44 protein-coding genes and 2 pseudogenes (1 of these 46 running past the window's edge) are annotated in these 57671 nt (G+C 31.2%); 19 read left to right on the top strand and 27 right to left on the bottom strand.

The window, feature by feature from the left end; genetic code table 11:
- The 8 genes from RH82_RS05340 to RH82_RS05305 form a co-directional block, all read left to right on the top strand.
- On the top strand, positions 1–264 hold the 3' end of the coding sequence (locus RH82_RS05340) for a S41 family peptidase (RefSeq protein ID WP_034058795.1). 999 nt of this gene lie to the left of the window's left edge; 264 of the gene's 1263 nt are visible here — the last part of the coding sequence; the start codon falls outside the window, past its left edge; the stop codon is at positions 262–264.
- A gap of 1 nt (position 265) precedes the next feature.
- Positions 266–1309, top strand: a complete 1044-nt coding sequence (locus RH82_RS05335) for a WD40 repeat domain-containing protein (protein WP_081979194.1) — start codon at positions 266–268, stop codon at positions 1307–1309.
- 90 nt (positions 1310–1399) lie between these two features.
- Positions 1400–2626 carry an alpha/beta hydrolase-fold protein gene (locus RH82_RS05330; protein ID WP_162182447.1) on the top strand — a complete coding sequence of 409 codons (1227 nt, stop codon included), beginning with the start codon at positions 1400–1402 and terminating at the stop codon, positions 2624–2626.
- 40 nt (positions 2627–2666) lie between these two features.
- Positions 2667–3785, top strand: coding sequence for an alpha/beta hydrolase-fold protein (locus tag RH82_RS05325; protein WP_034058789.1), 1119 nt, complete (start codon positions 2667–2669; stop codon positions 3783–3785).
- 738 nt (positions 3786–4523) lie between these two features.
- The gene (locus tag RH82_RS05320; RefSeq protein WP_034058787.1) at positions 4524–6866 is read left to right on the top strand and encodes a TolC family protein; all 2343 of its coding nucleotides are present in this window, start codon (positions 4524–4526) and stop codon (positions 6864–6866) included.
- A gap of 18 nt (positions 6867–6884) precedes the next feature.
- Positions 6885–7970: an efflux RND transporter periplasmic adaptor subunit gene (locus tag RH82_RS05315; RefSeq protein ID WP_034058785.1), complete on the top strand. Its 1086-nt coding sequence runs from the start codon at positions 6885–6887 to the stop codon at positions 7968–7970.
- 61 nt (positions 7971–8031) lie between these two features.
- On the top strand, positions 8032–11139 hold the full coding sequence (locus tag RH82_RS05310; RefSeq protein WP_034058783.1) for an efflux RND transporter permease subunit: 3108 nt from the start codon (positions 8032–8034) through the stop codon (positions 11137–11139).
- Positions 11140–11142: 3 nt separating this feature from the next.
- Positions 11143–11817, top strand: a complete 675-nt coding sequence (locus tag RH82_RS05305; RefSeq protein ID WP_034058781.1) for a potassium channel family protein — start codon at positions 11143–11145, stop codon at positions 11815–11817.
- Positions 11818–11830: 13 nt separating this feature from the next.
- On the opposite strand, the gene RH82_RS18340 is transcribed toward RH82_RS05305, so the two are convergent.
- Both RH82_RS18340 and RH82_RS05300 read right to left on the bottom strand, forming a co-directional pair.
- Positions 11831–11983, bottom strand: a complete 153-nt coding sequence (locus RH82_RS18340; protein WP_156112421.1) for a hypothetical protein — start codon at positions 11981–11983, stop codon at positions 11831–11833.
- Between the two features lie 427 nt (positions 11984–12410).
- Complete coding sequence (locus RH82_RS05300) at positions 12411–13244, bottom strand: universal stress protein (RefSeq protein ID WP_034058779.1); 834 nt, start codon at positions 13242–13244, stop codon at positions 12411–12413.
- A 1135-nt stretch (positions 13245–14379) separates the two neighbouring features.
- Between RH82_RS05300 and RH82_RS05295 the strand changes: the two genes are divergently transcribed.
- The 3 genes and pseudogenes from RH82_RS05295 to RH82_RS19215 form a co-directional block, all read left to right on the top strand.
- Entirely contained in the window at positions 14380–14559 is a 180-nt protein-coding gene (locus tag RH82_RS05295) for a hypothetical protein (protein ID WP_034058778.1), read from the top strand.
- Between the two features lie 120 nt (positions 14560–14679).
- Positions 14680–15096 carry a hypothetical protein gene (locus RH82_RS05290; RefSeq protein ID WP_034058777.1) on the top strand — a complete coding sequence of 139 codons (417 nt, stop codon included), beginning with the start codon at positions 14680–14682 and terminating at the stop codon, positions 15094–15096.
- Between the two features lie 1016 nt (positions 15097–16112).
- A pseudogene (locus RH82_RS19215) lies at positions 16113–16232 on the top strand (histidine kinase); the annotation flags it as partial.
- 241 nt (positions 16233–16473) lie between these two features.
- Here RH82_RS19215 and RH82_RS05285 read toward each other — a convergent pair.
- From RH82_RS05285 to gcvT, 14 genes and pseudogenes are all read right to left on the bottom strand, one after another.
- Complete coding sequence (locus tag RH82_RS05285) at positions 16474–17550, bottom strand: DUF418 domain-containing protein (protein WP_034058775.1); 1077 nt, start codon at positions 17548–17550, stop codon at positions 16474–16476.
- A 30-nt stretch (positions 17551–17580) separates the two neighbouring features.
- Positions 17581–18468, bottom strand: coding sequence for a sterol desaturase family protein (locus RH82_RS05280; RefSeq protein WP_034058773.1), 888 nt, complete (start codon positions 18466–18468; stop codon positions 17581–17583).
- A gap of 63 nt (positions 18469–18531) precedes the next feature.
- Positions 18532–19605 carry a hypothetical protein gene (locus tag RH82_RS17705; RefSeq protein ID WP_052158224.1) on the bottom strand — a complete coding sequence of 358 codons (1074 nt, stop codon included), beginning with the start codon at positions 19603–19605 and terminating at the stop codon, positions 18532–18534.
- Positions 19602–19961, bottom strand: coding sequence for a lipocalin-like domain-containing protein (locus tag RH82_RS05270; protein ID WP_052158223.1), 360 nt, complete (start codon positions 19959–19961; stop codon positions 19602–19604). Before RH82_RS05270 ends, RH82_RS17705 begins: the two co-directional genes overlap by 4 nt.
- A 449-nt stretch (positions 19962–20410) precedes the next feature.
- Positions 20411–20698, bottom strand: a pseudogene (locus RH82_RS18125) (porin family protein); the annotation flags it as partial.
- A gap of 1011 nt (positions 20699–21709) precedes the next feature.
- A complete protein-coding gene (locus tag RH82_RS05255; RefSeq protein ID WP_034058770.1) occupies positions 21710–22093 on the bottom strand; it encodes a hypothetical protein in 384 nt (127 codons plus the stop codon).
- Positions 22094–22399: 306 nt separating this feature from the next.
- The gene (locus RH82_RS05250; protein WP_052158222.1) at positions 22400–22729 is read right to left on the bottom strand and encodes a GNAT family N-acetyltransferase; all 330 of its coding nucleotides are present in this window, start codon (positions 22727–22729) and stop codon (positions 22400–22402) included.
- Positions 22730–22966: 237 nt separating this feature from the next.
- A complete protein-coding gene (locus RH82_RS05245; RefSeq protein WP_034058768.1) occupies positions 22967–23686 on the bottom strand; it encodes a YebC/PmpR family DNA-binding transcriptional regulator in 720 nt (239 codons plus the stop codon).
- Positions 23687–23890: 204 nt separating this feature from the next.
- Complete coding sequence (locus RH82_RS05240; protein WP_034058765.1) at positions 23891–24925, bottom strand: hypothetical protein; 1035 nt, start codon at positions 24923–24925, stop codon at positions 23891–23893.
- 6 nt (positions 24926–24931) lie between these two features.
- Positions 24932–26980, bottom strand: a complete 2049-nt coding sequence (locus RH82_RS05235; RefSeq protein WP_034058764.1) for a carboxy terminal-processing peptidase — start codon at positions 26978–26980, stop codon at positions 24932–24934.
- A 66-nt stretch (positions 26981–27046) separates the two neighbouring features.
- On the bottom strand, positions 27047–27343 hold the full coding sequence (locus tag RH82_RS05230; protein ID WP_034058810.1) for a 4a-hydroxytetrahydrobiopterin dehydratase: 297 nt from the start codon (positions 27341–27343) through the stop codon (positions 27047–27049).
- 149 nt (positions 27344–27492) lie between these two features.
- Complete coding sequence (locus tag RH82_RS05225) at positions 27493–28326, bottom strand: sugar nucleotide-binding protein (RefSeq protein WP_034058763.1); 834 nt, start codon at positions 28324–28326, stop codon at positions 27493–27495.
- A gap of 15 nt (positions 28327–28341) precedes the next feature.
- Positions 28342–29256 (bottom strand): glutaminase, encoded by a 915-nt coding sequence (locus tag RH82_RS05220; RefSeq protein WP_034058762.1) that lies wholly within the window; start codon positions 29254–29256, stop codon positions 28342–28344.
- Between the two features lie 8 nt (positions 29257–29264).
- Complete coding sequence (gene gcvT, locus RH82_RS05215; protein ID WP_034058760.1) at positions 29265–30335, bottom strand: glycine cleavage system aminomethyltransferase GcvT; 1071 nt, start codon at positions 30333–30335, stop codon at positions 29265–29267.
- Positions 30336–30504: 169 nt separating this feature from the next.
- On the opposite strand from gcvT, the gene RH82_RS05210 reads away from it, so the two are divergent.
- The 3 genes from RH82_RS05210 to RH82_RS05200 all read left to right on the top strand — a co-directional run bounded on the left by RH82_RS05210 (position 30505) and on the right by RH82_RS05200 (position 36031).
- Positions 30505–31053 (top strand): hypothetical protein, encoded by a 549-nt coding sequence (locus RH82_RS05210; RefSeq protein ID WP_034058758.1) that lies wholly within the window; start codon positions 30505–30507, stop codon positions 31051–31053.
- A gap of 5 nt (positions 31054–31058) precedes the next feature.
- Complete coding sequence (locus RH82_RS05205; RefSeq protein ID WP_156112420.1) at positions 31059–32492, top strand: SH3 domain-containing protein; 1434 nt, start codon at positions 31059–31061, stop codon at positions 32490–32492.
- A 134-nt stretch (positions 32493–32626) separates the two neighbouring features.
- Positions 32627–36031, top strand: a complete 3405-nt coding sequence (locus RH82_RS05200; RefSeq protein WP_156112419.1) for an MORN repeat-containing protein — start codon at positions 32627–32629, stop codon at positions 36029–36031.
- An 817-nt stretch (positions 36032–36848) separates the two neighbouring features.
- On the opposite strand, the gene RH82_RS05195 is transcribed toward RH82_RS05200, so the two are convergent.
- The 5 genes from RH82_RS05195 to RH82_RS05175 form a co-directional block, all read right to left on the bottom strand.
- Positions 36849–37787: an NAD-dependent epimerase/dehydratase family protein gene (locus RH82_RS05195; protein ID WP_034058752.1), complete on the bottom strand. Its 939-nt coding sequence runs from the start codon at positions 37785–37787 to the stop codon at positions 36849–36851.
- Positions 37788–37932: 145 nt separating this feature from the next.
- Positions 37933–38295 carry a hypothetical protein gene (locus tag RH82_RS05190; protein WP_052158221.1) on the bottom strand — a complete coding sequence of 121 codons (363 nt, stop codon included), beginning with the start codon at positions 38293–38295 and terminating at the stop codon, positions 37933–37935.
- Between the two features lie 149 nt (positions 38296–38444).
- Positions 38445–38786, bottom strand: a complete 342-nt coding sequence (locus RH82_RS05185; RefSeq protein ID WP_162182446.1) for a DinB family protein — start codon at positions 38784–38786, stop codon at positions 38445–38447.
- Positions 38787–39283: 497 nt separating this feature from the next.
- Positions 39284–40576, bottom strand: a complete 1293-nt coding sequence (gene thrC, locus RH82_RS05180) for a threonine synthase (RefSeq protein WP_034058750.1) — start codon at positions 40574–40576, stop codon at positions 39284–39286.
- 3 nt (positions 40577–40579) lie between these two features.
- Positions 40580–41500: a homoserine kinase gene (locus tag RH82_RS05175; protein WP_034058748.1), complete on the bottom strand. Its 921-nt coding sequence runs from the start codon at positions 41498–41500 to the stop codon at positions 40580–40582.
- A gap of 126 nt (positions 41501–41626) precedes the next feature.
- On the opposite strand from RH82_RS05175, the gene RH82_RS05170 reads away from it, so the two are divergent.
- On the top strand, positions 41627–42085 hold the full coding sequence (locus RH82_RS05170; RefSeq protein ID WP_034058746.1) for an Lrp/AsnC family transcriptional regulator: 459 nt from the start codon (positions 41627–41629) through the stop codon (positions 42083–42085).
- 163 nt (positions 42086–42248) lie between these two features.
- On the opposite strand, the gene thrA is transcribed toward RH82_RS05170, so the two are convergent.
- Positions 42249–44693: a bifunctional aspartate kinase/homoserine dehydrogenase I gene (thrA, locus tag RH82_RS05165; RefSeq protein ID WP_034058745.1), complete on the bottom strand. Its 2445-nt coding sequence runs from the start codon at positions 44691–44693 to the stop codon at positions 42249–42251.
- Between the two features lie 191 nt (positions 44694–44884).
- Here thrA and RH82_RS05160 point away from each other — a divergent pair, with 191 nt between their 5' ends.
- A complete protein-coding gene (locus RH82_RS05160; protein ID WP_034058742.1) occupies positions 44885–46453 on the top strand; it encodes a bifunctional ADP-dependent NAD(P)H-hydrate dehydratase/NAD(P)H-hydrate epimerase in 1569 nt (522 codons plus the stop codon).
- Between the two features lie 55 nt (positions 46454–46508).
- On the opposite strand, the gene RH82_RS05155 is transcribed toward RH82_RS05160, so the two are convergent.
- A complete protein-coding gene (locus tag RH82_RS05155) occupies positions 46509–47870 on the bottom strand; it encodes a TlpA family protein disulfide reductase (RefSeq protein WP_034058740.1) in 1362 nt (453 codons plus the stop codon).
- A 128-nt stretch (positions 47871–47998) separates the two neighbouring features.
- On the opposite strand from RH82_RS05155, the gene hutH reads away from it, so the two are divergent.
- Positions 47999–49525 carry a histidine ammonia-lyase gene (hutH, locus tag RH82_RS05150; protein WP_034058739.1) on the top strand — a complete coding sequence of 509 codons (1527 nt, stop codon included), beginning with the start codon at positions 47999–48001 and terminating at the stop codon, positions 49523–49525.
- Here hutH and RH82_RS05145 read toward each other — a convergent pair.
- The 4 genes from RH82_RS05145 to RH82_RS05130 form a co-directional block, all read right to left on the bottom strand.
- Positions 49522–49854 (bottom strand): TraR/DksA family transcriptional regulator, encoded by a 333-nt coding sequence (locus tag RH82_RS05145; protein ID WP_034058736.1) that lies wholly within the window; start codon positions 49852–49854, stop codon positions 49522–49524. The genes hutH and RH82_RS05145 overlap by 4 nt on opposite strands.
- Complete coding sequence (locus RH82_RS05140; protein WP_034058734.1) at positions 49851–50246, bottom strand: PLDc N-terminal domain-containing protein; 396 nt, start codon at positions 50244–50246, stop codon at positions 49851–49853. Before RH82_RS05140 ends, RH82_RS05145 begins: the two co-directional genes overlap by 4 nt.
- A gap of 104 nt (positions 50247–50350) precedes the next feature.
- A complete protein-coding gene (locus tag RH82_RS05135) occupies positions 50351–50731 on the bottom strand; it encodes a hypothetical protein (RefSeq protein ID WP_052158219.1) in 381 nt (126 codons plus the stop codon).
- A gap of 99 nt (positions 50732–50830) precedes the next feature.
- Positions 50831–53383 carry an ATP-dependent Clp protease ATP-binding subunit gene (locus RH82_RS05130; RefSeq protein ID WP_034058733.1) on the bottom strand — a complete coding sequence of 851 codons (2553 nt, stop codon included), beginning with the start codon at positions 53381–53383 and terminating at the stop codon, positions 50831–50833.
- Between the two features lie 423 nt (positions 53384–53806).
- Here RH82_RS05130 and gyrA point away from each other — a divergent pair, with 423 nt between their 5' ends.
- Entirely contained in the window at positions 53807–56356 is a 2550-nt protein-coding gene (gene gyrA / locus RH82_RS05125) for a DNA gyrase subunit A (RefSeq protein ID WP_034058730.1), read from the top strand.
- 49 nt (positions 56357–56405) lie between these two features.
- Entirely contained in the window at positions 56406–57644 is a 1239-nt protein-coding gene (locus tag RH82_RS05120; RefSeq protein ID WP_034058728.1) for a tetratricopeptide repeat protein, read from the top strand.
- Positions 57645–57671 lie beyond the last annotated feature (27 nt).

Here is a 57671-nt window from a genome sequence, read left to right as displayed (position 1 = left end):
GTAAAGAGAAATAAACAAGGTGTATTAAACAAAATAGGCTATACGTTCCTCCAAGAAAAATTAGTTGATAATGCTATATTAGTATTTCAAGAAAACGTGAAATTATTTCCAAACGAAGCTAATTCTTGGGACAGTTTAGGTGAAGCATATTTTATAAAGCGTGATAAAAAAAAGGCATTAGGAGCCTATAAAAAAGCAATAGAATTAGATCCAAGTTCAACGTCTGCTAAAAAAATGATTCAGAAATTAGAAAACATCCAATAGCATGAAGAAAAAAGTAGTATTGATCATAATAATACTGATCATCGGTTTGTTGTTTTTAATGGGGACGCAAGTGTTTGTTCAAACCAATTTGGTAAAAGGAAATCAAATACAGCTTAAAAGCACATTTACAAAACATTCAAGCGATGTATGGGAAGTAAAATTCAGCCCTAATGATTCATTGATGGTAAGCGGAGGTATTGAAAAAAATACAATGATTTGGTCAAGAATAACTGGAGAGGTTTTACATAATTTACCGCATGAAATTGGAACGCCAGCGGTTGATTTTAGTCCAAATGGAAAGCAAGTTGCAACTGGATCTTATGATGGTAACGTAAGAGTTTGGGATGTAACATCTGGAAAATTGCTAAACGTTTTTGAGGAGAATGAAGGTACTATTTGGTCTGTAGATTTTAGCCCAAATGGCAAATTAATTGCTGCAGGTGGAGATGATGATAATGTGTCGGTTTGGAATATTGAAACGGGTAAAATAATGTATAACTTTAAAGATGCTGAACATAATATTTGGGAAGTGGTTTTCAATCCTACTGGTGAGTTATTACTATCTTCTGGCAGTGATAATGCTATTAGAGTTTACGATGTGGAAACAGGAAAGTTATTGAAGACCATTTTAGGACATTCTATGGTTCCTTTAGCAATGGATTTTAGCCCAGACGGAAAATTATTAGCGAGTGCTGGTGATGATAAAACAGTAAAAATTTGGGATACTTCAAACTGGAATTTATTACACAGTTTAAAAGGAGAGAATCAAGCCATTCATTCCGTTATATTTATAGACAATAATAGAGTGTTGGCGGGAGGAACTGATAAAACAATGGTAGGAGAATTATTCGAGTATCATTTTAAGTTTAAAGGCGCAGTAGAACCTATTGTAGCCACGTTATGGGATGTGCAAAATGAAACAATTCTACAAACACTTTCGGGTCACACAGATGATATTGGTTTAGGAATGGATGTTAGTTCAGATGGGAAATTACTAGCAACACCAAGCAAGGATAAAACAGTTAAAATTTGGAAAATCAATTAATAAATAGCGCTGCCTTCGGTCAGCGTTATTTATTTTATCCAAAGACTGTATACGTTAAATAAATGATAAATTAAATAAGATAAGATTAAAGTGAGTAACAAATTTCTATTTTCGAATGCAATCAAAACATCAAAAATAAAAAAAGCACTTTTAATAGTTTGTTCTTTAGTGATATCCTTTGTATCTGCACAAACTAAAGGAGCTCTAGTTCCTATTGGAATCAACTATACAATCAACTCTAAAATTTTAAAACAAGATAGAGAGATACAAATTTATGTACCAGAAGATTATCATCAATCAAACGAAAAATGTCCAGTTATTTATGTTTTCGACAGTCAGAAGTTTTTCCTAAATGCCATTGCGTATCAACAAAATTTGCGATTCAATGATGAATCTCCAGGTTTTATTGTAGTAGGAATAAAAACGATAAATACTGAAAGATCAAAATTATACAATACCAAATCTTTAAAGTTTAGTAACTTCTTAGAAAACGAACTTATTCCTTTTATAGATGGCAACTACAGAACATTAAAATCAGAACGCGTGTTTTTTGGTTGGGAAAGAGCTGCTGCTTTTGGTGTTGAAGTATTGGCGTCGAAACCGAATTTGTTTAAAGCCTATTTTATAGCAAGCCCTACTTTTTTAACTGCAAAACGCATGGCCGATATAGGAATCCTTTTAGACAAATCGACTGTTCTAAATAATTATCTATACTTCACTTTAGCCGAAGTAGAAGCTTGGTCGCTTTCTAGTACGAATAATTTGGCTGAATTATTAAATAAGAAGGCCAGGAATAAGCTTAAATGGAAGTATGATTTATTCAAGGATGAAAATCATTATACTACAACTATTGCAACCATGAATAATGGTTTAAAATCTATTTTTAGAGATTATGCGCCCATTCGCTATTATAGCATAAAAGAATTTAGAAATGTGGGCGGAGTAAAAGGGTTAAATAAATTATTCCAAAATAGAGGAGAACGCTACCAAATGTCTAAAGCCGTTCATAGTGATACCAAAAGGGACTTGTTTTTATTGGCAGTTAGAGAAAATGATTTTTTAGTGTTTACAGAATTAGAAAAAGAATTCCCATCCTTCTTAACTTCTTTTTCTAGAGATGTAATGTTCGAAAGGTTTGGACAATTTTATGTTGAAAATAAAGCGTACGAGAGTGCTATTAGTTATTATAAATTTGGATTACAAACGAATCCAAATTCTACTAGACTGCATAATAGACTAGGAGAAGCCTATAAACCTGCTGGAAAAATAAAAGAGTCTAATAAGGCTTTTAAGAAAGCATTACAAGAGACGCATTAAAACGTATACATAATTTTTAACTTTGTTTAAAACCGGTAAAATGAAAAAAATATTTTTTACATGTTGTTTACTAATAACATTTGCAATTTCTTCTCAAACTCAAGGAGATCCAATTACTATTGGAACCAATTATACAATCAATTCTACAATTTTAGATCAAGATAGAGAGGTACAAATATATCTTCCAGATAGTTATGGAACATCTAAAGAAAAATATCCTGTATTATATATATTAGATGGACAACGCTTTTTTACGAATGGAGTTTCGATTCAAAAATCTTCACAAGCGCCACTCGACATTCCAGAAATGATAGTTGTTGGTATTAATAGCAGTCGGGAATTACGACGTGCTTTATTTGGAAATGGCGATAAGTTTACTTCTTTTATTAAAAATGAAGTCATATCATTTGTAGATTTCAAATATAGAACCAATAAAGAGCGTGTAATTTTTGGATGGGAAGCGGCAGCTTATTATATAAGTGAAATGATATTAGAAGAAAAAGACTTGTTTTCTGGAGCGATTATAACAGATGGAGGTTTTGCTTCTGAAGAAACTGTAAAAGGATTTAATTCTGATAAGGATATTTATTTGTATATGGCTAACTCAAAAAAAGACATTTATTACGTTTCTTCTTCGGATGATTTTAGTGCTATATTAAAAAAGAACAATCCAAAAAACTTACGATGGAAATATGAGCTTTTTAATGATGAATTTCATCAAACGCTACCAAATATAGCTATGTACAAAGGGATCAAATATTATTACCATAATTTCCCATCCTTGATTTTTGAGAATATTACAGCCTATATTAATGCAGGTGAAATACCCTATTTAGAATCTTATTTTAAAGAAAGAGCAAAACGTTTTGGAGGAGAAAGTAAGATTGATAATGCAACTAAAGACAGGTTGATATGGTTAGCAGAGAATCATGATAATTTCAAGTACTTTAGCTTTTTTATGGAAGAGTTTAAAGACGTGCTATCAACTAAAAGATATGCATCTGCATATTGGCAAAACAGATTTGGGCAGTTTTATCTAAAATATAAAGATTACAAAAATGCGATTAAGTTTTTTGAAATAGGGATAAAAAAATATCCAAATACTCAATTTGACGAACTTATGAAAAAAGGATTGAAAGACGCTCAAAAGCATAATTAATTTTTTACGACAACCGTTTATAATTTAAACAGTGAAAAAGCACCATATAGTAACAGCACATATTACAATGGGATTACACCAGCACCAAGTAAAAATTAACAAAGTGTTTGCTTAACAGCATCCAAAATATCCACAAATTGATGGTGGGACAAAAAAGATATTGCAAAAAACCGTTGGGAAGCCCTAATTGAATGTGGACAATTTACGATGTGTTACTAGCTAATGGATTATATCTTAAAGTTAAAAAGCAGATCCAGACTATATAACTACAGACTTTACCGGAATAGATAAACTTTACTCAGCTTTGCAAACTGACTGGAAACCTTTTAATAAAAAACCATTGTGGTTGGTAGAGAAGTTAAAGGAATAGATTAAATTAGTCTAGTATTAGTTGTATTATAATGTTCCGCCTTAAATAACCTCACTTTTCTAAAAGCGAAAATTAAGTTTATATATTTTCTTTTTTCTGAAAATTTTTCTTTAAAATATATGATATTACTTTTTACTCCAAGCTATTATGTGCGTTGAGAGTTGTTTGTCAAAATTCACAATAATACTTTTTCAATAAAAATAAGAGATGAGTTATATTGTATTCTTGAATTCATAATTTTTGTATATTGAAACTACACTGTATATTTGTTTTCCTAATGTGAAAATTGAAGAAACCAGAAAAGGGTTCATTTTTTTATACACATTATTTGGAGACCATTTAAAACCAAATAAAAAACTAACCAATCAATGAAAAAAAATATCACAATATTATTGCTAATGGTCACACTATTGGCTTTTTCTCAAACGAAGAAAAACTATAATATTGGTGTTCTTCTTGATTATCAAACACCAAGATCAGAGTTGCTACTTTTTGCATTGCAAAACGAGATAAAGGCTGTTGTTGGAGAAGATGCTATCATTAGTTTCTCTGAAGATAATTTATTAGTTAACTCTTTTAATTTAGAAAAAGCAAAGGCAAATTATAATGCACTGTTAAATAGTAATACAGATATTATTCTTGCTTTTGGTTTAATAAACAATGCCGTTATTTCAAATTTAAAGACTCACCAAAAGCCTACCATATTATTTGGAGCAATTAACGAAGATTTTAATTATTTTGAAGCAGAGAAAAGTACTTCTAGAATCTCTAATTTCACATACTTAATTACGCATCAGTCTTTTAAGAGAGATTTAAAGGCCTTAAAGGAACTCACGAATTTCACTAAAGTAGGCATTGCTATAGAGGAAGGTTTAATTGCTTTTTTACCTTTTAAGACTATTTTCGATGCTGAAACAGAAGCATTAGGTGTTAGTTATAAAATAATCCCTTATAATAACTGCGAGGATATTACTAACAATATTACCAGTGATATTGATGCCTTTTATTTAGCGAGTGGTTTTTTTCTTAATGAAAATGAAATCGCTAAAATCTCTGCTAAGTTAATCAAAGAAAAAACGCCATCTTTTACAAACACTTCTGTAGATCATGTAAAAAAGGGTTTAATGGCGACAAACAATTCTGAAGATAATATAGAGCTGTTTTTTAGACGTATTGCACTTAATATAGAATCTTATGTTAATGGACAAAATCTTTCTGAATCACCAGTATTTATAAATTATGACGATAAACTTACTGTAAATTATAATACAGCAAAAAGTGTTGGTATGCCTATAAAATATAGTTTAATAGGGAACACCAATTTTGTAGGTGATTTTGTGAATATTCTTTCTGAAAAAAAATACAACCTGCTAGATGTAATGAAAACTGTAATAGGTGAAAATTTAAGTTTACAGTCAAGTAAAAAAGAAATTGCATTAAGTGAACAGGATGTAAAAACATCTAAGAGTAATTATTATCCTAGCGTAATTGCAAGTGCAAGTGGTACTTATGTAGATCCAAATTTGGCAGAAGTATCATTTGGTAACGCTCCAGAGTTTTCAACTAAAGGAGTTATTAGTTTAGAGCAAACTTTATTTTCAGAATCGACAAATGCTAATATTACCATTCAAAAAGAATTATTAAAAGCGCAACAGGAAGTATATAACACAGATAAATTGGATGCCGTTTTTGAGGTATCAAACGTCTACTTTAATGCATTGATTTTAAAAGCAAATTTGAAAATTCAAAGCAAGAACTTGAATCTTACTAAGAAGAATTTACAGATTGCAAAACAAAATTACGAAGCTGGACAATCTGGAAAATCTGATGTTTTAAGATTTACAAGTGAAGCAGCTCAAAACAAGCAAACCTTAGTAGAGGCAATAAACCAACTTGAACAAACTTTTTTTATTTTAAATCAATTACTTAATAACCCAATTGATTATGAAATTGATGTAAACGAAGCAGAATTAGGAGAAGGCATATTAAAAAAATATAACTACCAACAAATACGAGACCTTATAGATGACCCAAAATTACGTAAAACCTTTGTTGAATATTTGCAGAAGATTGCTAAAGAAAATGCACCAGAGATAAAATCATTAAATTATAATTTGATTGCTAACAAGCGAAGTATAAAACTCAACGGTTCTGGTCGTTTTTTGCCAACCCTAGCTTTACAAGCACAGTATAATAATGAATTTAATAGAAGTGGAAAAGGGACCGCTTTTAATTCCCCAAACTTTCCTTCAAATGATTATTATGCTGGAATAAGCTTGTCATTGCCGATCTTTAATAGAACACAAACTACTATTAATAAACAAATAGCGACCATACAACAAGATCAACTTTCAATTAATAAGGACAGCGCAGAACGGGCTATAGAAGTTAATGTTAATACTGCGGTATTGGATCTGATCAATCAAATTGCCAATATTGAAATATCTGAAATATCTGAGAAAGCAGCTAAAGAAAGTTTGGAGCTTACACAGGTGTCTTACTCTAATGGAGCCGTTAATATTGTACAGTTATTAGATGCTCAAAATAATTATTTGTCTTCACAACAGGCTCAAATAACTGCGGTATATAGCTATTTATTGAGTTCTATTCAATTAGAAAGGTATATTAGTTATTACTTCTTGTTACATTCAACAGAAGAAAATGCAGCTTTTATAGAAGGGTTTAACCAATATTTAGAAAATAGAAACTAACACATAACCATTTTTAAAATGAAAAATACAACAGTAACATTTGGACTTCTTTTAATTACCGTTTTCTTTATGTCTTGTGCCGAAGAAAAGAAGCAGCAGAAGGCACCTTTACGTCCAGTATCTTATCAAGAAGTTGGTTTTTTGGGTGGGAATTCTTCTCGTACCTTTAGTGGGACAGCTAATACAGATAAGGTTATAAATTTAAGTTTCAGAAATAATGGAATTATTACTGAGTTTAATTTAAAAATTGGCCAAATCGTAAAAAAAGGACAATTACTCGCAAAGTTAGATAACGTACAATCTCGTCTTAATTATGAAAATTCATTGTCTTCACTAAACAGTGCGAAGTCACAAATGAATACAGCAAAATTAAGTCTAAATCGTGTGCGTTCACTTTATGAAAAAGGGAGCACATCTTTAAGTGATTATGAAGATGCGAAGAACCAGTATAGAACTGCTGTTGATACTTTCGAATCGGCAAAGCGTAGTGTTTCTATTCAACAAGAACAAATTAATTATGGTTATATATATGCATCGGAAAATGGAGTTATTGCCGCTGTTAATGCCGAGATTGATGAAAATGTAAGATCAGGTCAGAATATAGCAGTTTTACATGCTGGTAAAGATATGGAGATCGCTTTGGGAATTCCAGAAAACACAATTAATCAAGTAAATAAAAACATGCCTGTAGTGATACATATGTCATCGCTTAAAGATAAAGCATTTGATGGTGTAATAACTGAAGTTTCCCCATCCATAGACCAAAATACATCTACATATCCAGTGCGTGTAAAAATAACAAATCCATCACAAAATATAAAATCTGGAATGGCTGCTAATGTCACTTTTGAGTTTGGTAAAAAACAGACTGACAATAAAACATTGGTGGTTCCTGCAAAATCTGTAGGTGAAGATGCTAATGGGAATTTTGTTTTTTTAATTGAAATATCAGGAGATAAAACAATTGCTAAAAAGCAACCAATAAAAGTTGGTAAATTAACCTCTGAAGGTTTTGCTGTGATAGAAGGGGTCTCTGCAGGTCAAAAAATAGCGATAGCAGGTTTACAAACCTTACTTGACGGACAAGAAGTGAAGTTACAGTAGTTCTAAATAATTAAAATTGCTTGCCTAATTTTTAGGCTATAATAACATCAACTATCAAACTATGAATCTTACTAAGTTCTCTATAGAAAAAAACAGAATCACTTATATGGCTCTGACTACTATAATGCTATTAGGTGTTTTTCTTTACCAATCGTTACCTAGAGATAGTATGCCACCAATAACTATTCGGGTTGCAACTATTGTATCTCAATTCCCAGGAGCTGGACCAGAGCGTGTTGAGGAATTGGTTACTGATAAAATTGAAAAAGTAGTTCAAGAAATCCCAGAACTAAAAGAAGTGACCAGTACCTCTAGAACAGGTTTGTCTGTCATTAACGTTACACTTAAAGATGAAGTTACACCAGAAAAATTGCAAAGTGTTTGGGATAGGTTACGTCGTAAATTAGATGTGATTGAAGGCTTGCCAGCAAACGTAAAACCAAATTTAGACGATGAAGGTATTGGTGATGTGTATGGTATTGTTTTAGGTATTACAAGTGATGGTTTTTCGTATGCAGAAATGAAAGAATACGTAGATGACATTAAAGACGATTTAATAAAACTAGATGCTGCCGCTAAAGTTGAAATAGGAGGTGAACAAGATGAACGTGTTTTTGTAGAGTTTGATGATTCTAGGTTAAAGGAATATGGGCTTTCAGCTCAAAAATTAAGTGGTATTATTTCGGCACAAAATATATTAAGTTCTGGAGGGCAAATTAATGTTGAAGATGAGCGTATCATTTTAGAACCGACGGGAAATTTTGATACCCTTTCAGATATTGGAGACATGCTTATTCCTGTTGGAGATAGCGGTCAATTGGTCTATTTAAAAGATATTACTACCATAGAAAAAGGATACATTTCTCCTGCAACACAAAAGGTACTTGTTAATGGTATGGATGCTATAAGTTTGCATATATCGCTAAAAGATAATGCTAATATTATTGCTTTGGGAGAAGAAGTAAATAGTGTAAAACAAAAATGGGAAGCATTATTACCGGTTGGTTTGGAACTTCGTTCCTTATCATCTATGGATATTTATATAGAAGATAAGGTTAGCGCATTCATGGTGAATCTTATGCAGTCTGTAATCATCGTATTGGTCGTTATGCTGTTGTTTCTGGGTTTTAGAACTGGATTAATTATTACTAGTTTAATTCCAATCGTTATTGTAACAACATTTATGGTTATGGGGATTATGAATATTGGAATTAATCAAGTGTCTTTGGCAGCACTTATCATGGCATTAGGAATGATGGTAGATAATGGGATTGTGGTTGCCGAAACTATCGTTGTAAAACTAGAAGAGGGCATCGGTAGAAAAGAAGCAGCCATTCAAGCGTGTTCTGAGTTATTTACTCCACTTCTAATTTCAACATTAACTACTGCCGTTGCATTCATGGCATTTTATTTAGCAGAATCGGCAATGGGAGACATTGTGGGTCCTATTTTTCTTGTCATAACTATAGCGCTAGTGTCTTCTTGGCTTATATCACTTACTATAATTACGTTACTGTCGTATTTATTTATGAAAGCTAAACCTAAAGACGCTAAAATAAGTCTCATTGATAAAGCTATTGAATGGTTAAAAGGCTATTATAAAGATTTTATTTTAATAGCATTACGTCATAAAGTAAAGACAATGCTGTTTATAATGGTCATGTTTATAGTGGCCCTATTTGGTTTTACAAAAATTGAATTTTTATTCTTTCCAGATAGTGATAGGAATATGATTACGGTAGATATTAATTTACCATTAGGAACAAAAATTGAACGGACAACTCAAGTTGTAGCAGATATTGAGGTTTTTATAGCGAAAACATTACAAACATCTAATACAAAAAAGGAAGGGATTGATAATTGGTCTTCCTATATTGGTAAGGGCCCAGAGTCATACGATCAAGGGTATTCTCAAGATGAAGCCAATTCAAGTTACGCCCATATTTTGGTAAACACTTCTCATTTTAAGGCTAATCAGGATATGATTAATCAATTAGATGCATTTTGCTTTGATAGTTTTCCAAATGCCGAGATAAAGATTGGTGCATTAGCTGGTGGAGGTGGTGGAACACCTATAGAAATTAAAGTAACTGGTCATAGCCCAGATGAGCTTTCTGTAATTGCTGAACAAGTAAAATTAAAGCTAACTAGCATTTCAGGTACTAAGAACGTTAAAGATGATTGGGGACCGAAAACAAAAAAATTTATAATAGATATTAACCAGATTAGAGCTCAAACAGCAGGTGTTTCAAGTCAAGATATTGCAACTTCATTGCAAACCGTGTTAGATGGTTTTATTACAGGTGAATTTAGAGAAGACGATAAATCGATTCCTATTGTGATGCGAAGTGATAAAAGTCAGGAACAAACACTTGAATCTATTGAAACGCTAACCATTTTTTCACAAACTACGGGTAAAAATGTACCACTACTGCAGGTGGCATCTATAAAGCCTGTTTGGCAATATGCAAAGATAAAACGTTTGGATATTAACCGAACCGTCACCATTTCAAGTGAGTTGCGTGAAAATGGAAATGCCTCTATAATAACCGCTGAAATTGTACCATGGCTAAACGAACAGGCTACAAACTGGAACTCTGGTTACAGTTATAAACTTGGTGGTGATGCAGAGAATACAGCTGATAACATGGGAGCTGTGCTTAAATACTTGCCTCTTTGTGGTTTTATAATTATGTTGTTATTAATTATACAATTTAACTCGTTCAGGAAAATGATAATGGTGTATTGTACCATTCCTTTAGCAATTATTGGTGTTGTTATTGGTTTACTTGTTTTTAAGGAACCTTTCGGTTTTATGCCTTTTTTAGGAGTAATAGCATTGGCAGGAATTATTATTAACAATGCAATTGTATTAATTGATAGAATGGAGATTGAACAAAACGTGTTGAAGAGAAAAGAAGAAGACTCTGTAATTACAGCTTGTTTACAGCGGTTTAGACCCATTTTGTTAGCTACATTTACAACCGTTTTAGGGTTAATTCCTTTGTATTTAACTGGAGGAGAAATGTGGCAAGGTATGGCAGTTTCCATTATGGTAGGTTTGCTTTTTGGTACCGTGATTACGCTGTTTTTTATTCCTACATTTTATAGTTTACTTTTTAAGCTAAACTATAAAGGTTATGAGTTTAATAACGATTTATTAGACTAAAGGATGCTAGAAAAACTAAATAAATATAGATTAGGCATTTTCTTTGTTAGTCAAATGATAATTCTATTTGGTTCGCTTTTAATCCCTTCAGAGTTTCTAGAGAGTGTAATTATATCGTTGTTTTTCCTAATAAATATATTGGCTGGTATTGTTTTAGTTTCAAAAAACAAAAGATTAATCTATTTGTTTTTTGGGCTTTTTATTTTATTGATTATAGACTCTATTTTTAGGTTAGATCACAAGTATTCTTATTTTAATTACTTTAAAATGGGTGGGTATTTTATATTTTATAGTATTGTAACCATTCAAATTATTAAACAAGTTTGGGAAGCGAAAATCGTTGATAGATCTGTTATTTTCGGTTTAATTAGTGGTTATATCTCTTTAGGTTTAATTGGTTTTTTTATTTGTTTAGCTGTAGAACTTACCAACCCAGGTTCTTTTCAAGGCGTAAGAAGCGTTGTCGCTAATGCAGATGTTTTAACAGAACGCTTACTGTATTTTAGTTACATTACCCTAATGACTATTGGTTATGGAGACATCACACCTAAAACTCCAATAGCACAGAAAGCAACTATTCTAATCGGATTAGTTGGTCAAATTTATTTAGTAGTTTTAACTGCTATTGTGGTAGGGAAATATATAAATCAATCTTTACAGACCAATGAAAAAAAATGAGAAAGGGATGTGATTATCCTTTTATTGTTTTCATTACAACTTGAAGTAGTGTAATCAAGTCTTGTGTTCTTAGTATTATTAGAAAGCATTCAAAATTCTTTTTCTGCTGAACAAAATACAATACATCTATACAAGTTGTTTGGTAGTTTCTTGTACTTATCGGCATAGAGTTATGTTCTTTATAAAGAGGGCTTTAAAAGAGTATGTAGTGCAGTTTAAAGGTAAGGTTTGTCGTAAAATATAAATGTATTTGTTGTAGTAGCAATATCTAACGGTATTGAAAATTATGAACCTCTATAGTAATAAAAGGTAGGGTAAAGACTAAAGGTCTTAAAACACTCAAAATTAATACAGTCTACTTTTAAAATGAGCAAATATTATTCTTATGGCTACTACCGGTGATGGTATCGCTTTACGTTTATTGTAATGTATAATCAAATTTTTTATAAACCCTCAAGGGCTTGAAAATAAAAAATTCTTTTTTTTGAAATAGAGATAAATACAGAAAGTTATAACGAATCAAAGCTGTTTTTAAAACAAAAAAGACCTAAGCGTTTAGTTTAGATCTTTTTTTACAATTTATAATTTAAATATTACATTTTAATAGTCAGTACAGGCAATACTGAGTGATTAACAATATCTTCAGAAATGCTACCGCCAAAGAAATGGCTTAAACCTTTTCTACCGTGAGTAGTCATAGCTATGATGTTAGCACCTGTTTTATTTGAATGATTTAAAATGCCATCTTCAACAGAATAATCTGAAACATAGACAATTTTATCTGCCCATTCTGTTGCATCAGCTTTATCTAAAAAGTCAGTAACTTGATTTTCAGTTTCTTGTGTGCTTTTAAATTGAGCTGCATTTGGTGTGTTTACGTGTAATAAAGAGATGTTGCTTCCTATTACATTTAATAATTTAGATGCTTTTTTAAATGCAGGAACACTTTCTTCTGTGAAATCTGTAGCTAATACCACATTATCAAAATCAATATTAGTATTCTGTCCCTTAATAACAAGTACTGGTGTATCACTATAGCGAACTACTTTTTCGGTATTAGATCCAGTAAAAATACCACTATGAGTACTATGGCCGCGCGAACCCATTACTATTAAATCTGCATTTTCAGCTTTAGCAACTTCATCAACTTCTTTTAATACTTTATGGTGCTTAATAATAACAGTGACATCTACACCTTCCAAATAATCTCTATCTAAAAAAGTCTCAAATTCTTTATTGACTGATGCAAGCATAAACAACATTTCGTTTTGCCTATCAGCTCCAGATTCAGAAAATATAGATTCAGATAACTCTAGCATATTCATTACTATAAGTTGAGAATTATGTTTTTTTGCTAAGGCTGCGGCAGTTTCCAAAGCATATTCTGAATGCTTAGAGAAATCAACAGGTAATATTATTTTTTTCATAAGAAATAGTGTTTTGTTTTTCAACCCTAAACTTACGAATAAAATAAATGAAATTAGTTTTTTAAAAGGTATTTGATGAAAGGTTCAAGAAATTTGAAAGTTTACAAGACTTTGTTAAAGAGTACAATATATTACTGAATGACAATCTAAACCAAAGGTAAAAAATCGGTGTCGTCTTTATCTTGATTAAGTTCTGTGCCTTTCTAAATACAATAGATTGCTTTAAAGCAAAGGGTGTTATTTCTTTTTGTATTTTATAAATATAAGCGCGTTAAAACATGCGGATTTAATATTTTATAGAAAACCTGTCTAAGTTTTTAGCAATGTATAAAGCATACGTAATGGTGCTTTTTGTTGTCTTTCGTTTTATTGAATAGCAATGCTATTCAATTTAAAATACATATTACGTATCGAATACGCGATTTTTTATAAAGTAAAAGACGCGCTTGTATTTGGGGTTTACAAAAGTGAAATAAGAGGTCTGCTTAGATTATGGATATCTAAAATTATAAGGTTATAGAAATTAACAAGTGATAATTTTAAAGCAATAATAAGAGAGTTCAGTTAGTCTTTTATATGTTTCACTATAAAAAAGTATTAGGCAGTATTGCGACTATTTTTGTAAAACAATCAAACACTAATTCGTGTTAAAAAAAACGATAGTAACTCGTTTATTGCTTGAGTTCAGCCAGCATAAAAAATAAAACAAAAAAAACAGAGTTCTATCCATAGTGCCCTTTTTTAGTGTTATCACAGGTGTTCAAAATGTTAGAGCGCCTTTACATATTACTAACAATAATCATTAACGCAATAAAAATTGGTAACGTGACACAAAATAACGCTAGGCACTTACAACTAAGTGACCTCTTTTTAATGGTCCTTTTCATGCTAAGGATTCTGGTAAAGTAAATGAATTAAAAGCGAGTATCGTAAATACCATGATAAGATAAGTTACACAAATTAGAGCGAAAGTAAAAGGCAAGACAGGAAATTGCACAAAGCTCTTTAGGGATTTGTTCTGTGTAATCATTTAGAAAATAATAAAGCGTCTAACTATGGAGGTACTAATAGTGTTGATAATCAAAAGACAAGGTACGTAACCAAGTTAATACACGACATTACGAATGCTATAGATATGATAACATTAGAGCCTTTAGGTAACAAAAAGCTAGAGCAGAGCAGCAAGCATCATTTTTTTTATTTAATACTATTGGATACAGAATGGGGAAACAGGAAGCTTATTTTAGATTTTTTAAATACTATGAAACAAGATTTTGAAGCTACTAAGGCGGTAAACAGCTTGATTAATTTTTAATAGTATTAGCTGATTTTAAACTATTTGACCTAATCATTAATTCGTTTCGTCTTAATTTGCTATAAAATTGTATCTTTAGATGCTAGTCTTTACATATAATTTAAAAACAAAACAACAAGCATGAAAACTATCAAATCAATTTTAAGCATAATTTTTATTTTAATATTTATCAATATAAACGCTCAATCTCAAAAACAATTAGAAAGAGAGAAAAATAAAGTTGAACTATTTTCAATGAAAGAATATGCTAACTTGCACATTTGGTTTGAAAGTAAAGTAGATGATATGAAGATGACAAAAGAAGTAGATGATCAATATTATAGTATTCTTAGTATGTACACAGGAAGAATGAGTCGATTAAATGATAAAGATAAAAATTTTTCCAAAAATGAAATTACAGAAAAATTTAATGCTTTGGTGGTTAACTTAAATGATGGAGTAAAACCAATACTTAATGTTGAACAAAATGATAAGCATTCAGAAATAATGAAAACCGTAAGTCGCGCTATTTTAAATAAACTGAATATAAAAGAATAGCCTAAGCGTAATAATTAACGGTTTTACATAATGATACATAAATGCTGAGAAGCAATCCTTTTATTACAAAATATCCCAGATTTATTATTCTCCATAAGAGTAATGTTTTTGGGATATTTTGTGTAATGCTAACAAACTTACTCTTGTTGTAAGAGAATCTTTTTATGTAAAATAGAACCAATTAATAGTGGCTATGGATTAACTCTAAAAGCAAGACACTAAAAATAAAATCCAATGTGCAATAAAGGGTGTACTTTGCAATGGCTATATTGATTCCTTTTTTTTTACTTTAATTTGCTGTGGTTAGAGGCTGGAATTGCAGATAAGATCCCTAATTTGATCGTATAATAATAGAGATAAAACATTTTTTATACAATAACATAGGGCCGAAGCTTAATGTGTAAAATTAATATATCATAAATAACACTTAAACCTCATATTTTACGTTCCTGTGTGCACCTCTAATAAATAGAAACGATACTCCTCCTATTAATTGACATCTTCAATAAAGAGAAATTGTAATATTACTATTTGTTTTTCTATTGTCATTCATTCTTCGACAAAGCAACAAAATAGTTCTAAATAGGGAAAGCAAAAGTACAGTATATACAAGAGACAGTCATGACTATTTTTATACTCTATTAAATTATCTATGAGACATTTCTATTGGAATATTTTTACATATTCATAACGAGAATTTGCTGTATAATTGAATTGTAGTCGTTTGCCTATTAAACAATTACTAATCCATATAGTCCTAACGGTACTTTTTTTAGCCATTTTATAGATGTTGTTTAATAATTTAAAATGGTCTATCTACTGGACTACGATTTTTGTAATAACAGAAAGTTTTTTAAACGCAATGTTGCAGTGAAATCTAATGCTAATTTCAGTATTAAGGCTCATGTCAATTTGGTTATTAGCCTATCATTTACAACATTATTATCAAAAATAAAATAGTCACTGCAAAAGAGAATTTACGACTCTCATTAGTAGTTAAATAAGTTAAATTAGATGATTTGATATCACAATTAAATCCACATTTCATATTCAATTCTTTAAATTCAACAAAGTCTTTTAGTATAGACCTGTTCCTCCTCTTACTCACGTTCCTAATTCATATCTATCAATATTAAAACCAAACCCATAGGGCTCTACAATCTATGGTTTGGTTTAATAGGCTTTAGTCTACCAATTTTAGCTTTCTAAGATCGCAGCAACTTTATATCTGGTGGTTCTTAATCCAAACAGATCTGAGTTCTTTATAGGGGTTTTATTTGCATTGGATTGAGCATTTTCGAAGGAACATCGATATTAGATAAACAGTCTGTAAACGCTCATGAATTTAAGTTTTATAGCTTTTATCTATGAATTTTTTTAAGCCGTTATTTTTCGCATCAGCCATTCTAAAGGGCCATAGTTTTTATATTTTCTCCAAACAATTGCAAATAGAATACATAATAAACTAAATACAATCGCATAACCAACCGAAAATTGAATGGAGTAATTCCCTATTTTATTAGGGTTTATGACTTCAATAATTCCCATTCCAATAACAACGTGGGCTGCGTAAAACGTCAATGCTAATTGACCTGTTTTATTTAAAGCATCAATGATAAAACTGTTTTTAAATTTTTTGGCTATTAGTATACAAGCTGAGATTACCGCAAAAGCAATAGCAATACCATTAAACATATAAATGGGTAGTGGAGGCATTGGATTGGTTCCTAAAACCGCCGTTAGTTCTAAAGTGGCTTCTTGGTTTCCTTCTGATAAAATGGAGATAGTTAGATAAGAGACAACTTGAATAGAAATAAAGATGAGGGTACTCATCCAAAATATTTTTTTTACAAATTTGAGGTTGTTTAAATCCTGTTTTCCTAACCAATAACCAAAAAGCATAAAAGCAGTCCAAGGCATTACAGGATGAAAACCATTAAAAAAGAGATTTCTAATAAAGCCTTTAAACGACCAAAAAGCGTGATAATCTAAGGTGGTAAAATCCCAACCTGTTTCGTAATTTAAAACTGTTATTAAAATGGGATACGCTACAATTATGGCAATACCCGAAATTAGGATTGTATGTTCTTTGCAGGTTAAGATTAGTATTATGATTGCCATATAAATCCCATAAAAATGTAGAATATCTGCTGGCCAAATTGTGATATAAGAAAGACCTAGAATAAAGAGAAACAACGCTCTTTTTGCGATTCTAATTCGAGCGACTTTTATTTTCGCTTTATCTCTATGGTTAATTGCCGAATTGGTCATTAAAGCCATTCCAACTCCCGCTAAAACCACAAAAATGGCTGCCGCTTTACCGTCAAAAATACTGGTGAAAGATTGCACCCAAGGTAATCCAGCAGATCCAAATACAGTCTTAAAATTAACAATTATCATTCCAATAACCGCCAATGCTCTTGCCATATCTATGCCTATTATTCTTTGTTTCATTACTTTTTTTTAGTTTTAAAAAATGTTCTTTTATTGGCTTACATTGTTTGTTTCTTCCTTGAAATAATCTGGTCTCCATGATAAATTACCAAAGATGATCTTAATTCGATCCTTCCACGATTTGCACTTTTTTAGATCTTTTATAATGCTTTTAAATTCTATAACGTTAATTAACAGTGGATTGTTGGTGTTTATATCTTTTGTTAACCCATAGATAACTTTTTCTTCTTCCTTTTGATAGGTTCCAAATATCCGATCCCAAATAATTAAAAAGCCACCATAATTTTTATCTAAGTATTTTTTATTTGAACCGTGATGCACACGATGTACCGACGGTGTATTAAAAATCTGGTCTAACCAACCGAGCTTTCCAATACGTTCCGTATGTATCCATGTTTGAAATTGCGCAACTAGAATAAGACCAACTATAGCTTGAAAAGGACTAAAACCTATAAGTATCATTGGAATTAGAAAGATCCATTCAATCAAACCTTCGATAATACTCAACCGAAATGAAATACTTAAATTGTAATCTTTAGAAGAATGATGTACACTATGTAAAGCCCATAAAATTCTATGTTCGTGCTCTATTCTATGCATCCAATAATAAGTTAGGTCTGCAACTAAAAACGCAAGGAGCCAGGTGAGTAGATTCATAGGAATAGAAACTGGAGTAAGCCAATGAAAAGGCATTAAACATATAACGCCAATAGAACCAACTATTGTTTTTTCTAGAAGCTGATTGATAATAAAAATTATAAAATTGGCTCCTGTATCTTTCCATCTTCTTTTTTTTGAAGTCATTAAATCTAGTACTGTTTCAATAAAAATTAGGCTAATATTGAAAATAAAAAAATAGGCAATGAAGGTCATTATTTGAGATCCTTCAAATAGGGATATTAATCGAGTAAAACTCATGTTGTTAATGTTTTAATTTTTGTTGTTAGATTCTTATTTATGTGTTCTGAGAAAAAAAAATATTTAAAAATTAAGTCCTAATTCTAACTGAAACCCAAAATTTCTATTGATGATTTCAGAGTTTTGCCACCGCTGGAAAATACCAGCTCCAATAACGATTCCAAAAGCTTTCCAAGGAATTATTTTCACACCCTGATTAGCACTGAGACCTATTAAAAAGTGAGTTGATTTTTTGTCTTCCAGATCTCTTAATACCTCCAATCCTATAGGTGCATTTAAACCAATATCGACATAAAAACCAGGTGTTATTTTGATAAAGCCATTGAATCCGAAACCTAAGGCATACGAATCAACAGAACTATAGCCACGTTCTTGAACTATATCTGATTTAGAACGAGATTGACTATACCCAATTATAAAAGGTATAATAAGGTCTTTTTCATGGTCTGAAAATCCAGTATATGAAATGTTCCAACCCTCATTATATTTATCATACACTCTTTTGAATGTTAGCATATTAAACCATTTACCTAAAGGTTTATAGGTTTCAAAAACGGATACTTCCTCAGTGGAAGTCGCATTATTAAGCAGTCTATCTTTTAATAGATTAGGGGTTGTGTTTTTTCTTTGTGAATCAATGAAACGCCATAAGCAATATTCTAATGCTGCTCTTATTCTTTTTTCATGGGTTTCGTAGATTTCCGTTAAACTCGAAACTGGAAAAACTTCGGTTTCATAATGATCGACTTTATAAAGTACTTCTCCGTTTTCTGAATAGAAAGAGCATTCAACATAAACTCTTGCTGTTCTCTTATCGATACTTGTTTGTGCTTCTTCAATTTTCAAATGATTAACGCTTAAAGTTATCGGAGCACTTTCACCTGTTTTTGGCAAAGCAGCATCCATAAAGTGTTTGATTGTTTTTGCAGTGCCATGCTTTAAACTTAATTTCACTTTCTTATTAAAATTATCTTCTATAACTCCAAGGTGCAATTCTTGTCGATTATCTATTACGTTGTTTATATAAAAATTCTGATTCGTAATCTCGAATGGTACTATTTTTAAATCTATAGTTGTTTGCGAAAAAGATGAACTACAACTAAAAAACAGAAATAAAATACTAATAAATTCTTTCATAGTTTATGAGTTTGATTAGGCCTATTATAATGTACTTCGATATCTCTAATTTCATTTATATCATATTTTAGTACCAAGGAATTATTGGATATTGAAATAATGTAGGCTTTTATCTGTTCACCATTTTTAGCGCTCATTACAACGTAAGCACCGTTTATATTTAGGATAAATGTTCCTCTTTCTTCTTTTCCTTCTGATTTTGAAGTAAAAGTCATGTCTTCCTTAAAAAAAAGATAATCGTCTATTTCCTTTTTATTGGTTGGATACTTATAACCTGCAATCTTATAAGTATCCAGATGCCACCTATTGAAAAGCACATTTGCTGTATTTTGCTCATGCGGTACGTTACTTCCCATAGCGATTAATAACAGACTTGTAATACTTAAAAGACTAATGATTACAATTGCTCTGATTCCTATTTTTAATTTTTTATTTTTTTTTTCATTGCATTTATTTTTGTTCGTTTATAATTGATGGTGCAAATATATTTAGATACCATCATTTTAATGGTTCTCCCTATAATACCAAACAAAATAAAGTGTCTCCATTTACCGGGAAGACACTTTTTTTACACTTTGGAAACGATTATTGGTCAACGTATTTTACAATAGTATAATTATGAGTAAGACGACATTATATAATTAAGGTGTCTTCTAACTTTAGAGATCGTAATATTTATAATTTATACCTTAATAAAATTTGAAATACACTATTTTTAAAATCGGAATTTTTTACTAAGTGTTGTAATGCCATAATTATAACGAACTTGGGCAAATAGATTAGAATTGATATGGTATCCAAAACCTTAATTATGCCCACAATTAGAACTTGGAGCGTCTGTATCAATATCTGGGATTGAACTATCATTAAAATCAAATTTATCATTAACTAAAAATGATATTTGTGGCCTAACTTCTAAACTAATTTTTTTAGAGAAATAATACTTTGCCATCAAAGGTATTGCTAGATAACCTAATTTCATTTTCACTGAATTCCCAACTTCCGAACCTTGTTTAGAATACAGTAAATCTGGTTGAAGTGATAATTTTTTATTGACCTTAAATTCAGCAAATCTACCAATGTGAAAATCAAATACATTATTTCTATCTGTTTTAACTCCTGTTACGTTTGAAAATGTTAAGACCTGTTTTAAATCCGAAAATCAACATTTTGAGCATGGGTTAAATGTGATTTAACAAAAACAGCAATAGTTTGCTAATAGTAATGATTTTTTTATAATTGTTATCATTTTAATTTGTTTTTAAGAGCTAAACAAAAAGCCGTGCAAGAAGATATAACAGCTATTTGATTGGGCCAACTAAGTATTTTTAGTCTCTTTTATTTTGATTTAAGTCCCTTATTATTGTTTTTATAAGTGTTATAGCAGTGAAGAAATAAGACTAATATAATCTTTCGAACCGTTACCTTTAGGTAGTCTATTGATTATATATATAAGCTATATGCGTTGTCTTGTAGTTTTTTTATTTAGGCTAAAATTTATATCCTAATCTCAAATGTAAATTGAAAGCTGATTCACTTTTATTTTTCGAAAATCCTGACTGTTTCGTAAAAATATACCTAAATCCAATTCCCATTCCTGTTTCATAAGTAAAATACTTTCCTAGGTTTCTTCTAATTCACCAAGTCGGTATAATCGAAATATTACTAATTATACTAACATTTTCCGAATTAGAAATAACAAACTAATCTGGATGGTAGCTGGTTTTTAAAGCAATAAAATTTCCGCTATTCCCATCAATTCTGCGCGATTTCTTTATTCTTTTATTCAAATTATAATAGAGTCTTGGTTCAACTGTAATAGCAGGTGTCATTAAAAATCCAGTTCCATCATAGAAACTTCCTCACCAAATTCAGCTATCAAACCCGATTTCAATTCTTATTGCTATTGAGTTTGTGAGTTTAGATTCATTGTGAACTCAAATTCCTGAAAATCCTGTTTGAATTCCGTAAGTAGATTTTTCTACACTAGCGGTTTGACATTTAGCGATTAAAGTCATTCCGCACAAAGCCATTGTTAATAAAATTCTTTTCATTCCGTTTAGTTTGTTGTCAAATGTTGTCAAAAATATAATCGTTAAATAATTTAGATAGTTTGCAATACACCGCCATAAGAGGCTGTGATATCGTTATCATTCTCGGCTACGAGATGTGCCTTTATAACCCGATTATTATCCGTACCAGTAATGGTTGCAGTACCGCTAGTTGCAATAAAATAGTTGCCATCGCCAGTTTCAGCATTTAAGCTTGTACTTGCTTGTGCACTTACCAATTTAAATCCTAAGCTTTCATTTGCAAATGTATAGGTTCCTGTCACAAGACCTGTTGCACTAGTTGTCCTAAGCTCTAAAAACAGACTAGATCCAATTCCAATTGCGTTCTCTGGTTTTGTGATATTGATAATAAAACCTTCTGATAATAAGCTAACGTCCCAATCAAAACTACCATTATCATTTTCTCCATATCCCACTAAAAGCCCTATTTCTATAATAATTTGCTCTCCTTAAATAGTCATTACATTCTCTGAAGGTGTAACGTTATTATCGTCATCACTACTACAAGAAACAAAGATAAGATTAAGTGCTAAAGCAATGAGTACTACAACTTTTAAATTTCAACAACTTATAGCTATAATTTAATTGACATAATTATTTGCAAGTGCTATAATCAACAACTAGACAACAGAAGAAAACCAACCAGAGGAAATTTAGCAGTATTTTTCGAGTGTACACAGACCAAGGAATTTACTATAAACGTATTTGGTCTTTATCCATTTCTAGCAGATAACTTTTAATCTCAAAACTTCATTTCCGCTTTCTTCGTGCATATATTTTTTTATTCTTTCAAAGCCATACTTATCATAAAATGCTCTTCCTACACTGTTTTTTTTAAACACTTCTACTTCTAATTCTGAATAATATTTTTTAATAAAATCAACTAATTTTGTACCTATTCCTTTTGAATGGCTATTTGGTAATACAAAAAGACCTCCAATCTCATTATCCATCATACTAATAAATCCAACTATTGAATTATTTATCTCATATACCCAAGTTTCTGAGTTTGGTATATACAAATTTGTCATATCGGTTTTTACTTTTTCCACAAAAGTAGTATTCAGAAAGGGATGAGCTAATGTTGATGATAGATACCAAACATTAATAATTTATTCAAGATCTGTTACTTTGTGTTTCCTTATCATTAGTTCAATTAATTAAAGTCTGTGTTTAGTGTCTGTCTATGTTGAATAGTGTTGTTAACTTGTTTCATTTGTATAAAAAATGCTCTGAGACCATATTAATTTTCGGATAATGAGGGAAGTAACTTATTCAATAGATTTCTTCTACTCAATACGTTCTTCCATTGTGTGGTAAACATTCTGAACGTCATCATTATCATCCAATTTCTCTAGAAGCCTTTCAACATCGGCTTCTTGCTCAGGCGTTAATTTTTTGAGAATTTGAGGAATACGTTCGAAACCAGAAGATAGAATTTCTATAGCTCTAGATTCTAATTCTGCTTGAATGGTTCCAAAACTTTCAAATGGTGCGTAAATTAATATACCATCGTCGTCTGCAAAGACTTCTTCGGCTCCAAAATCTATAAATTCTAGTTCTACTTCTTCAGGATCTAAACCGTCAGCAGGAATTCTAAAATTGCAAGTATGATCGAACATAAATATTACTGAACCAGAGGTGCCTAAGCTACCATCGCACTTATTGAAATAACTACGAACATCTGCAACTGTACGTGTATTATTATCTGTTGCAGTTTCTACAAGAACAGCAATACCATGTGGTGCATAACCTTCAAAAATAACTTCTTTAAAATCACCTTGACCTTTTTCGCTAGCTTTTTTAATGGCACGCTCAACATTGTCTTTAGGCATGTTTAACGCCTTTGCATTTTGTATTACTGCACGTAAACGCGAATTACTGTCGGGATCTGGACCGCCTTCTTTTACTGCAATTACAATGTCTTTTCCAATACGAGTAAAAGCTTTACTCATAGCAGACCAACGTTTCATTTTTCTTGCTTTACGAAATTCAAAAGCTCTACCCATAATAATTTATCTTTTTTGTCAATTCCATTATTTATGCTGAACTCATGTCAGTAAAACGGAAATCTTATTTTTATTTTCAATCCTGAAGTGTTGTTCAGGATAAACAATGAAAACTTGTTTGTTGTTTAATAAAATAGTTTACACAAATTTAAAAAAAATGTTTAGCTACAAAAATGTTTCAAGCGAAACTATTGTTAAATGCTTTTAATCTTTTGGCACATGCCTAGATAAAAGTTTCGATTTTGTTGTTTCCATTTTAAGAAACACCTTTTGTCTGTTCTTATTTAAAGATGCATTTACCTTGTTATAGTTAGCAGCAGCTTTATTAATCTCTTTTGTTTTTTTATTATAAGCATCTATTTGTGCTTTAGTTCGTTTTTTTTCTGGTGTTTTATCCAAAGTGCTTTTTATGGTTTCAAAATCTTCATTTAATATCAAATAATCTGCTATTACAGGAATTTGGTTATCAGATTCATCACTAAAAAAATTAAAAACAGCTTTATAAGCTAAAATTAAGCTTTTATCTGTTTTATATGGTTTTACCGTTTTAAGGATTTCTAAACCGTCTTTTGCAGCTTGGTTTAGTGCATTTGTGTTTTGCTGAATGCCACTAACGTCATTTTTTTCTATAGCTTCCCATAAATACACTTCGTTAATATATACTTTAAAAAAAATGAGGTAGAGTGTATTTGTGTGATCAAATACCTTATTAGATATTGCCATTTTTTTACCCAGGTCGTTTTCATTTTCAATAATGTTTATTTTGTGTTTTTCAGCGAAAGCGTAGAAGTTTTTCTCGTATTCTATTTGAGATTCTGTCATTTTCTCGTCTGCCAATTCTTGAGCCAAAATATACGCTTCCATTAAATCGTAAGATTGCTCTGCAACGGCCTTCATATCTACTATATCTGCATACTCTTTTTTAAGTAAACTTTCGTTTAAGCGCATGTGGTTAAGTACATTTTTTTTATAATCTTCGCCATCGAAACCATTAGCTTTTTCAATTTTAGCAATGGCACGCTCTACGGTTTTAATTAAAACTTTTCGCTTTTTAGAAATGCTTTTATCTCTTTTGCTATGCGCAACTGCTTTAGTGTATTTCCATGTATTTTTAGTAACTGTTTCTTGTTCTTTGCCAATAAACTCCAGGTAATCTAATGCAGAATCAAAACTTTGAGCGCTTGAAAAAATTGAGAATAGAAAAAGTGAGGCAAAGATTAATTTTGTTAAGGCTTTCATTAATTATTAGTTTTGAGTTATTAAATCTTTTAAAATGTGTTGCGCTTCATTAATATAAATATCTTGAGCGAGTGACTTTAAAACAGCGGTATTTTGTTCTTTATCTTCTGTATTATATTCTAAAATTTCGTTTGTAGATTTTGTGTTAGTCATTTTTAATAATAAAGGAAAATTATCATCAGTATCAAATATAAAACCTAAAGTTTCTTGTCTTCGTTTTTGTTCTGCGGAAATGCTTTCTAATGTAAGCTTGTATTTTGTTCCTTTTTTATAAACTAGAGCGTAAAATGCAGTATTAATATCTAAAACTCTTTTAAAATTTTCATCTTTTAAAACGCGAGCAACACTTTTAGCATTGATATTAGCTATGCCTAATTTTTTAAGTGAAAGATGCTTTAGAGTTACTTGAGTCGAATCATTTTGTAATGCATGCGCTTTATCGCTTTCAGCTGTTTTAAAATTGTCGTACATTGAAGGTAATTTAATATCAGGAATAATACCAATTGCTTGGTGGCTTTTACCAGTAACCCTATAGAAAGCTTCTATGGTCAATTTTGTAAAACCTAGTGTTTTATCTTCGTCTAAGGGTAAAATGGTTTGCGCACTAGATTTCCCATAAGTTGTAGAGCCTACAATTAATGCACGATTGTAATCTTGCATGGCTGCAGCAAAAAACTCTGATGCTGATGCACTATAATCGTTTAACAAAATAACAATAGGTTTACTATAAAAACTACCGCGTTTACGATCTTTAACAGTGAAATTTTCTCCAGCTTTAGATTTAATAATGGCAACGGGTCCACGATCTATAAACATTCCAGAAAGTTCGATAGCTTCTTGCATAGATCCCCCACCATTAAAGCGCAGATCAAGAATTAAACCTTCAATATTTTGTTTTTGAAGTTTGTATAGTTCTTTAGCAAGATCAGCAGTTAGTCCACGACCGTTTGGAGATTCGTAATTGGTATAAAAACTTGGTATTTTAATGTAACCATAATTAGATGCATCTCGAATAAGATAACCTCTAATGGCGTTGTTTTCCACTTTAATATTACTTTTTGTGAGCTTTATATCTTGAAGTGTCCCGTTTTTCTTTTTAATCGAAAAAGAGAGTGTTTTATGTTCTTCTTTATTAAGATACAACTGAATATCTGCATTAGAAATACAGTGTATAGTAAACACAGATTTTCCATTAGAAATGGATTGTAATACATCATCTTCTTCAAATTTACCGTTTTCGAAAGCTGCACTACCAGGAACTATATGTGAAATAGCAATTTCGCCATTATTATTTTTAGTCGTAATAATACCAAAAGACATTTGATTTTTTGAGAGTCTGTTTTGATATGTCAATTTCTCTGTAGAATTGAAAAAGGTAGAATTAGGATCGTTAACTTTTACATAAGCGTTCAAAAAAGATTCTTTTACAAACCGATCAATGCCGCCATCTTTATTAAGAAACTCATTTAAAAGACAAATTTCGTTTTCTATAACTAATTGTTTTGCTTCTTTTTCTAAAGTCTTAAAGTTCTTTTTTATGCTCGTAATATCAGCATTGTCATCTATTAGTTTTACAATTGTGAGATAGCCTATGCGTTTTCGTAGGCCTTTATCTAAGGCTGTTTCGTTTTCAAAATAGCTGTAAAATTTTTTTGGAGTACGTTGTAGTGTTATTGTCCCGGAATAATTTAGTGGTTTTTGTTTTAGGGCTTCAAGTTTAGATATATTGAGTTTGATTTTCTGTTCTAAAACCGAAATGTATTTATCAATAAAGAGGCATTGTTTCTTTTTTATGTAGTCATCAAATTTAAACTCATCTCTATTAAAACTAGTGATGTCACTCTTTAGAAAATAGTCTTTTTCAGCATCCATTTCTTTAAGAAACAGTTTGTAAATTGATATAGAAGTGCTGTCATTTAGAGGTTTAGGTGCAAAGTGATTTGTTTCAATAGTAGAGTTAAGCGCAGAAACCTGTTTACAAAACAGAGTATCTTGCTGGCTGTAACCAAAACATGAAACGCAAAATATTAGGGCAACTAAGAGTAATCTAATCATCAAGTACATTAATATAGCGTTGTAAAATACGAAAAAACGGAAGTACAATCCTAGTTATAGCCACAATTACTCATCATCTTCTTCCTCAACAATACCTTCAATAGCAAGGGCTAGTTTTATATCTTTTAACGTAACGCCTCCTGCATCGTGAGTCGATAATTTAATATTTAAAACATTGTAAGTATTAGACCAATCTGGATGGTGGTCTAAAGCTTCGCATTCAAAAGCAATTCTGCTCATTGCGCTAAAGCAGTCTTTAAAATTATTGAATTCGTATTCTGTATGGATGGCGTTATCTGCATAATCCCATTCTGGTAATTTTTCTAAATACGTTTCTATTTGTTTTTCTGATAGTTTTAACATCATAATTCTGTTTTAAATTAATTATTCTCACGTAATAACTAAGTAAGATTTGGTGTTTTGATTCTTTTTTATAAAAATAAGGGTTGTAAGATTGAAACAAGAAATTATTACTCATTTTTTTATAAAAAAGGTATGAGAGGTTAAGCGTTTTAAACTTCTAACTCTTTAAAAACAGATTCACTTTCCAGTTGTAAATGCTTCGGTAATTTATTCTCTTTTGATAAAACGGCTAAGTAACGTTCTTCGTTTGTAGTATACACGTTTTTAAACAAAGGTTTAAAATCCCCTAAGACTTCAATAATTTCTTTTATAAAATCGTCATGATGCACTACATCATTACTTCCTAAATGAAAAACTCCAAATTTATTTTGATTTATTATATAGTGAATTTGCTGAGTTACTTTAGTGTCTGTAGTGACATTCATTACCAAATGTGGAAACACTTCAATCGCTAATCCTTCTTTTAAAAAAGCTTTAATTTCTTTAATTCTTGGCGATTGTGCACCAAAAACCATTGGTAATCTTATAATAGCGATTTGCTTTTTAGGCATGCGCAATAACATGTTTTCAATTTTAATTTTAAAATGACCATACATACTATGGCTTAAGGTTTTATCTAGTTCGTAGCTAGGAAACTTACTGTAAGCATCGAAAACATTAGCAGAAGATAAAAATAGTAGTTTGGCATTGTTTGCAATTATATACTCGCAAAGATGAGCATGAGCAATCACTTGAGCAGAAAAATTACCACGAAGTGCAGATACAATAACTGTGGGTTTTACAATCTCAAGAATTTCAAAAATATCATCTTCTTCAACATTATATTGAAAATAATGCTGATTCTTATCAAAATTATAATTGTCTGTTCTATAAGTTCCGTAAGTTCTAAAATAGGAGCAGAGCTCTTTGTAGATCGCTTCACCAATAAAGCCACTAGCCCCTAAAATTAAGATTCTATTTTTTTTGTCTATTTCCTGCTTCATCCAATAATTTAAATACTAAAAAATAGAACGGTTTGTTTTAGTAGTAAATTGCTCTAATGCTTGCATGCCAATGAGAGAGTTTCCTTTTGGGTTTAAACCTGGAGCCCAAGTGACAATAACAAAGTTATTTGGTAGTAATGCAACAATACCACCGCCAACACCACTTTTCCCTGGTAAACCAACCTCGAAAGCAAATTCTCCAGCTTCGTCATAAAAACCGCAGGTTAACATAATGGCATTAATTCTTTTTACTTGACTTAATGTTAAGTGCTGTTTGTTATTTACACATTTTCCTTTGTTAGAAAAAAGGTAAAAAGCATTCGCAAGTTGCTCGCAATTCATTTCTAAAGCACACTGATGAAAATAAAAGTCTAAAACAATATCTACAGCGTTATTAAGATTATTATAGGACTTTAAAAGGTTTGCAGCAGCATAATTTTTAAAACCTGTTTGTTGTTCGGATGTTGCGACTTCTAAATTATAGTTAATAGTTTGATCATTAGTGATGTTTCTAACATACTCTAAAAAATCTTGTTTTGGGTTTTTTAAATGAGTGACCAAAATATCTGCAACAACAAGTGCTCCTGCATTTATTAGCGGGTTTCTAGGGATTCCGTTTTCTAATTCTAATAAGGTTAAATGATTAAAAGGGTTTCCAGATGGTTCAACATCTAAACGCTGCCAAATTTTGTTATCCTCAAAAGCAATGGCTTTAGATAAAGCTAAAACCTTAGAGATACTTTGTATCGAGAATGGTGTATCCCAATCTCCAACATGACAATTGTTTCCATCTATAGGCTTTAAATATATACCAAAACTAGCATTGCTTTGCTTTGCTAATTCTGGTATATATGAAGCTACAACACCTTTATTTGTTGTGTGTTTTAAATCGCTATAGATGTCTTCAATAACATTTTGGAAATCAATCATAAATGTATTTATCCTTTATAAAAAGGTAATTTTACAACCGTTGCAGGCACTGCATTTTTACGAATTTGAATATTAATTTTACTGTTAACATCTGTAAAGACCATTGGTACGTAGCCTAAACCAATTCCTTTTCCTAACATTGGGCTCATAGTACCGGAAGTAACTTCGCCTATTTTTTCACCTTGACCATCTACAATATCGTAACCTTGTCTAGGAATACCACGATCATCAAGCTCGAAAGCAATTAACTTGCGTTCTACACCACGACGTTTTTGGTTTTCTAAAGCTTCACAGTTAGTAAAATCTTTAGTAAATTTAGTAATCCAACCTAAGCCAGCTTCTAGAGGCGAAGTAGAGTCGTTTATATCATTTCCATAAAGACAATACCCCATTTCAAGGCGTAACGTATCACGTGCAGCAAGACCAATTGGTTTTGCTCCAGCTTCGGTTACTTTATCCCAAATTTGTTTTGCTTCGTTGTTTTTACAATAGATTTCAAATCCGCCACTTCCAGTGTATCCAGTTGCAGATATTATTACATTTTCTACTCCTGCAAAATCTCCAACTACAAAGTTATAGAATTTTATTTCGGCTAAATCATGACTTGTTAAAGCTTGCATTTTCTCAACAGCATTTGGTCCTTGAATTGCCAAAAGAGAATAGTCTTCACTTAAATCGCGCATTATAGCATTAACATCATTTTTAGAAGCAATCCAGTTCCAATCCTTTTCTATATTACTGGCATTAACAACCAGTAAATACGTTTCTTCCTTTAGTTTGTAGATAATTAAATCGTCAACAATACCACCATCATCATTTGGTAAACAAGAATACTGTGCTTTACCAATGGTTAATTTTGAAGCATCATTACTAGATACTTTTTGTATTAATGCTAAAGCATTTGGACCTTCGATTAAAAATTCTCCCATATGCGACACATCAAAAACGCCACAATCTTTTCTCACTGCTTCGTGTTCAATGTTTACACCATCGTATTGTACAGGCATATTATAGCCTGCAAATGGTACTATTTTGGCATTTAGTGCTTCGTGTGTTGCTGTTAATGCTGTGTTTTTCATAGAAAATATATTTATTTACCGTCAAGCGGAATTTTTTAAAACTTGTAAAACAAAAGTATAGAAAAATATTGAGTTGATTTCAATGGCGTTCAGTTTAAAAATGGGTTAATTTTTTAGACTCAAATTTTATGATTAATTTTCGACTTTATTAGAAATAATCTAAGATTAAATGAAGCACTATTTACTCCATATTATGTTTGTTATTTGTTCTGCTTCTTTATTTGCTCAACATAGCAAGGCATATATTGAATTCACCAATAATCTTGTATTAATAGACACTATTCTTATTAATACCAAATTTAATAACGGTTTTAAAAAAGATTCTGGAGCGACATTAGTTTATGAGTATGAAGACTATTTCTATGAATTTTGGTCTGGACCATATATTCAGTATGATAAAAAAGGAAATATCATTACTGATTCTGAATTTGATAATTTCGGAAATTATTTATCATATACATTTTTTGATAGTAATGGAAATATAATTGAAGATTATAAAATAAAGAGCGTTGATACACATGCAGGTAATCTAGATGAGTTTATGGCAAACATTCATAGAAATACTGTGTCCATTGGTTATAAAAAAAAGTATAGTTACTCCTACAAACTGTGTAAGTATTATTTGAAGAAAGAAGGTAATGTCAAGAATTTTAATAAGATTGGAAATTGGAAATTTTATTATGAAACAGGCGAACTAAAAAAGGAGAAAACATATTAGTAACGATGAAATACTTTTTAATAACACTCTTCATCATTTTGTTTGTATTTACAAGCTGTAAAGATGACACTAGTTCAGATGTTAGAGGCTCGGTAAATAAGGAGCATCAGTTTGTTCCCATTGAAGGAATGATACGTTTTAAGTTTAAAACAGAAGACAGTTTAAACCTTGTTATTTCAAGACTTAATCACCAAAACAACTATTGTTCTTTAAGTTTATATCTTGAACATAATAAAAAAATAATAGATAAAATATTTTTACGCAAACTCTTCGAGCAATGCAATCCTCAGGTTATATTAAAACAAGATTTTCAATCTATAAAACCTGTTGTTTTTCAAGAAGCTAAAACCGAAGTAGGTTTAATAACCTTTAAACTAGAAGATGGTTCTACTTACGATTTACTTATTGGACATAGCAATAAAAAATTTATAAAACTTGACGATCCTATTGTATTTCAATCCGATCAAGTTGTAAAAAACACCTTAATAGTAAAAGATACGGCATTGGTTTATAATAGCGTAATTATAAATAAAAAGACGAACACAGAATTGTCCAATACAACTAAAACATTAGAGGTTTTAGGAACTGGCGTATTAAGAGAACAAAAAATATTCCCTATTAAAGCCTTAGTATTTAAACACACTTTCGAAAATCCAGATTATACTTATAGCATAGAAGAAACAAAATACAATTGGAGAAAAAGTATTTATAAATCTAACTTACGAAAAAAGGGAACTATTGTCGATTCTAATACACTTAAAGCACCCGAAAAGTATATCGAAACGCTTTATAATACAAATGAAATAAAAGCTACATACACAGATGTTTCTTTTACTAATGTTGCAGCTTTGGTTGAAATAACCAATAATGGTTTGGGTGAAACTTGGGATGGTTACCGTTACAGTAATATGCTTTTTGGTTATACAAAAAACAACAATTTAGTGAACGAACTTTATACACAAAGTGAAGGCGGAAATACAGAAAGTGACTATTCACATAGTTATATGGCAGATGAAATTTTTAAGATTCCAAGTTCTGAAGGTGGTTTTTACGATAGGATAATTATTAATAAAATTGGCAATGAAACATTTTACGATGCAGATACAGACGACCAAGAAGGTAAAACTACTCAGTTTTACGACATTGAAGAAGTTTACGATTATAAAAATAACCAATTTGTAAAAGATATAACTGGTTATGTTGCCTATGTTACGGCTAAAAACGGATTGTCTGTTAGAAGAAAACCTGGTTTTACCGAGCGACTAGAAACACTAGATTATAAAGCAAAAGTGAGAATAATAGCAAGATCTAAAATAGACTTTCATTTAAAAGAATCTAATAACAGAACTGTAATTGGTCGTTGGTGTAAAATACTTTATAACGACGATAAAATTGGTTATGTGTTTGACAGCTATTTAAGTAAGATTGAGCCTAAGTAATAATTTTTCACACTTTTCTGCTGCTTGTTTCAATGAAATCCTAGACTTTATCTTCACCTAAAAATACGCAGAACGTCGTATTTGTTCATGTCATAGTATTCAATTAATTTGTAATACACTAAAAATGAATAATTATGAAACGTTTTCTTCTAATATTCCATTGCTTTTTTGTTATGCCCGTTTTTGCCCAAGAAGTAAAGACTCAAAAAGATATTCTTCAGTTACCAAATACAAATTTGGTAAAAGATTTCAATTTAAAAATTGGAAGTGGTAATATAAACCCTGTCACAGTTTCTAATTCAACTTATACAGATTATGGATACAGTATTGTAGGACATAAATTTTCTTATTTACAAGATGACTATAGCACAGAGACTTTAACTTTTAAAGATACCTTATTAACAAAAAGAGGAACTTTATATAACTATGGCAATAAATATATTAAGCAAAATGGGTTTAATTTTTATTACACTTATAATACTAAAGGCTTTCTTAAAACCCAAAAAAGTAACGCTACAAGAGCAGGAGAAATAGAAGGTGGACAAGAAACTACTTATGAATTTGATAGTAGAGGTTCGCTTAAAGAGACCAAGGAAACGCGTGAAGGAAAAACTAAGCTTATCAAATACATTACAGACAGTAATTCTATTAAAAACGATTTTGATAATGGTAAACACACTTACATTTTAAAAAAGGGTTTAGTTACTCAAAAAATAACATTTAATAAAAGTGCCAATAAAACGTATACAGAATCTTATCAATATAATAACAGTGGTTTTTTAAAGTATCAAGATAAAGGAACTTATACATACACTTATCAACTCAATAAAAACAATGTAATAGAAAAAGAAGTCGATAAAGACCGTATGACAAGACATTACAAATACATTTACGATGCGTATGGAAACTGGGTTATTGCATATCAACTAGCAACGTCGGACAAAGATTATAGTGGAAATAAAACAAAAACACATTTATTTGGAGGTGAATTTTCATTTCAGGTTAGAGAAATAAAATATAGTAATGGCGATATTACGGGTTCAATTAATCTAGAAGATGGCAAAACCAAAGCTTTGGTTATAAAATTGAGAAATGGATTGTATTCTGAATTGATTGACAATAAAGTTCCACCAAAAGTGGTTAAAAGAGACATTCAAAAAGAGATTTATAAAATTCCAAACACAGATCTTGTTGAAGATTTTAATTATAAAATTGGAGCTGGAAACATAATTCCAAAACAAATTAATGAAAAGCAATATGATCAAAGACCAAAAAGAGGAAGTCAAGACATTAGCTCTGAATTAGAAAGAAATCGAACGACAGTTTTTGATACAAAAAACAAAAAAATTAAATCTTCATCTTTAATTTATAACAACAAGACTACAGTAGAAAGTTACACCTATAATAAGGCTGGGAAACTAATGATTTACGATTATAACAGTGCTTCATTTAGTCATAAAAAAAGTTTCGAGTACAAAATAAACGGTAATTTCAACTTTACAACTCTTTATGATGGTGATGCTAAAGGCTCTAAGCAAGCATTTGAAAAGACTGACTATGGTTATATCTCTAGTGGTTCAACGTTTCAGAAGTTTTATTCAGAAAACAATCTAGTTCAGAAAATAGTTACCAATTATAACAATGATGTACCTTCAGAAAGATTTTACACTTATAACAGCAATAATAAACTTACTAAAGAAGAGTCTTTTCTTTACGTCAGTTCATACCAATATAACTTAAATGGAGAAATAGAAGTTTCAGAAGAAAGTAGTAAAAGAAATACTACAACAACGACAAGAACATATGTTTATGCTTATGATACCTACGGAAACTGGATTATCTCTTTATCACTTTTAGATATGAGCATAGCAAAAGGAGTTCCTAGTTTTCCAAATCCAACATTACGAGAAATTATTTATAGCAATGGAGAAGTAACCGGTACTACAGATATTAATACAGTAAAAAACGAACTTGTTTCTTTGAGGAAAAAAGTTAGAGCTCTAGAAACATCTTCGTTTTCTGAAAATGCAACATGGAAAAAAACAGAAGCTTCAAGTTATTTATTCTCTATTAATAATCAACAAGAAGCTTTGAATACTTCTTCTGTTTTTATGGGTAAAAGTTTATTGGTTTTTCATAAAATATCTAGTCAATTATTTGTTTTTGAGGATTTTGAAGATAAGCCAGAAGGGAAAAATTTTCCTGCAAAAAAAACAACAATTAATATTAAAAACGGGTATTGGTATAAAACTGAAAAAGGAAGCGTTCATGTGTTTCGAAGTGATGGAACTTATATTAAAAAAATTGATATTTATAAATTTGCACCAAATAAAAAAGATGTCATTTTTAAAGGCGAAAACGAGCTAAAACAAGTTGCTTTAGAAAATTATACTACAGTAAAAATAGATACGCCATATCCTGTAACATTATACAGTGATTATAATCCAACAGGAAGTGATACCATGACAGATAGCGCAAAAAAATTAGCTAAAAGTCTAGATGAGTATTCAGAGTATTATACTGGAAAATGTGTAAATGGTGATTGCCAAGATGGTTATGGAGAAAAAGAATTTAAAGATGGCATGAAAGCACATGGTTTTTTTAAAGACGGAAAAGTTAATGGTCCAATTCATACGTCAAGTAAGAAGGATAAGAAAAGTACGTTAACGGTTTTCAAAGGTTCGTTTCAAGATCAAGAAGGGTTCTCTTATGAATACAATGGTTCCAATTTAATGATATTTACAGATAAATCTAAAAACATTGGTTTTTATAACGATTATATTACAAAGAAAACCTATAAATTGAATTACAGTAATGGAAAAGTGATTTCTAAAAAAGAACTTTTAAATAATGCTAATAGTAAATGTGTTGTTGGGAATTGTAGTAATGGTATTGGAATTTATGAATATGATAATTCTACCTATATGGGGACATTTATAAACGGTCAAAGAGATGGTTTTGGCTTTTTGTTTTTTACAAGTGGCGGTGACTATTTAGGTGAATTTTCTAATGGAGATTATCACGGATTAGGTACTTATACAACATCGGAGTTTGATTACTATATGGGCTTTTACCAAAATGGAAAAAGGCACGGACAAGGTGTTCGGTATTATGCAAAAGACAAGTATGAAGCTGGGAATTTTATTGATGGACAACTAGAAGGCAAGACTACAAAATCTAATACTTTAACAATTTCTAATACCAAAAATTCGACAACTGTTACTAACTTTTCCGAGTCACAAATGAAAACGGTTCTAGCATGTAAGGAGGACGCAAAATGTATTTCAAGGTACATTACAACGTTGTATGTGGAAGAGCGTAAAAATACATCTGGAGATGCGCTAATTAAAAAAACTACAGACTATTTTCATAGTTTGTACCTCTTGAATCCAAAGTTAGCATACAATACACTGTTTAAAATGGACATTACTTTAATTGACCTGAGATTATTACCACAAAGTGTTCAAGACGACTTAAGAAATAGAGCACAAAAACTATCTGATGGTTATCAAGAGCATTTAAAATCTAAAGGGTATTGAAAGCTTGTGTAAAAGAATAGAATAGCAAAACAAATACTAATCTCAAGCGTAAAACAGAGTAGAGGAATTAGTTTATGAAAGCACAGATAATCTGCAATTTAGAAGTGTATTTCGTTAATTTCTATTTGTTATATACGCAGGCTGTATTACCTTTTTTATTTAAGATTGTTTTTAATTCGGTTAGAATCTATCTTACTTTTTGTTTAGTGATAGTTTCAAGCTCATTTTCTAAAATAGGAACAACCGTATTTTGTTTTTTGGAAGTTTTCAACTTTTCTATAAGTAGTTTGTATTAGTTGAATTTCTTTTGTTTGGTAATAGTTTCTAGATTTTCTATAATTGTGTTGCTTTTATCGTCCTAGTTTCCAGTAATAGTTTCAATTTCTTTTTCTATAATCACATTGTTTTGTTCATTAGAGTTTTTAAGTTTTTCGATAAGTCATTTATACTTAGAAAACTTGTCTTTTTTAGTAATAGTTGCAATATTCACTTCTAAAATCACTTTACTTATTATCAATAACTTCAAGTTCGTCTATTGATCTATTGTTTTCTGAACAACCATAGAATATACTTCTAATTATCACTAAACCAATTACTGTTGTTTTCAAAATGTTATAATATTAACTAATGGTTAGTTTCCATTAAGTATATCAAAACTATTCCGTGTTGTATTCAACCTTATTCAACGAGTTGCCTAAGGTTAGTGTTGGATTTCAAAGCACTTAATTTCCGTTTGATTAATTTGTCTATTTAAAATTATAATATTGATATTCAATATTATAGGTCCATTATAGATAAAGTTTGATGGCTTTTTTTTCTATTTATTAAATTCAGTCAGTGGAATAACAGCAGGATTAAATTTAATTCCTAAATCTTGTATAGCAGCATCGTTTTTATAAATAATGTGAGCACTTCCATTAGGTTTTTCATTATTTAGCATTTTGGTAATATCGGAAACTTTCCAACTTTCGCTACTTAATAAATAATTTTTGCCGTGTAAGCCTTTTTTAGTACAAGCACTATAAATTCCATTAGCTACGTCTTTAACATCGACCAACGCAAATTCAATATCATTGTCATAAAACATTTGTATAAAGGGATTGGGAGCTATTTTATTCTTAAATAAAAACTGTAAACCTGAAGAAGTTGAATCTTCTCTATTGGATAAAGATTTCCCCATTACTCCCGTAGGCGAAACAGTTGTTATTTCAAAATCAATACTCGGATGCTCGTTTATAAACTTTTCTACTGTCTGGTTAGCAATAAATTTTGCTTGTGCATAAGGATGACTTTCTTCACTCATAAATGGAGTGTCATTTTCATCCACAGAATCGTGAGGACTCTTATTGCCCGGAGGCAATGGGAAATTTGTGTTGAATGCCGCGACAGATGCTATAAATACTACTTTTTCAATCGTAGGTGTTTCATTAATTACTTCAATAAAATTTTCCGTTCCTTTAATTGTTGGGTCAAACAATTCAGTTTTTGGGTCTTTAACATCTAATTGAAAAGGTGTTCCGCCGTGAACAACTATGTCACATCCTTTAATGAATTCTTTTAGTTGATTTTTGTTTTCTACTTTTAGAGGAAGAATTTCAAGATTTACAGCATTCGGTAATTTCTTTAAATGGCTGTATTTTTCTGTCTTAGAAATATCAGTGGCTGATACTTTAACATTAAACCCTTCTTGTAAAAATTTTTTTGTAGTATGACTTCCTATGAAGCCTGAACCGCCAATAATTCCAACTGTTTTCATCTTTTTAATTTTTTGATTAGTTATGGTTTTCTAAATATATGCTATCGACTTTATGTATCTTAAGTTAGCTTGTTTAAATATAAGTTATAAATTAATAATTACTTGTTTTTTAACACAGTACTTTGTGGTGAGTAAAATCTAGCACTTAATTTTCTCTTATAAATTTCATTGTCCAATTTGTTTCCCACTCTTTTACTTTTTCATCAAAATAGGCTTGTCCCCAAAGCGCAGTATTTTCAGATTGCTTTTTCCAAGTAAACCTTAATTTGTATTCTTTTCCTAGATATAGTTCTTTACCATAAAATTCTCCAATCCCATTTTTAAATTCTCCAATCACTTGCTCTTTTAAATAGTTTTCTGGACATGATGTGTCAGCCCAATAAATTCTCCAAATATTTGTTTTAGTGTTAACCATTCTGAAACTAAATCCTATAAAATTGTTTCCAAAATGAGATGATTTCATTTCGTCCATTAGACCCATTCCATTAAGAAATGGTTTGGTCTCCATTTTGGCGGGAAATTCAATCCATTCATTACAGTTTTTCAGTCGTTCTTTAAGTTTTTTGTTTTGTACATTCCATTTTCCTATTAAAAATCAAAGTTTTGAATTGCGATAAGAATACTATTTGCTTTTGTATTTATGTCCATATTTAATTATTAAACATATTTTTCTCTAACTACATTCATGTGATGTATCTCATGTCCTGCAATGACAAAAGCCATCGCTAAGGGCGAAGTTGGAGCTTTACTTGCCGTACCAATCCTAGACAAGACTGCATGATCTAAATTTTCGATTAAAGTAATTGTTGCCATTCGAACGGCTCGATATTCACTCATAATGGATTCAGGAGAACGATTAGGTGCATTCATAAAAGGAGCAAATTCATCTTGATCAAATCCAGGTAATGCCGTCGTATCGTTTCGCGCAATACGAAGCGCCCGATAGGCCAAATTCGTTTCGCATCCATCATATGAATTAAGACTTCTTTTATGGTCCATTGTCCTTCGGCGTAGGCATGATCCCATCTATTTCTAGGCCATTCTCTAAAAAACTGCTCGATATCTGTGAGTTGATTTTTTAAAGCAGCAACAATATTTTAGGTTTCCACCAAATTAATATAGCGTTTAAAATATTCACTTGATTCGTTTGCTTGAAGTTTTCGTGGTGTCATCTTGATTTGATGTTGTGTTTTTTATAAAAAAGATTAGAACTTAATTATTTTCGTGTGTGCCTTTTGATGCTGAATCATTAGTTCTCATGCATCAAATAAATTTGGTTTGCCATTTAAGTTGTTTTTTTGCTTCGAATAATAAAAACATCCCTAAATTTTTCCAATCCTATTTTAAAATTCTCCAAGGACTTGCTGCTTTACATAGTTTTCGGTACTAGATGTGTTAGCTCAATACCTTGTCGAAATATTTGTTTTAGGGCTAACCTTTCTGATACTCTATCCGACAAAATCATCTACAAAATGAGATGATTTCATTTCGTCCATTTACTTCAACAAAAAATCTTTCAATTCCTCATAACTACTAATACGAGTTGCTACTTTTTTATTACCCATTACAGATTGTATTTGCTCTGGTAAGTCTTGTTTCACTTTTATTACTGCTTCAACTACATCTAAAAACTTTGTTGGATGTGCAGTTTCTAAAAACACACAATGTGCATTAGGATTATGCTCTAGGTAAGCTTTACAACCTAAATAACCAACAGCGCCATGAGGATCTGCAACGTAGTTATAGTTGTCGTAAATTTCTTTTAAGGCTACTTTAGTTTCAGCATCACCAAAACTATAAGAAGACAAGTTGTTTTTTAATGCGTTAAAGTTATTTCTATAGATTTCGCGAATGCGTATAAAATTACTTGGATTCCCAACATCCATTGCATTACTTATAGTTTGTACAGATGGTTTTGGGTTATAATCCTCAGTTTTTAAATAGTGCGTTACAACGTTATTCTCGTTATTAGAGGCTATAAAGTGCTTAATTGGTAGACCTAATTGTTGTGCCATCATTCCAGCACAAACGTTTCCAAAGTTCCCACTTGGTACAGAAAACACAAGCTCATTATGTGTTTTATGTAATTGCTTGTAGGCAAACATGAAGTAGAAGAGTTGCGGCAACCAACGCGCAACATTTATAGAATTAGCAGAAGTTAATTGCATTTTACTAGTGAGTTCTTCGTCTAAAAAAGCACGTTTTACCATGTCTTGGCAATCATCGAAAACACCATCAACTTCAAGCGCTTTTATGTTTTGTCCTAATGTTGTTAATTGCATTTCTTGAATGTTACTGACTTTTCCACTAGGATAGAGAATAACCACATTTACGCCTTTAACACCTAAAAAACCATTTGCAACAGCGCCTCCTGTATCTCCAGAAGTGGCTACTAAAACAGTAACTTCGTTTGCATTGTTCTTATTAAAATAACCTAAACAACGTGCCATAAATCGCGCGCCAACATCTTTAAAAGCCATTGTTGGTCCATGAAATAACTCAAGAGTCGAAATGTTATCGTTAAGCTTTACAATTGGAAATTCAAACGATAAGGTTTCTTCTACTATCGTTTTTAGAATGGTTTCGGGAATATCTGGACTTACGAATTGTTTTATAGCTTCGAAAGCAATTTCAGAATAGCTAAGATTATCGATGTTTTCAAAAAACGATTGTGGTAAAGGTGTTATAGTTTCAGGGAAATATAAACCTCTGTCTGGAGCCAATCCTTTTATAACTGCATCTTTAAATGATGTGTTTGGTGCTTTATGATTTAGTGAGTAGTAGTTCATTGTTTATAATATTTTTATACCTTCCGCATTAATTTTAGAAGTGAATGTGTAAAATTCAATTCCTGTTTTTGCATATACTTCTTGAATTGCTTTTTCTACTTTTTTTGCCGTTTCTATTCCTTCTGATAAAGAAAAAACAGAGGGCCCAGAACCTGAAATCCCACTACCTAAAGCAGATTTGGCGAGAGCAGCTTTTTGGACTTCACTAAAGTAAGGAATCAATTTACTTCTGTAAGGTTCTACAATAACGTCTTGCAGAGATTCGCCTAATAGACTATAGTCATTGGTATGTAAAGCATGAACAAAACTACCGACATTAGACCATTGTGTGATGGCATCTTGCATAGGAACATTTTTTGGTAAAATACTCCTAGCTTCTGCTGTTTTAACTTCTATTTGTGGATGAATTATTGTTGCATATAAATTGGATGGAGTAGGTAACTCTAGTATTTTTAATGGTTGATTACTCTTTACTAAAGTGAAACCTCCAAAAATGCCAGGAGCAATATTATCTGCATGTTCACTGCCACTTGCAACAGCTTCACCTTTCATAGCAAAGTTAGAAAGTTGGGTTTTATTATAAGGCTTACCTAACAATTCGTTTAAAGCAAAAACAGCTCCAGAAGCACTTGCAGAACTACTACCAATTCCACTTCCTGGTTTGATTTTTTTGTAGATTTCAATGTCAAACCCGCAATCTGGATTAGCATGATTATATAAAGCCAATGCAGCAACTCCAGCAACGTTTTTTTTTGTTTCTAATGGTAAATCATAACCTTCAATTTTAGTTATTTTAACACCTTTCTCTACCGTCTTTTTTATAACCATTTCATCTCCGACAGTATCTAAACAAAAGCCTAGTACATCAAATCCACAAGATACGTTTGCTACTGTTGCTGGTGAAAATATTTTTATTTCTTTCATTTTGAAAGGTTCTAATTATAATGTCTTTAATTTATATTATTTTCGTACAAAAATACATTAATACTTATATTTGCACAATAACATTCTGTCAAACTTTAGTTAAACCAAAAAATATTCGAAAATATTATGAAAGACGAACTAGATTCGAAAGATATTCAGATTTTGAGCCTATTATTGAATAATGCACGGCTCTCTAATAAAGAGATAGCAGCAAAGATTGAAATTGCACAGTCTAGCACACACGATAGAATTAAGAAATTAACCAAAAAAGGATATCTAAAAGGGGCATTTGCTCTAATTGATCAAAAAAAATTAGGTCTCAATATTGAGGTAATGTTATCCATTAAGCTAAACAAGCAACACCGTTCAATAATTGCAGATTTCATAGAAAAGGCCTCTCAATTCCATGGTGTTATTCAATTATTTCATATGGCAGGCAACAATGATTTTATTTTGCATATTGGCGTAAGAAACTCTGATGAGTTAAGGAGCTTTATTCTCGATAGACTATCTACTTTAGATTATATACAAAGCACCGAAACTACCATGGTTTTGCACAATGAAAGGGTAAATAATATTCTATAATATTCCATAAGGCAAATCACAACCTTCAATTTTAGTTGTTTTTATACCTTTTTCAATCGTTTTTTAAAATCATTTCGTCTCCAAACAGTAAGTATCTTAACAAAATCCTAGAACATCAAATCCGCAGGAAACGTTTGCGACACAGTTGCTGGTAAAAATATTTTTATTTACTTCCAATTTTAATAATGTCTGCAAATAAACCAGATGCAGTGACATCTGCTCCAGCTCCAGCGCCTTTTATTATTAATGGCTGCTCTGGATAGCGTTCAGTATAGAACATAACAATATTATCTTTTCCTTCAAGGTTATAAAATGAATGCCCTTCAGGAATTTCGCGTAAACCAACTTTAGCCTTTCCTTTTTTAAATTCTGCAACGTATTTTAATTGGCAGTTTTTTTCTTTTGCCGAAGCATATAGTTTTTGATAATGTGCTTCGTCTGTTTTAAGCGTTTTATAAAAATCGTCTACAGATTCGCTTTCTAAATTGGCTTTGGTTAAAAATGATTCATTTTCAATAGATTCAATTTCCATTTTACCACCATTCTCACGCGCTAAAATTAATATTTTTCGAGCCACATCAATACCACTTAAATCAATTCTTGGATCTGGTTCTGTGTAGCCTTCAAATTGTGCGCGTTTTACCGTATCATGAAAATTAGTACGATCACTAAAGTTGTTGAATACAAAATTTAAACTCCCAGAAAGTACCGCTTGAATACTTGTTACTTTATCTCCAGAAGACACTAAATTATTTAGTGTATTAATGATTGGTAATCCTGCACCAACGTTTGTTTCGAACAAAAACGGTGTATTAAATTTAAGCGCTAGATCTTGCAAGAGTTTATAGTTCTTATAAGCACTAGAGCACGCAATTTTACTACAAGCGACAACAGCAATACTATTCCTTAAGTAATGCTCATACATTTTTGAAACTGCTTCATTAGCTGTGACATCTACAAAAATGCTGTTACGTAAATTAAGTTCTTTAGCTTTATCTAGAAAACCATTTAAACTTGATTTTTCTGCATGATGAAATCTTGATGCCCAATTATCCAATTTGATTCCTTCAGCATTGAAAACCATTTTTTTAGAATTAGACAGACCAACAATACGTACATCAAGTTTTAAATTCTTTTTTAAATAATCACGCTGTTGGTGAATTTGATCAATGAGTTTTTCTCCAACATTGCCAATACCGGTAATAAATACATTTAATTGTTTTATGTTGTCTTCAAAAAAGCGCTCATGAATTGTATTTAAAGCCTTTTTTACATCTTTTTCTGCTATTACTGCTGAAATATTTCTTTCTGAAGCACCTTGAGCAATAGCTCTAATATTAATATTATTTTTTCCTAAAGCGCTAAACATTTTTCCACTAATACCTTGATGACTTTTCATGTTATCTCCAACTAAAGCAATAATTGAAAGATTTTGTTCCACAAGAATAGGATCTATTTTGTGCATTGAAATCTCATATTCGAAGGCGAGATTAATAGCGTTTTCAGCTAAAATTGCATCATTTTTAGAAATTCCAAAACAAATTGAATGCTCTGAAGATGCTTGAGTAATTAATATAATATTAATTTTTTCTTGAGATAAAGTTTCAAATAAACGCTTTGAGAAACCTGGAACACCAACCATACCATTGCCTTGCAATGTTAATAGAGCAATATCATTTATATTGGTAATACCTGTTGCTGTTGAAGAATTTTTGTTGCCTTCATTAGATATTATAGTACCTTTTTCTTCAGGTTTAAGTGTGTTTTTTATATGGATTGGTATATTTAAATCTAAAACAGGTTGAACAGTAGGAGGATATAATACTTTAGCTCCAAAATGAGACAACTCCATTGCTTCTTTATAGCTAATACGTTCGATAGGGAAAGCTTGTTTAACAAGCTTAGGGTTTGTGGTATACATACCACTAACGTCTGTCCAAATTTCTAATTTATCGACATTTAATGCAGCTGATATAATAGCAGCAGAATAATCTGAACCGCCACGTCCAAGCGTTGTAATCTCATCTAATTCAGATTTTGAAATAAAACCAGGAAGTATCGTTATATCTTGTGTAGCGTCACTAAAATAGTTTTGAATTTTTGTATTTGTAGGTGTAAATTTAACTTCAGCTTTCGTGAAATTAGAATTTGTTACAATAAGTTGTTGCGTGTTTTTTCTAGAGGCGTTTAGTCCTCTAGATTTTAGAGTTTCAGCGATAATAAATGAAGATAAAATTTCTCCAAAACTCACTAAACGATCTGAGGTTTGAGGCGATAACTCATTTATTAGAAAAATACCATCTAAAAGGTTTTTAAGATTTTTTAATTTACCTTCTAATGCATTAACAATTGTAAGGTTCTTTTGCGGAATTAGCTCTTCTAAAATTTTTATATGTTTAGCTTTAATAAACTTGTATTCTGCTTTGTAATTTTTATTATTAGACTTAGCTAAGTCTCCAGATTTGAGTAGTTTATCTGTGATTCCACCAACAGCAGAAACGACACATATTACCTTATCTTTTTTAGAATAATTTTCTAAAATTGTGATAACTTTATTGATGTTTTTTGAAGAACCTACAGATGTTCCTCCAAATTTTAATACTTGCATTTGTATTGAATTATTATTTTATAAATGATAGTGAAATGTATTACTTTTACCTGAATAACAAAACTAATTAATGATTTTTATATAATTCTGAATTTTATTCACTTTAATTTTTAATTTGAGTGTATAAATCACTTAGGGCTGAATTATATTGAACGATTTTATAGACCTAATTAACACTACGGAAACCAAATATGAAAATATTCTCTAAAGAGCAAATTTACGAAGGCGACAAGCTAACCCAAGAAAAACAAAAAATTTCATCAACCGAACTAATGGAACGGGCTGGAATTCAAATTTTTAATTGGATTCATACAAGAATGCAAGGTGCTCAAGTACCAATTCATGTATTTTGCGGTATTGGTAATAACGGAGGAGATGGATTAGTAGTAGCAAGGCATTTAATTACACATGGTTATAATGTTAATACCTATGTTGTTAATTATAGTGCTAAGCGTTCTAAAGATTTTTTAATTAATTATGATCGCGTTAAGAATGTTTCAAAACAATGGCCAACATTATTAAGTTGTGAAGACGACTTTAGTTCAATTGTAATTGATGAAAAAGACATTATTGTTGATGCCGTTTTTGGCATAGGTTTAAATCGTCCTGTACATGCTTGGGTAAAAGGATTGTTTAATTATTTTAGAATCACTAAAGCCTTTACTTTATCTATAGATTTGCCTTCAGGATTGTACACAGATAAAGGTGTTGACGATTCAGAAGCAGTTGTAAATGCTGCTTATACGCTTAGTTTTCAAACTCCCAAATTAGTGTTCTTTTTACCTGAAACGGCAAAATACTCTGTGCAATGGGAAGTTTTGGATATTGGTATTGATCCAGAATATTTAATTAATACAGCAACTGAGGCTGATTTAATTGGTAAAAACGAAGTATTACCTATTTATAAACCTCGTGAGAAATACAGCCATAAAGGTACTTTTGGTCACAGTTTAATAGTAGGAGGTAGCTATGGTAAAATTGGAGCAGTAACATTAGCAAGTCGCTCTGTCTTGGCTGTTGGCGCTGGGAAAATAACAGCTTATATACCAAAATGTGGTTATATACCATTGCAAACTGCTTTTCCAGAAGCTATGGTAATTACAGATACAGATGAAGAGAAAATTACTAAAATAGATTTCGATATAGAACCAACAGTTATTGGTGTTGGAGTAGGGTTGGGTACAGATGCTAAAACTGTTTCTGCTTTAGAAAAGTTTTTAAAAACGAACAGAAAGCCTTTACTTATCGATGCCGATGGCTTAAACATACTCTCTAAAAAGAAAGCATTGTTAAATTTATTGCCAGAATTAACCATTTTAACGCCGCATCCTAAAGAATTAGAAAGACTAGTAGGCAAATGGAAGAATGATTTCGATAAATTAAAGAAAACTAAAGCATTTGCTAAAAAGTATAATGTTATTGTAGTTATAAAAGGAGCAAATACAATTACTGTTTTCGATGATAAGTTATATGTTAACGCTACAGGAAACCCAGGATTAGCAACTGCAGGAACGGGAGATGTTTTAACAGGAATGATAACAGGATTAGTTTCACAAGGATACGAACCATTACAAGCCACGCTTTTTGGCGTGTATTTACACGGTAAAAGTGCAGATATATTAATAGAACAGTTAGGTTACCAGAGTATAATAGCAAGTAATGTAATAGATGGTATAAGCTTGGCTTATTTAGATTTGTTTAAACCAGTCGAAGACATACAAGTAGAACAGGCTGATGACGGCGAAGAAGCAAAACAATAGCGCATAAAAAAACCGAGATTGAAAAACGGTTTTTTTTATGCTTAAAATTTTAAGACTAGATACTTAAAGAATCGAATAATTCAATTAATTTTGGATTAGAAGGTCTAGGAGCATCAGCAGAAACAATGTTTCCTGTTGGATCTATTAAAATAAATCTTGGAATACCATTAATACCGTAATCTTGTACAAACTTGGATTGCCAAGCTTTATCAGCTAATAATTGAATACCACCTAACTCTTTATCTTTAACCATGGTTTTCCATTTGTCATAAGCATCCGCTGTATCTACTGAAGTACTTACAAAAGCAATATTTTTACCATGATATTGTTTCTCAACTTTTTGTAACGAAGGAATTTCTGCTTTACAAGGTCCACACCAAGTAGCCCAAACATCTACATACACATATTTCCCCTTTAAATCTGCAAGAGAAGTTGTTCCACCTTTGTGGTTTTCATAATCAACAAAAGTAGGTGATACTTTTCCTTTCACTAATACTTTAGACTTATTGTAATTAACTTCTATGTCTTCTTTAATTTTGTCGTCTGTAGTATTTTTAGATAAAAAAGTATGCATCTTATCTAAACTGGTGTTACCAGGAGATAATGCCATTTTTGCTAAATACCCAACAACTTCATTTTTCAAAGCTGGAATTTTAACATCACTAACAGCCGTTAACATTGAAGGTTTTAATTCACTAATATCATCTAAATCATCAAAAATAGGACTTAGAATACTTCCAAATGCCAGTTGTTGGTATGCTGAAGAGTTTTTATAATCTACTTCATTATCGTAAGACATATTTTTTAATTCTGAAGGTAAAAAGTCTTCAGAAGCTTTAAAATCTTCTTTCTTAGCATAATGAGCATGCGCCTTTTCATAATCGTTTAATAACGAATAAGAATCGTACTTTAAGTTTTTTAACTCCGCAGTAACAAAATCAGCATCTGCGCCTTCAAGCTTATTTAATGTTTCTTTATTTACATCCATTAAAGCATTTACTTTAGCCTTAAAATCGGCTTCATTTAAAGAGTAAAAAGCAGTTGCATCACCTTTTAACGTCGTTGAATTTTCAGTTTTTGTTTTGAAATAGTTGTTTACTGCAGCAGTAGCGCCTTCAAAAGAAAAACCTTCTTTATTTTTATTTATAGTAACGTTATCTCCATGTTTAAGATAAAGTGAAGCTCTTTCTCTTCCAATTGAGATATTATAAAAACCATGGTCTGTAACTTTTAAAGTATCTAAAAAAGTTCCATCTTCAGATATTTCAATCTCATGCTTAAATTCGATTCCATTAATCATTGCCTTTTTAGCTGCAGGTGCATCCATTTTACCAGAAACCACAACGTAATCAATTTTCGGTTCTTGCTTACAAGCTACTATCGCTAGGACTGATAAGGCTAATACTATTTTTTTCATTTTCTAGAATTATTTATTATGAATCAAAAATAAGTTATAAATGTTAATTTTAATCATTTTAATAAATTATTAACAATACTTGCATAACTTGTTTGGAATTAAGACTTTTGATTTACTTAAAACTAGCCATGAGCACATACCATAATATATCTTCAGAAAAACTTGACATTGTAACGATTTACAATATTTTTAAAGACAAAAAGAAACTAAAACTATCTAAAGAGTCTATTCAAAAAATTAAAGTTTGTAAAACCTATTTAGATAAAAAACTTAGAGAAGCAGATAAGCCTTTTTATGGTATTAATACTGGTTTTGGTTCGTTGTATAATGTAGAAATTTCTAAAAAAGATTTAACAAAACTACAAGAGAACTTAGTTATGTCTCATGCCTGTGGAACTGGAGATCGTGTTCCAGAAAGTGTTGTTAAAGTGATGTTACTTTTAAAAATACAATCTTTAAGTTATGGACATAGTGGTGTACAGTTAGAAACTGTAAACCGTTTGATAGACTTTTTTAATAATGATGTTTTTCCGTTTGTATTTACCCAAGGATCACTTGGTGCTTCTGGTGATTTAGCGCCTTTAGCACATTTAGCTTTACCATTAATTGGTAAAGGGAAAGTGGTACATAATAAAAAAGAAGTTAAAGCGAGCACAATACTAAAAAAGTTTGGTTGGGAACCAATAGTGCTTGAAGCAAAAGAAGGTTTAGCGCTTTTAAATGGAACACAGTTTATGAGTGCTTATGGCGTTTACTTATTATTAATGTCTCACAAAACATCGTATTTAGCAGATGTTATTGCAAGTATTTCATTAGATGCTTTTGATGGTAGAATAGAACCTTTTCATGATTTAGTACATCAAGTACGCCCGCATCCTGGACAATTAAAAGTGGCTAGACGTTTTAACGAGTTTTTAAAAGGAAGTGAACTTATTACTAGAGAAAAAGAACATGTTCAAGATCCTTATTCATTTAGATGTATACCACAAGTTCATGGTGCAACAAAAGACACTTTAGATTTTGTTGAAAAGGTTGTTTTAACCGAGATTAATTCGGTTACAGATAATCCCAATATTTTTCCTGAAGAAGATCTCATTATTTCTGGTGGAAATTTCCATGGGCAACCATTAGCTTTAGCACTTGATTATTTAAAAATTGCTATGGCAGAAATTGGTAATATTTCTGAACGTCGTGTGTTTCAATTAGTTTCTGGATTACGAGGTTTGCCAGCATTTTTAGTAGATAATCCTGGATTAAATTCTGGATTTATGATTCCACAATACACAGCTGCCAGTATTGTTAGTGCTAATAAACAATTGGCAACGCCTGCAAGTGTAGATAGTATTGTGTCTAGTAACGGACAAGAAGATCATGTAAGTATGGGAGCAAATGCCGCAACACAAGCTTATAGATTAATTAGAAATGTAGAGCGCGTAATTGCCATAGAATTAATGAATGCAAGTCAAGCTCTTGCGTTTAGAAGTCCTCTAAAAACGTCTCCGTTTTTAGAATCTTTTTTAGAAGCGTATAGAAAAGAAGTGTCTTTTGTTAAAAAAGACCGCGTTTTACATGATGACATTGAAGCTTCTATTCAGTTTTTAAAAGATGTTGATGTGGAAATAGAGGAGTTGTTTTTGAATAATTATGGCGTTTAACTTGCGCAATTAACACAAAAACGACTGTGAGGTCTTATCATTATGCGTCCCAAAGGAATTTGTGATTTACATTTTGCGCAAATACCAAAATTTGGGTTGTTAATATTTGATAAAGTTATTTGAAGATTCTTGAATTTTAGATCCGCTGTTCTTAAAGCAGCTTCGTTAACAGATTTGTTATTTATAGCATCCATTCTAGACACCCGACCAATAGCATTTTCTGGAGCAATTGGTTTTGTTAATTCTTTTAAATTAACAATCGAAGTTTCAGTTTTCACAAGTTCTTCATTAATTACTTGTTTAATTTCTTCTAATTGTTTTGATGTCATAAAGCCTTAATTTTATCATCTATTGTTTTGTATGGCAAAATCTCCACAAAATAATATACGATAGAACCTATAGAGGAGGTGAAAATTAATATTAAAGTCCACATTAGTTTCTTGTTACTATCGTTGGCTATATTATTGTTAGCATGAATGATATAATATATTAAAAGACCAAGTGATAAAAAGCTTGATAGTATTATAAAGAGAAACATAATGGCAAAATTAGCCATGAATTCGGCTGGAAATTGACCTGGATTATTTTCCATTGCCTCTAAACGGTGAATGTTTCCAAAGGTTTTAAATATAAAAAGAAAAAAGAATATAAAATAAGTAATTAGAAACACTAAAGGTAAGAAGGTTAAAATACCTAGCCATATTTTTCTGGTTTTTGTCATTGTAGTTTAGTGCTATAATTGAAAATTAAAAAATACCTTTTCATTAAAAAGAGATACAGGACTATTCTAATATCTATTGCTAATTACGAGACTTGGTTTTGTATTCAATTAGAGGCTTCACAAAGTTTATTTGCCCAATGAATAGCCTCATCTATTTGTTTAAACGTTTCAAATGGCTTATCGAAAAACAGTTTTTCTAGTAAAGCATTATTTATGGCGATTTCTTTTTTTGATACTACCGAAAAGCCAATAAGTGTTTTTATTTTTTTTGTTTCGAAATAAATTGCAGGATCTACAGCGTAAGAATTTACACGATTTGTAATATAAACAAAGTCTTTATTTTTGTAAAAGGTTTCGGCTAAATCTATCAGTATTTTATTATGTTTTACTTCTATTGTTTCTCCTTGATTTACAACCATAATCAAATAATTTTCATGTATAGACACGTAGCCTATTCCGATGTCTATATGTGAGTTTTTTATCATGTCCTTGTATTCTAACTAGCATAAGGTACAAAAAAAGAAGTAGTTATTTAATTGTTATTAAATAACTACTTCTTCGAAATTAGCACAAATTATAAAAATTTAAGACTCCGTAGGCTTTTCAGCTTTTTCAATTTTAATTGTTATGTCGTCGGTTTTACTGTCCAAGTCCATAATAATTTTATCACCTTCAGAAACTTGAGAGTTAATTATTTCTTCGGCTAAAGCATCTTCAACATACTTTTGTATTGCTCTTTTAAGTGGTCTAGCACCATATTGCTTATCGAAACCTTTATCTGCTATATAATTTTTAGCAGCATCAGTTAATTCTAAGTGGTAACCTAGGCCTTCAATTCGTGATAACAGTTTTTCTAATTCAATATCTATAATTTTGTTGATATCCTCTTTTTCCAACGGATTAAAAACGACAACATCATCAATTCTATTTAAAAATTCTGGAGCAAAAGATTTCTTTAATGCATTCTGGATTACTGCTCGAGCATTAGCATCTTCTTGAGATTTTTGAGAAGCTGTACCAAATCCAATGCCAGTACCAAAGTCTTTTAATTTACGCGCTCCAATATTAGAAGTCATTATAATAATGGTGTTTCTAAAGTCTATTTTACGTCCTAAAGAATCTGTTAAATAGCCGTCGTCTAAAACCTGTAATAACATATTAAAGACATCTGGATGTGCTTTTTCGATTTCATCTAAAAGAATAACCGCATATGGTTTACGTCTCACTTTTTCTGTAAGCTGTCCTCCTTCTTCATAACCAACATATCCCGGAGGTGCACCTACTAATCTTGAGATAGCAAACTTCTCCATGTATTCACTCATATCTATTCTAATAAGTGACTCTTCATTATCAAATAACTCACGAGATAACACTTTGGCTAATTGTGTTTTACCTACTCCTGTTTGACCTAAAAATATAAATGAACCAATAGGCTTGTTAGGGTCTTTAAGTCCTGCTCGATTACGTTGAATTGCTTTTACAACTTTCGCAACGGCTTCGTCTTGACCAATAACCTTACCTTTTATAAGTTCTGGTAATTCTGCTAGTTTGTTAATCTCTTTCTGTGCAATACGATTTACAGGTACGCCAGTCATCATAGAAATAACATCTGCCACATTATCTTCGGTTACAGTAACCTTATGTAATTTAGTGTCTTCTTCCCATTTTTCTTGAGCAACAGCCAATTCCTTCTCTAAACGTTTTTCATCATCACGTAAACGTGCTGCTTCTTCATATTTCTGTTTTTTAACGACAGAATTTTTGGTTTCCTTTACTTGTTCAAGTTTATTTTCTAGTTCAATAATTTGTTTAGGCACATCAATATTTGTAATGTGAACACGGGAACCCGCTTCGTCTAAAGCATCAATAGCTTTGTCTGGAAGAAAACGTTCTGTCATGTACCTATTAGTCAATTTTACACAAGCTTCAATAGCCGCATCTGTATATTCAACATTATGGTGTTCTTCGTATTTATCTTTAATATTATTAAGAATCTCAATCGTTTCTTCAACAGTAGTTGGCTCGACTATTACCTTTTGAAAACGACGTTCTAAAGCACCATCTTTTTCAATATACTGTCTATATTCATCTAAAGTTGTAGCGCCAATACATTGTATTTCTCCTCTTGCTAGAGCAGGTTTAAACATGTTTGAAGCATCTAAACTTCCAGTAGCCCCACCAGCACCAACAATAGTGTGTATTTCATCTATAAATAAAATAACATCATCATTTTTTTCCAGCTCGTTCATTACGGCTTTCATACGCTCTTCAAACTGCCCTCTGTATTTTGTCCCTGCAACTAAGCTTGCTAAATCTAAAGTCACCACACGTTTATTAAATAAAATACGAGAGACTTTTTTGCTAACAATTCTATTGGCTAAGCCCTCAGCTATTGCACTTTTACCAACTCCAGGTTCTCCAATAAGTAGTGGGTTGTTCTTTTTTCTTCGACTTAAAATTTGAGACACACGCTCAATTTCTTTCTCACGCCCAACCACAGGATCTAGTTTTCCTTCTTGAGCCATAACAGTAAGATCTCTACCAAAGTTGTCTAGAACTGGTGTTTTAGACTTCTTATTACTCTTTCCTGCTGGTGTGTTAAATATGTCTTTAGAATCGTTACCTTCATCGTTCTTTGAATCATCATCCTGAAAAGATTCTGAGGTTGGTTCTACATAATTACTATCGTCGTTTGTAAGCATAGACTTAAATTGTTCTTTAACATTATCATAATCTACTTTAAGCTTATTTAGAAGCTTAGTTGTAGGATCGTTTTCATTTCTTAAAATACACAGCAGCAGATGCGCTGTATTAATAGACGTACTTTGAAATAGTTTTGCTTCTAAAAAAGTAGTTTTTAAAGCACGTTCTGCTTGCCTTGTTAAGTGCAGGTTCTTTTTGTCGTTAGAAGTAATGCTAGCATTGGGATTTGCAGGGCTTAAAATCTCCACTTTTCTTCTTAGGTGATTTAAATCGATATCTAATGCATTTAAAATATTAATGGCTTTTCCATTTCCATCTCGCAGTAAACCGAGCATTAAGTGTTCTGTTCCAATAAAATCATGGCCTAAGCGCAATGCTTCTTCCTTGCTGTAAGCTATTACATCTTTTACTCTTGGTGAAAAATTATCATCCATATAGTTATTCCTTTGGTCATTAAATTTAGTAAATCATATTATCACAGGCAAAAACTATTCCTTAAATAATATGTCATGCCATTTTTTAGTTGAAATTTTAATAGAATAAACGCTTTTTCTTTTTTTGCATTTCTATAAAAAAAGTAAAGCATAGCTTAAGTTACGGTTTCTTTTTTTATCGAAATAGAAAGGAAAAAAGCACGCTTTATTCAGTCATTTCAAGTAAGAGATGGTTTTCTACGCTAATAGACAAAAAAAAGTTTATAAAATCAAAACAATTAACAAGATAGTTATTAACGAAAAAAGACATTCGAATTGTTAATAAAAACTCTCAAAAATTAGGTATAAAGTCTTACCATGACTAATGAAATTATTATATTAGCGCGTTACGAAATAACTACAAAAATTTAATTAAAATTATATATGGCAGAAGGCGAAAAAGTGATTCCAATTAATATTGAAGATGAAATGAAATCGGCTTACATTGATTATTCTATGTCAGTCATTGTGTCACGTGCTTTACCAGACGTAAGAGATGGTTTAAAACCAGTACATAGACGTGTACTTTATGGTATGCATGAACTGGGTGTTAGATCAAATAGTGCGCACAAAAAATCTGCAAGAATAGTTGGGGAAGTTTTAGGTAAGTATCATCCACATGGAGATACTTCTGTTTACGATGCAATGGTACGTATGGCTCAAGAATGGAGTTTACGTTATATGCTTGTTGATGGACAAGGTAACTTTGGATCTGTAGATGGAGATAGTCCCGCAGCAATGCGTTATACAGAAGCAAGAATGCGTAAGATATCTGAGGATATGTTAGCAGATATTGATAAAGAAACTGTAGACCATCAATTAAACTTTGATGATACGCTAGAAGAGCCAACAGTTTTACCTACACGTATTCCAGGTTTATTAGTAAACGGTGCCTCTGGTATTGCCGTAGGTATGGCAACAAATATGCCGCCTCACAATCTAACAGAAGTTGTTGACGGTACAATTGCTTACATCGAAAATAATGATATTGAGATTGACGAGTTAATTACACATATTAAAGCCCCAGATTTTCCAACAGGCGGAACAATTTATGGCTACGATGGTGTAAAAGAAGCCTTCCATACAGGACGTGGACGTATTGTTATGCGTGCAAATGCTAATATCGAAGAAGTTCAAGGTAGAGAATGTGTTATTGTAACAGAGATTCCTTACCAAGTGAACAAGGCAGATATGATTAAAAAAACTGCCGATTTAGTAAACGATAAGAAACTAGAAGGGATCTCAACGATAAGAGATGAGTCTGATAGAAACGGAATGCGTATTGTTTACGTTTTAAAACGTGATGCAATACCAAACATCGTTTTAAATAAATTATACAAATACACGGCTTTACAATCGTCTTTTAGTGTCAATAATATTGCACTAGTAAAAGGACGTCCTCAATTATTGAATTTAAAACAATTGATTCAATATTTTGTAGAACACAGACATGAGGTTGTTGTAAGACGTACTAAATATGAATTGCGTAAAGCTGAAGAGCGTGCACATATATTAGAAGGTTTAATTATTGCTTCAGATAATATAGATGAAGTAATAAAAATTATTAGAGCATCTTCTAATGGAGATGAAGCTCGAAATAATTTAATCGAACGTTTTAAATTGTCTGAAATCCAAGCGAAAGCGATTGTTGAGATGCGTCTGCGTCAATTAACAGGATTAGAGCAAGATAAACTTCGTAATGAGTTCGAAGAGATCATGAAAACGATTGAAGACCTCAAAGATATTTTAGGTGATGAAGCTCGTAGAATGACTATTATAAAGGACGAGTTAGTTGTTATTCGTGATAAATATGGAGATGATCGTCGTTCTATAATAGAATATGCTGGTGGAGACTTAAGTATCGAAGATATGATTCCAGACGAAAAAGTAGTGATTACTATTTCGCATGCTGGTTATATTAAACGTACTTCTTTATCTGAATATAAGACACAAAATAGAGGAGGTGTTGGACAAAAAGCATCGACCACGCGTAACGAAGATTTCTTAGAACACTTATTTGTTGGTACAAACCATCAATACATGTTATTCTTTACCCAAAAGGGAAAATGTTTCTGGATGCGTGTTTACGAAATTCCAGAAGGCAGTAAAACCTCTAAAGGTAGAGCAATTCAAAACTTAATAAATATTGAGCAAGACGATAAAGTAATGGCGTTTATATGTACTCAAGATTTAAAAGATGAAGAGTATGTAAATAGTCATTATGTCATTATGGCGACTAAAAAAGGACAAGTTAAAAAGACCTCTTTAGAGCAGTATTCTAGACCAAGAACTAATGGTATTAATGCTATTACTATTAAAGAAGATGATGTTTTATTAGAAGCTAAATTAACAACTGGTGAAAGCCAAGTTATGTTAGCATTAAAATCTGGGAAAGCCATTAGATTCGAAGAAGCTAAAACAAGACCAATGGGACGTAATGCTTCTGGTGTTAGAGGTATTAGGCTTCAAGACGAGAAAACAGATGAAGTTATTGGTATGATTGCTGTAGACGATATGGAAAGTAATATCCTAGTCGTTTCAGAGAATGGTTATGGTAAGCGCTCTAGTTTAGAAGACTATAGAATTACCAATAGAGGTGGAAAGGGTGTGAAAACTATTTCTATTACTGAAAAGACAGGTAGCTTAGTATCTATAAAGAATGTAACAGACGAAGATGATTTAATGATTATCAATAAATCTGGTATTGCTATTAGAATGGCAGTTGCAGATTTACGTGTTATGGGTAGAGCAACACAAGGTGTAAAACTTATTAATTTAAAAGGAAAAGATTCTATTGCTGCAGTTGCTAAAGTAATGCATGAAGATGATGAAGTGGAATTAGACGAAGATGGAAATGTAATACTTCCTGAAGGTTCTGAAAACACTGATGATTCTGAAAACGGCACGACTGTTGCTTCTAACGAAGAAGAATAAGTAATATAAATTTAATTCCTATTATTAGGAATAATTAAAATGTAAACTAATGAAAAAACAACTAATTCTTACACTGGCTTTATGTGTAACTCTTTTTTCTTTTGCACAAAAGAAAGAATTGAAATCTTTAGAAAAAGCTGTTAAAAACAACAATTTTGCAGAAGCTAAAGCAACTGCAACAAAATTAGAGTCTATGCTTGGAAGCATGGATGATAAAATGAAGTCTAAATTTTATTTTGCCAGAGCAAAAGCATTGTATGCTAATGGAGCTGGTAATATAGCCGATTTTGATACTGCTTTTAACGATTTATCTAAAGTGGATAAAAAATACGTGAGCGATGTAGCACAAACTAAAAAGTTTGTTCAGAACGAACTATTGTTAAAAGCAAATGGTTTTTATACAGATGGGAAATATGCTCAAGCTTCTAGTTTATTTGCAATGTTATATAAATTAGTGCCTGAAGATCAATCATATTTATACTATGCAGCGGTAAGCTCAGTTCAAGGTGAAGATTTTGACTCTGCATTAAAGCACTACATAGCATTAAAAGATGTTGGATATACGGGTATTAAAAAACAGTATTTTGCTACAAGTAAAGAAACAGGTGAAGAAGAAGTGTTAGATGAAGCTACTCGCGATGTATATGTTAATACTGCAAAGTCACATGTTAGTCCTGGAGAAAGAATGACAGAATCTAAAGCTGCTGATATTACAAATAAGATAGCTTTAATTTATGTAAGTCAAGGTAAAAATGAAGAAGCTTTAACAGCAATCAAAGAAGCGAGAATGGTTGATCCTTCTAATACAAGTTTAATTCTTACAGAAGCTAACGTACAGTTGAAATTAGAAAATACGGAGGCCTACGGTAAACTTATCAAAGAAGCTGTTGCAAACGATCCTAATAATAAAGACTTACTTTATAATTTAGGTGTAATATCTGGTAAAGCTGGTAATAAAGCCGATGCTAGAATGTATTATGAAAAAGTACTTACAATTGATCCAGAATATTTAAATGCTTTAAAGAATATATCGGCTTTAATTTTAGAAGAGGAAAATGTTATTGTAAAAGAAATGAATAGTCTTGGAAACTCGGCTGCCGATAATAAAAAATACGATGTATTAAAAGCAAAGCGCGTAAGTGTTTATAAAGAAGCCATTCCCTTTTTAGAGTCTGTTATTGAAAAGGATACTTCAGGAATTGATTTTGCTAGAACACTAGCTGGTATTTACGGTGCAATAGGAGAGAATGACAAAGCGAAAGCATTGAAAGCTAAATTTGGTTTATAGCATTTCATTCAAATCATAAAAAAAACA

Origin of the sequence: Lacinutrix jangbogonensis, from assembly GCF_000797445.1 — a bacterium.
GTDB classification, from domain to species: domain Bacteria; phylum Bacteroidota; class Bacteroidia; order Flavobacteriales; family Flavobacteriaceae; genus Lacinutrix; species Lacinutrix jangbogonensis.
Note: the sequence above shows the minus strand (reverse complement) of the source record. Positions and strands in the feature narration are given on the sequence as shown.

Excerpts from the sequence above, each read along its gene's own strand:
- RH82_RS05220 (WP_034058762.1), bottom strand. The coding sequence starts at position 29,256 with ATGATTGATTTCCAAAATGTTATTGAAGACATCTATAGCGATTTAAAA.
- RH82_RS05170 (WP_034058746.1), top strand. The coding sequence starts at position 41,627 with ATGAAAGACGAACTAGATTCGAAAGATATTCAGATTTTGAGCCTATTA.
- RH82_RS05235 (WP_034058764.1), bottom strand. The coding sequence starts at position 26,980 with ATGATTAGATTACTCTTAGTTGCCCTAATATTTTGCGTTTCATGTTTT.
- thrC (WP_034058750.1), bottom strand. The coding sequence starts at position 40,576 with ATGAACTACTACTCACTAAATCATAAAGCACCAAACACATCATTTAAA.
- RH82_RS05160 (WP_034058742.1), top strand. The coding sequence starts at position 44,885 with ATGAAAATATTCTCTAAAGAGCAAATTTACGAAGGCGACAAGCTAACC.
- gcvT (WP_034058760.1), bottom strand. The coding sequence starts at position 30,335 with ATGAAAAACACAGCATTAACAGCAACACACGAAGCACTAAATGCCAAA.
- RH82_RS05195 (WP_034058752.1), bottom strand. The coding sequence starts at position 37,787 with ATGAAAACAGTTGGAATTATTGGCGGTTCAGGCTTCATAGGAAGTCAT.
- RH82_RS05285 (WP_034058775.1), bottom strand. The coding sequence starts at position 17,550 with ATGAAACAAAGAATAATAGGCATAGATATGGCAAGAGCATTGGCGGTT.
- RH82_RS05325 (WP_034058789.1), top strand. The coding sequence starts at position 2,667 with ATGAAAAAAATATTTTTTACATGTTGTTTACTAATAACATTTGCAATT.
- RH82_RS05315 (WP_034058785.1), top strand. The coding sequence starts at position 6,885 with ATGAAAAATACAACAGTAACATTTGGACTTCTTTTAATTACCGTTTTC.
- RH82_RS05305 (WP_034058781.1), top strand. The coding sequence starts at position 11,143 with ATGCTAGAAAAACTAAATAAATATAGATTAGGCATTTTCTTTGTTAGT.
- RH82_RS05175 (WP_034058748.1), bottom strand. The coding sequence starts at position 41,500 with ATGAAAGAAATAAAAATATTTTCACCAGCAACAGTAGCAAACGTATCT.
- RH82_RS17705 (WP_052158224.1), bottom strand. The coding sequence starts at position 19,605 with ATGAAAGAATTTATTAGTATTTTATTTCTGTTTTTTAGTTGTAGTTCA.
- gyrA (WP_034058730.1), top strand. The coding sequence starts at position 53,807 with ATGGCAGAAGGCGAAAAAGTGATTCCAATTAATATTGAAGATGAAATG.
- RH82_RS05120 (WP_034058728.1), top strand. The coding sequence starts at position 56,406 with ATGAAAAAACAACTAATTCTTACACTGGCTTTATGTGTAACTCTTTTT.
- RH82_RS05310 (WP_034058783.1), top strand. The coding sequence starts at position 8,032 with ATGAATCTTACTAAGTTCTCTATAGAAAAAAACAGAATCACTTATATG.
- RH82_RS05300 (WP_034058779.1), bottom strand. The coding sequence starts at position 13,244 with ATGAAAAAAATAATATTACCTGTTGATTTCTCTAAGCATTCAGAATAT.
- RH82_RS18340 (WP_156112421.1), bottom strand. The coding sequence starts at position 11,983 with ATGCCGATAAGTACAAGAAACTACCAAACAACTTGTATAGATGTATTG.
- RH82_RS05145 (WP_034058736.1), bottom strand. The coding sequence starts at position 49,854 with ATGACATCAAAACAATTAGAAGAAATTAAACAAGTAATTAATGAAGAA.
- thrA (WP_034058745.1), bottom strand. The coding sequence starts at position 44,693 with ATGCAAGTATTAAAATTTGGAGGAACATCTGTAGGTTCTTCAAAAAAC.
- RH82_RS05130 (WP_034058733.1), bottom strand. The coding sequence starts at position 53,383 with ATGGATGATAATTTTTCACCAAGAGTAAAAGATGTAATAGCTTACAGC.
- RH82_RS05135 (WP_052158219.1), bottom strand. The coding sequence starts at position 50,731 with ATGATAAAAAACTCACATATAGACATCGGAATAGGCTACGTGTCTATA.
- RH82_RS05295 (WP_034058778.1), top strand. The coding sequence starts at position 14,380 with ATGATAACATTAGAGCCTTTAGGTAACAAAAAGCTAGAGCAGAGCAGC.
- RH82_RS05225 (WP_034058763.1), bottom strand. The coding sequence starts at position 28,326 with ATGAAGCAGGAAATAGACAAAAAAAATAGAATCTTAATTTTAGGGGCT.
- RH82_RS05280 (WP_034058773.1), bottom strand. The coding sequence starts at position 18,468 with ATGAGTTTTACTCGATTAATATCCCTATTTGAAGGATCTCAAATAATG.
- hutH (WP_034058739.1), top strand. The coding sequence starts at position 47,999 with ATGAGCACATACCATAATATATCTTCAGAAAAACTTGACATTGTAACG.
- RH82_RS05210 (WP_034058758.1), top strand. The coding sequence starts at position 30,505 with ATGAAGCACTATTTACTCCATATTATGTTTGTTATTTGTTCTGCTTCT.
- RH82_RS05240 (WP_034058765.1), bottom strand. The coding sequence starts at position 24,925 with ATGAAAGCCTTAACAAAATTAATCTTTGCCTCACTTTTTCTATTCTCA.
- RH82_RS05185 (WP_162182446.1), bottom strand. The coding sequence starts at position 38,786 with ATGGACCATAAAAGAAGTCTTAATTCATATGATGGATGCGAAACGAAT.
- RH82_RS05245 (WP_034058768.1), bottom strand. The coding sequence starts at position 23,686 with ATGGGTAGAGCTTTTGAATTTCGTAAAGCAAGAAAAATGAAACGTTGG.
- RH82_RS05290 (WP_034058777.1), top strand. The coding sequence starts at position 14,680 with ATGAAAACTATCAAATCAATTTTAAGCATAATTTTTATTTTAATATTT.
- RH82_RS05205 (WP_156112420.1), top strand. The coding sequence starts at position 31,059 with ATGAAATACTTTTTAATAACACTCTTCATCATTTTGTTTGTATTTACA.
- RH82_RS05200 (WP_156112419.1), top strand. The coding sequence starts at position 32,627 with ATGAAACGTTTTCTTCTAATATTCCATTGCTTTTTTGTTATGCCCGTT.
- RH82_RS05140 (WP_034058734.1), bottom strand. The coding sequence starts at position 50,246 with ATGACAAAAACCAGAAAAATATGGCTAGGTATTTTAACCTTCTTACCT.
- RH82_RS05335 (WP_081979194.1), top strand. The coding sequence starts at position 266 with ATGAAGAAAAAAGTAGTATTGATCATAATAATACTGATCATCGGTTTG.
- RH82_RS05190 (WP_052158221.1), bottom strand. The coding sequence starts at position 38,295 with ATGGAGACCAAACCATTTCTTAATGGAATGGGTCTAATGGACGAAATG.
- RH82_RS05155 (WP_034058740.1), bottom strand. The coding sequence starts at position 47,870 with ATGAAAAAAATAGTATTAGCCTTATCAGTCCTAGCGATAGTAGCTTGT.
- RH82_RS05270 (WP_052158223.1), bottom strand. The coding sequence starts at position 19,961 with ATGGGAAGTAACGTACCGCATGAGCAAAATACAGCAAATGTGCTTTTC.
- RH82_RS05320 (WP_034058787.1), top strand. The coding sequence starts at position 4,524 with ATGAAAAAAAATATCACAATATTATTGCTAATGGTCACACTATTGGCT.
- RH82_RS05230 (WP_034058810.1), bottom strand. The coding sequence starts at position 27,343 with ATGTTAAAACTATCAGAAAAACAAATAGAAACGTATTTAGAAAAATTA.